The organism is Pseudomonas sp. UMAB-40 (assembly GCF_900095275.1).
Lineage (GTDB): Bacteria > Pseudomonadota > Gammaproteobacteria > Pseudomonadales > Pseudomonadaceae > Aquipseudomonas > Aquipseudomonas mandelii_B.
Genome location: NZ_LT607573.1, coordinates 755 through 47,292, shown reverse-complemented (window position 1 = coordinate 47,292; position 46,538 = coordinate 755). Strand labels below are relative to the sequence as shown.

The 46,538-nt window shown below is 58.5% G+C and carries 35 protein-coding genes, 1 tRNA gene and 2 pseudogenes; 20 read left to right on the top strand and 18 right to left on the bottom strand.

Features of this window, described 5'->3' with window-relative positions:
* Positions 1 to 951 (bottom strand): MFS transporter (locus tag K0F88_RS32605; RefSeq protein ID WP_257605356.1); only part of this gene is annotated, 951 nt, incomplete at its 3' end.
* 164 nt (positions 952 to 1,115) lie between these two features.
* Here K0F88_RS32605 and K0F88_RS26705 point away from each other — a divergent pair.
* Entirely contained in the window at positions 1,116 to 1,982 is an 867-nt protein-coding gene (locus tag K0F88_RS26705) for a LysR family transcriptional regulator (protein WP_094467245.1), read from the top strand.
* A gap of 15 nt (positions 1,983 to 1,997) precedes the next feature.
* On the opposite strand, the gene K0F88_RS26700 is transcribed toward K0F88_RS26705, so the two are convergent.
* Positions 1,998 to 2,441 (bottom strand): co-chaperone YbbN, encoded by a 444-nt coding sequence (locus K0F88_RS26700; RefSeq protein WP_219097216.1) that lies wholly within the window; start codon positions 2,439 to 2,441, stop codon positions 1,998 to 2,000.
* Between the two features lie 343 nt (positions 2,442 to 2,784).
* Here K0F88_RS26700 and K0F88_RS26695 point away from each other — a divergent pair, with 343 nt between their 5' ends.
* The 8 genes from K0F88_RS26695 (at position 2,785) to K0F88_RS26660 (ending at position 9,496) form a co-directional block, all read left to right on the top strand.
* A complete protein-coding gene (locus K0F88_RS26695) occupies positions 2,785 to 3,633 on the top strand; it encodes a transporter substrate-binding domain-containing protein (protein ID WP_219097215.1) in 849 nt (282 codons plus the stop codon).
* Positions 3,634 to 3,685: 52 nt separating this feature from the next.
* Positions 3,686 to 4,348, top strand: coding sequence for an amino acid ABC transporter permease (locus K0F88_RS26690; protein ID WP_008015908.1), 663 nt, complete (start codon positions 3,686 to 3,688; stop codon positions 4,346 to 4,348).
* A gap of 9 nt (positions 4,349 to 4,357) precedes the next feature.
* Positions 4,358 to 5,020: an amino acid ABC transporter permease gene (locus K0F88_RS26685; protein WP_219097214.1), complete on the top strand. Its 663-nt coding sequence runs from the start codon at positions 4,358 to 4,360 to the stop codon at positions 5,018 to 5,020.
* Positions 5,017 to 5,808, top strand: a complete 792-nt coding sequence (locus K0F88_RS26680) for an amino acid ABC transporter ATP-binding protein (RefSeq protein WP_077747698.1) — start codon at positions 5,017 to 5,019, stop codon at positions 5,806 to 5,808. Before K0F88_RS26685 ends, K0F88_RS26680 begins: the two co-directional genes overlap by 4 nt.
* Before the next feature lie 32 nt (positions 5,809 to 5,840).
* Positions 5,841 to 6,230, top strand: coding sequence for a RidA family protein (locus K0F88_RS26675; RefSeq protein ID WP_094467253.1), 390 nt, complete (start codon positions 5,841 to 5,843; stop codon positions 6,228 to 6,230).
* Positions 6,231 to 6,404: 174 nt separating this feature from the next.
* Positions 6,405 to 7,169, top strand: coding sequence for an IclR family transcriptional regulator (locus K0F88_RS26670; RefSeq protein ID WP_010460880.1), 765 nt, complete (start codon positions 6,405 to 6,407; stop codon positions 7,167 to 7,169).
* Between the two features lie 39 nt (positions 7,170 to 7,208).
* Positions 7,209 to 8,426 carry an amino acid deaminase gene (locus K0F88_RS26665; protein ID WP_219097213.1) on the top strand — a complete coding sequence of 406 codons (1,218 nt, stop codon included), beginning with the start codon at positions 7,209 to 7,211 and terminating at the stop codon, positions 8,424 to 8,426.
* A 134-nt stretch (positions 8,427 to 8,560) separates the two neighbouring features.
* Positions 8,561 to 9,496, top strand: coding sequence for a sugar kinase (locus K0F88_RS26660; RefSeq protein ID WP_219097212.1), 936 nt, complete (start codon positions 8,561 to 8,563; stop codon positions 9,494 to 9,496).
* 57 nt (positions 9,497 to 9,553) lie between these two features.
* On the opposite strand, the gene K0F88_RS26655 is transcribed toward K0F88_RS26660, so the two are convergent.
* Positions 9,554 to 9,829 carry a peptidylprolyl isomerase gene (locus K0F88_RS26655; protein ID WP_007898282.1) on the bottom strand — a complete coding sequence of 92 codons (276 nt, stop codon included), beginning with the start codon at positions 9,827 to 9,829 and terminating at the stop codon, positions 9,554 to 9,556.
* 66 nt (positions 9,830 to 9,895) lie between these two features.
* Positions 9,896 to 12,433, bottom strand: a complete 2,538-nt coding sequence (locus K0F88_RS26650; protein ID WP_219097211.1) for a PAS domain-containing protein — start codon at positions 12,431 to 12,433, stop codon at positions 9,896 to 9,898.
* 121 nt (positions 12,434 to 12,554) lie between these two features.
* Between K0F88_RS26650 and K0F88_RS26645 the strand changes: the two genes are divergently transcribed.
* Together K0F88_RS26645 and K0F88_RS26640 are read left to right on the top strand one after the other, a co-directional pair.
* Complete coding sequence (locus tag K0F88_RS26645) at positions 12,555 to 13,664, top strand: PilT/PilU family type 4a pilus ATPase (RefSeq protein ID WP_094467259.1); 1,110 nt, start codon at positions 12,555 to 12,557, stop codon at positions 13,662 to 13,664.
* Between the two features lie 125 nt (positions 13,665 to 13,789).
* Entirely contained in the window at positions 13,790 to 17,638 is a 3,849-nt protein-coding gene (locus K0F88_RS26640; RefSeq protein ID WP_094467260.1) for a hypothetical protein, read from the top strand.
* A 5-nt stretch (positions 17,639 to 17,643) separates the two neighbouring features.
* Here the strand turns inward: K0F88_RS26640 and K0F88_RS26635 are convergent, their stop codons facing one another.
* The 11 genes and pseudogenes from K0F88_RS26635 to K0F88_RS26585 form a co-directional block, all read right to left on the bottom strand.
* A complete protein-coding gene (locus tag K0F88_RS26635; protein WP_219097210.1) occupies positions 17,644 to 19,599 on the bottom strand; it encodes an acetoacetate--CoA ligase in 1,956 nt (651 codons plus the stop codon).
* Between the two features lie 136 nt (positions 19,600 to 19,735).
* The gene (gene hbdH / locus K0F88_RS26630; RefSeq protein WP_219097209.1) at positions 19,736 to 20,509 is read right to left on the bottom strand and encodes a 3-hydroxybutyrate dehydrogenase; all 774 of its coding nucleotides are present in this window, start codon (positions 20,507 to 20,509) and stop codon (positions 19,736 to 19,738) included.
* 7 nt (positions 20,510 to 20,516) lie between these two features.
* Positions 20,517 to 21,908 (bottom strand): GntP family permease, encoded by a 1,392-nt coding sequence (locus tag K0F88_RS26625; protein WP_219097208.1) that lies wholly within the window; start codon positions 21,906 to 21,908, stop codon positions 20,517 to 20,519.
* Positions 21,909 to 22,207: 299 nt separating this feature from the next.
* Positions 22,208 to 23,620 carry a sigma-54-dependent Fis family transcriptional regulator gene (locus K0F88_RS26620; protein WP_219097207.1) on the bottom strand — a complete coding sequence of 471 codons (1,413 nt, stop codon included), beginning with the start codon at positions 23,618 to 23,620 and terminating at the stop codon, positions 22,208 to 22,210.
* Positions 23,621 to 23,750: 130 nt separating this feature from the next.
* Positions 23,751 to 25,325: an ABC transporter ATP-binding protein gene (locus tag K0F88_RS26615; RefSeq protein WP_219097206.1), complete on the bottom strand. Its 1,575-nt coding sequence runs from the start codon at positions 25,323 to 25,325 to the stop codon at positions 23,751 to 23,753.
* 41 nt (positions 25,326 to 25,366) lie between these two features.
* On the bottom strand, positions 25,367 to 26,389 hold the full coding sequence (locus K0F88_RS26610) for an ABC transporter permease (protein WP_219097205.1): 1,023 nt from the start codon (positions 26,387 to 26,389) through the stop codon (positions 25,367 to 25,369).
* Positions 26,389 to 27,450 carry a microcin C ABC transporter permease YejB gene (locus K0F88_RS26605; protein WP_219097204.1) on the bottom strand — a complete coding sequence of 354 codons (1,062 nt, stop codon included), beginning with the start codon at positions 27,448 to 27,450 and terminating at the stop codon, positions 26,389 to 26,391. Before K0F88_RS26605 ends, K0F88_RS26610 begins: the two co-directional genes overlap by 1 nt.
* Positions 27,450 to 29,318, bottom strand: a complete 1,869-nt coding sequence (locus K0F88_RS26600; RefSeq protein WP_219097203.1) for an extracellular solute-binding protein — start codon at positions 29,316 to 29,318, stop codon at positions 27,450 to 27,452. Before K0F88_RS26600 ends, K0F88_RS26605 begins: the two co-directional genes overlap by 1 nt.
* A 135-nt stretch (positions 29,319 to 29,453) precedes the next feature.
* Positions 29,454 to 29,735 (bottom strand): peptidylprolyl isomerase, encoded by a 282-nt coding sequence (locus K0F88_RS26595; protein WP_219097202.1) that lies wholly within the window; start codon positions 29,733 to 29,735, stop codon positions 29,454 to 29,456.
* Between the two features lie 82 nt (positions 29,736 to 29,817).
* A pseudogene (locus K0F88_RS26590) lies at positions 29,818 to 30,698 on the bottom strand (esterase/lipase family protein).
* A 289-nt stretch (positions 30,699 to 30,987) separates the two neighbouring features.
* Positions 30,988 to 32,076: a 3-deoxy-7-phosphoheptulonate synthase gene (locus K0F88_RS26585; protein ID WP_219097201.1), complete on the bottom strand. Its 1,089-nt coding sequence runs from the start codon at positions 32,074 to 32,076 to the stop codon at positions 30,988 to 30,990.
* 626 nt (positions 32,077 to 32,702) lie between these two features.
* Between K0F88_RS26585 and K0F88_RS26580 the strand changes: the two genes are divergently transcribed.
* The 9 genes and pseudogenes from K0F88_RS26580 to K0F88_RS26540 all read left to right on the top strand — a co-directional run bounded on the left by K0F88_RS26580 (position 32,703) and on the right by K0F88_RS26540 (position 40,151).
* Entirely contained in the window at positions 32,703 to 33,461 is a 759-nt protein-coding gene (locus K0F88_RS26580) for a carbon-nitrogen hydrolase family protein (RefSeq protein ID WP_219097200.1), read from the top strand.
* Positions 33,461 to 33,904: an N-acetyltransferase gene (locus K0F88_RS26575; protein WP_094467271.1), complete on the top strand. Its 444-nt coding sequence runs from the start codon at positions 33,461 to 33,463 to the stop codon at positions 33,902 to 33,904. The genes K0F88_RS26580 and K0F88_RS26575 overlap by 1 nt, the downstream gene beginning before the upstream one ends.
* 127 nt (positions 33,905 to 34,031) lie before the next feature.
* Complete coding sequence (gene uvrY / locus K0F88_RS26570) at positions 34,032 to 34,673, top strand: UvrY/SirA/GacA family response regulator transcription factor (protein WP_008015884.1); 642 nt, start codon at positions 34,032 to 34,034, stop codon at positions 34,671 to 34,673.
* A 1-nt stretch (position 34,674) separates the two neighbouring features.
* Positions 34,675 to 36,498 (top strand): excinuclease ABC subunit UvrC, encoded by a 1,824-nt coding sequence (gene uvrC / locus K0F88_RS26565; protein ID WP_109632020.1) that lies wholly within the window; start codon positions 34,675 to 34,677, stop codon positions 36,496 to 36,498.
* Positions 36,499 to 36,530: 32 nt separating this feature from the next.
* The gene (pgsA, locus tag K0F88_RS26560; RefSeq protein ID WP_109632018.1) at positions 36,531 to 37,091 is read left to right on the top strand and encodes a CDP-diacylglycerol--glycerol-3-phosphate 3-phosphatidyltransferase; all 561 of its coding nucleotides are present in this window, start codon (positions 36,531 to 36,533) and stop codon (positions 37,089 to 37,091) included.
* Between the two features lie 63 nt (positions 37,092 to 37,154).
* Positions 37,155 to 37,230 (top strand) — tRNA-Gly (locus K0F88_RS26555).
* Positions 37,231 to 37,459: 229 nt separating this feature from the next.
* Positions 37,460 to 38,713, top strand: a pseudogene (locus K0F88_RS26550) (tyrosine-type recombinase/integrase); the annotation flags it as partial.
* Between the two features lie 269 nt (positions 38,714 to 38,982).
* Positions 38,983 to 39,180 (top strand): hypothetical protein, encoded by a 198-nt coding sequence (locus tag K0F88_RS26545; protein ID WP_219097198.1) that lies wholly within the window; start codon positions 38,983 to 38,985, stop codon positions 39,178 to 39,180.
* Between the two features lie 353 nt (positions 39,181 to 39,533).
* Positions 39,534 to 40,151: a hypothetical protein gene (locus K0F88_RS26540; RefSeq protein ID WP_219097197.1), complete on the top strand. Its 618-nt coding sequence runs from the start codon at positions 39,534 to 39,536 to the stop codon at positions 40,149 to 40,151.
* 409 nt (positions 40,152 to 40,560) lie between these two features.
* Here the strand turns inward: K0F88_RS26540 and K0F88_RS26535 are convergent, their stop codons facing one another.
* From K0F88_RS26535 to K0F88_RS26525, 3 genes are all read right to left on the bottom strand, one after another.
* Positions 40,561 to 40,911, bottom strand: coding sequence for a hypothetical protein (locus K0F88_RS26535; RefSeq protein WP_219097196.1), 351 nt, complete (start codon positions 40,909 to 40,911; stop codon positions 40,561 to 40,563).
* Positions 40,912 to 40,914: 3 nt separating this feature from the next.
* Positions 40,915 to 45,822 carry an RHS repeat-associated core domain-containing protein gene (locus K0F88_RS26530; protein WP_219097195.1) on the bottom strand — a complete coding sequence of 1,636 codons (4,908 nt, stop codon included), beginning with the start codon at positions 45,820 to 45,822 and terminating at the stop codon, positions 40,915 to 40,917.
* The coding region (locus K0F88_RS26525) for a DUF4123 domain-containing protein (RefSeq protein WP_219097194.1) at positions 45,819 to 46,538 on the bottom strand (720 nt) is incomplete at its 5' end. The genes K0F88_RS26530 and K0F88_RS26525, both read right to left, overlap by 4 nt.

Genomic DNA, 46,538 nt, shown 5'->3' with positions numbered 1-46,538 from the left:
GCCGATGCGCGGGAAAATCAACATGGTCGCGGCAAACGGCAACATCCCAAGCCCCGACGCGATGGCCGAGAAGCCCAGGCCGTTTTGCAGGTAGAACGGCAGTAACGTCATCATCACCTGGGCGCAACCGGCGTAGGCAAACATGCCGAGCAGGGCGCCGATGAAACGCGGATGCCTGAACAACTGCAGGTCGACCATCGGCCGCTGCTGCATCCGCTCAATCAGCACAAACAGCCCCAACAACAGCGCGCCCCCGATGATCCGGGCGTAGGTGAGCGGGTTGCTCCAGCCGATGCGGTTGGCTTCGATCAAGCCCCAGATCAGGCACAGCAAACTCGCACTGAACGCCAGGCTGCCCCAGGGATCGAGCCGCGCCGATTGGGTGTCCCTGGACTCCGGCACGGCGCGCCAGACCATGAACATCAAGAACGCGCCCACCGGCAGGTTGAGGTAGAAGATCCAGCGCCAGCCGACATATTCGGTGATCAGCCCGCCGACCGTCGGCGCGGCGGTCATCGCCACGCCCATGCACGCGCCCCAGAACGCCCAGGCTTTGGCCCGTTCGACTTCATCGTGAAATGTATGGCCGATGGAAGCCAGGGCCGAGGTCAACAACAATGCCGCGCCGACACCCTTGACCGCCCGCGCGATGTCGAGGAACAACGCCGTGGGCGCCGCACCGCAACCGATGGAAGCAAGGATGAAAATGCCCAGGCCCCAGAGCAGGGTTTTCTGTCGGCCAAAACGGTCGGCAATGCTGCCCGCCGGCAGCAACAAGGCCGCGAACGCCAGCATGTACGCGCTGACCACCCATTCAATGTCGGCAAAGTTCGCGCCCAGGTCCCGTGCGATGGTCGGCAGGGTGACGGCGACGATGTTGGTGTCGAGCACGATCAGCGAGCACACGCCGGAGGCCGTCAGCAGTGTCAGGCGTGGACTGACCCGGCTCATGACGTGATTGCCTTTTGGGCAAGATCGTTGATCGTGGCGGCGAAAAGGGGTTTGACGTACATGGCGTTGGCTCTCTACTGTGATTGCCAATGAGCTTATCGCGGTCGATTGTCGGCGTTGTTAGCCAGGCATCGGGACTTCATTACCTTTGAGCTAATGCACCCATGGACATACGGCATTTCCGCTACTTTCTGGCCGTTGCCCGGCAAGGCAACTTTACCCGCGCCGCCGAACAACTCGGTATCGCGCCGCCGACCTTGACCCGACAGATCCAAGACATGGAGAACGAACTCGGCACGCGACTGTTCGTGCGCCAGACACGTGAAGTCAGCCTGACCGAGGCCGGTGCCGCGTTAATGATCGAAGCCGAGGCGACGGTGCGGCAGTTCGAATACGCCCAGCACAATGCCCAGCGGGCCGGGCGCGGGGACATTGGCCATATCGAACTTGGCTACGTGGCGTCGGCGGTGTACTCGGGCTTGCTGCAAAAACAGGTGCAGGCTTTCAGTCGCGAGTGCCCCGACGTCAGTTTGAATGTGCGGGAAAGCCCCATGGCTTCATTGCCAGCCATGGTGGTCGAGGGGCGATTCGATGTGGGTTATGTCCGCTCACCGATTACCCTGCCCGACGGCCTGGAGGCTATTCGTCTGGACTCAGAAGGCTTTGTGCTGGCGCTGTCCTCCGAGTCCTGGCTGTGCCGACTGCCGGAGATTGCTCCGGAGCATTTGCAAAACGAGACGTTTATTCTGCCGGAGCAAATCAGTGGCACGCTGCAAGTCGCCGCCGAGGGCGGGTTTGCACCGAAACTGGGTGCGCAGCCGGGCGGGCTGGTGGCGGTCATTGCGCTGGTTTCGCTGGGGCAGGGCGTGGCAGTCGTGCCGGAGTCGGTGGTCGGGCATGTCGGGTTGCCCGGCGTGTTGTACCGCACGATCAAGGGCTGCGAGGCGACGTCGTGGTTGTCGTTGATTCATCGACGGTTCGAAAAGTCGGCGGCGGTGTCCAGGTACATCGAGCAGGTCAAAAATCGTTAAGGGCAAAGCCCCAACCTAACAGCAAACCCGACGATTCAACCGCTCAGTGGCACGAGGCACAGTGCAAAGCCTGCGGAAGGTCTGTCGCAACCAGGCAAGATCGTGCGCCGGTTTACGCTTCACCCTCGCCGGTTTCACGCTGCCAATGTGCCTGGCGAAATCCGCCCTCAACGTTTCCTCGGTCCCGATCCCCTTGAGCTTCTTCAGCAGCTTCCTGTCCTTATAAAACAGCACGGTCGGAGTTCCGGTGACGTTCGGGTGTCGAGGCGATTCATGGGTGTTCAGCATGTAGATGTTCGCGTGATGACGATAAGCCTCGGCAATCTGACGAAAGACCGGCCCGGCCATTTCGCAGGCCGGACAGTGCTGACTGCCGAAGTACAAAATCACTGGACGCCAGGTTCTCAGTGCCTTGCGATAGACCGGGGCCAGCGTGTGGTGGGCGGTTACGGAGCGCATTGAAACCTCCTTTTTTCTTTCTTCATTGAGCGTCTGTCGACGTTAAAGGAGCGAGGCGGGTGGGTCTACTGTCAGAAATTACAGGTAACACGCTGCTCCAATTTGAACCGCCTCAAGACGAATGTGGTGCAAGTACCCGAACCGTGTAGCCAACGGTAGCGTTCGTTCCCCTGTTCGTTTCGTAACGTGCATTTTTAACGTTCACCCATCCATTTGATTCAAATCACTTTTCAATCTCCCCAACATTCCCCTCACAACCTGTGGCACACTTTCTGCTGTCTATTCCGTTGTTACATACCAACGTCCGGTATAGCGGAATAAACATCACCCTGGAGTGCTTGCCATGCATCGCCGACCTTCCTTGTTTAAAGCGTGTATTTTTCTTGTCGCAGCTTCGGCTGCTGCCATGGGCGTGGCCCAGGCGGCGGACAGCAAGCTCGATAGCGTGCTGGCCCGCGGGAAGCTGATTGTGGGCACGGGGAGTACCAATGCGCCGTGGCACTTCCAGGGAGCGGATGGCAAGTTGCAGGGGTTTGATATCGACATCGGGAAAATGATTGCCAAGGGTTTGTTCAACGATCCGACCAAGGTTGAATTCGTGGTGCAGTCCTCCGATGCGCGGATTCCCAACCTGCTGACCGACAAGGTCGACATCAGTTGCCAGTTCATCACTGTGACCGCCAGCCGGGCCCAGCAAGTGGCGTTCACCCTGCCGTACTACCGCGAAGGTGTCGGACTGCTGCTGCCGGCCAACAGCAAGTACAAGGAAATCGAAGACCTCAAGGCCGCCAACGACAGCGTGACCGTAGCGGTGCTGCAGAACGTGTACGCCGAGGAACTGGTGCATCAAGCCTTGCCCAAGGCCAAGGTCGATCAGTACGACAGCGTTGATCTGATGTATCAGGCCGTGAACTCCGGCCGTGCCGACGCCGCCGCCACCGATCAATCGTCGGTGAAATACCTGATGGTGCAGAACCCTGGCCGCTATCGTAGCCCGGCTTACGCCTGGAGCCCGCAGACTTACGCCTGCGCGGTCAAGCGCGGCGATCAGGACTGGCTGAACTTCGTCAACACCACCTTGCATGAAGCCATGACCGGCGTTGAGTTCCCGACTTACGCGGCGTCCTTCAAGCAGTGGTTCGGCGTAGACCTGCCGACCCCGGCCATCGGTTTTCCTGTCGAATTCAAATGATCCCGTGAGAGCGGGGCGCCGATGACGCGCCCCGTTCAAGGTACTGCTGACCATGAACTATCAGTTGAACTTTGCCGCCGTGTGGCGCGATTTCGACACCTTGCTGGCGGGGCTCGGTCTGGGCCTTGAGCTGGCGCTGGTGTCGATCGCCATCGGTTGCGTGATCGGCCTGATGATGGCGTTTGCTTTGCTGTCAAAGCACCGCGCATTGCGGGTGCTGGCGTCGGTGTATGTGACGGTGATCCGTAATACGCCGATTCTGGTGTTGATTCTGTTGATCTACTTCGCCTTGCCGAGCCTGGGGATCCGTCTGGACAAGATCCCGTCGTTCATCATCACCCTGTCGCTGTACGCCGGGGCGTACCTGACTGAAGTGTTCCGTGGTGGCTTGTTGAGCATTCCCAAGGGGCAGCGTGAAGCCGGTCTGGCCATCGGTCTCGGCGAGTGGCAGGTCAAGGCCTACGTCACCGTGCCGGTGATGCTGCGCAATGTGCTGCCGGCCTTGTCGAACAACTTCATTTCGCTGTTCAAGGACACCTCGCTGGCCGCCGCGATTGCGGTGCCGGAGCTGACCTATTACGCGCGCAAGATCAATGTCGAGAGCTACCGGGTGATCGAAACCTGGCTGGTGACCACAGCGCTCTATGTGGCGGCCTGTTACCTCATTGCCATGATGCTGCGTTACCTCGAGCAGCGTCTGGCGATCCGCCGATAGGAGGCCCCCATGTACGAATCACCCAGTTGGTTGCATGAGTTGTGGGTTGCCCGCGAAGTGTTGTGGCAAGGCTTTTTGACCAGTGTGCAGGTCTCGGCCCTGGCGATCTTGCTGGGCACGATGGTCGGCATCGTTACCGGGCTGGTGCTGACCTACGGCACGTTCTGGATGCGCGCACCGTTCCGGTTTTACGTGGACATTATTCGCGGCACGCCAGTGTTTGTGCTGGTGCTGGCCTGCTTTTACATGGCGCCCGCATTGGGCTGGCAGATCAGCGCGTTTCAGGCTGGTGCCTTGGGGCTGACGCTGTTTTGCGGCTCCCACGTCGCGGAGATTGTGCGCGGTGCGTTGCAAGCGTTGCCCAGTGGCCAGATGGAAGCGAGCAAGGCCATCGGCCTGACGTTTTATCAGGCGCTAGGCTACGTATTGTTGCCCCAGGCGTTGCGGCAGATCCTGCCGACCTGGGTCAACTCGTCCACCGAAATCGTCAAGGCCTCGACCTTGTTGTCGGTCATCGGTGTGGCGGAATTGTTGCTCAGCACGCAGCAGATCATCGCCCGCACCTTCATGACGCTGGAGTTTTACCTGTTCGCCGGATTTCTGTTTTTCGTCATCAACTACGCCATCGAATTACTCGGCCGGCACATTGAAAAGCGGGTGGCCTTGCCATGACTCAACCTCAAGTTTCGACACAGAACCAGGCCCTGCTGGACATTCGCGGCCTGCACAAACAGTACGGCAAGCTTGAAGTGCTCAAGGGCGTCGACCTGACCATGCAGCGCGGCAACGTAGTCACGCTGATCGGCTCCAGCGGCTCGGGCAAGACCACGTTGCTGCGTTGCGTGAACATGCTCGAAGAATTCCAGGGCGGGCAGATCGTGCTCGATGGCGAGTCCATCGGTTATGACGAGGTCAATGGCAAACGCGTGCGTCACCCGGAAAAAGTCATCGCCCGGCACCGGGCAATGACCGGCATGGCGTTCCAGCAGTTCAACCTGTTCCCGCACCTGACCGCGTTGCAGAACGTCACGCTTGGCTTGCTCAAGGTCAAGAAACTGCACAAGGACGAAGCCGTGGCGCTGGCGGAAAAATGGCTGGAGCGGGTTGGCCTGCTGGAGCGGCGTGATCACTATCCCGGCCAGTTGTCCGGCGGTCAGCAACAGCGCGTGGCGATTGCCCGTGCCATTGCGATGAATCCGAGCCTGATGCTGTTCGACGAAGTCACCTCGGCTCTCGACCCGGAATTGGTTGGTGAAGTGTTGAACGTGATCAAGGGTCTGGCCGACGAAGGCATGACCATGCTGCTGGTCACCCACGAGATGCGTTTTGCCTTCGAGGTCTCGGACAAGATCGTTTTCATGAACCAGGGGCGTATCGAAGAGCAGGGGCCTCCCAAGGAGCTGTTCGAACGCCCGCAATCGCCGCGTCTTGCCGAATTTCTCAAGAACACGCGGTTTTAACTTTTATATTTTTTCGATCAGGAGAAACACTCATGAGCATTACTCGTTACGGCACCGGCAGCACCGCCGCTGGCGGTCAGCCTCGCCCTTTCGCCCGCGCCGTTGAAGCCGATGGCTGGCTGCACGTTTCCGGGCAGGTGCCGGCGGTGGACGGCGAGATCATTACCGGTGGCATCGTCGAGCAGACCCACCAGGCCATGAAGAACCTGATCGCGATTCTCGAAGAGGCCGGTTATGGCCTGCAAGACGTGGTGCGCGCTGGCGTGTGGCTGGAGGATCCGCGGGATTTCACCAGTTTCAACAAGGTCTTCTCCGAGTACTTCAAAAGCGAGCACGCACCGGCCCGGGCCTGTGTGCAGGCGAACATGATGGTCGACTGCAAGGTCGAGATTGACTGCATCGCCTACAAGAAAAAGGCGTGAACCGAGTCGCGCCCATCGCGGGCAAGCCACGCTCCCACAGGGATTGATGGTGTGTATGCACTCTGTGGCAACACATAAAACCCTGTGGGAGCGGGCTTGCCCGCGATGGCGGCCTAACAGTCGCCAACACACTCTGGTTAAACTCCCGGCCACTTTGAATGGGAACCTGATGACATGACCGAAGACACCATCAAGCGCCGGGCTCGCGGTCTGGACCGGGCGTTCGATATCCTCGATTTCCTCAAGGAAGTCGGCAAACCGCTGCGCCCGAATGAAATCGCCAGCGGCATCGACAGCCCGAAATCAACGATCTACGAACTGGTTGCTTCCCTGCTGGAACGTCGCATCCTCGAGCCCGTGGGCAAGGACGGTCACGTCTACCTCGGCCGTCAGCTGTACTTCCTCGGCCAAGCGCATTTGCGTCATTTCGACCTGACCCGCGAGGCCGATCACGCCTTGCAGGACATCGTCAGCCAGACCCATGAAACCGCGCAGATGTGCCTGCTCAACGGGCGTAAATACACCGTGGCGCTGATGAAAGAGGGCGAGCGGCATTTTCGTATTTCCTCGGACATCGGCGAGAACGCGCCAATCCCCTGGACCGCGTCCGGGCGCCTGCTGCTGGCGCACCTGAGTGATCAGGAGATCATCGACCTGATCGACCACGACGACTTCATCCTGCCCGATGGCGAACGCCTGCCGCTGGAGCAGTTTCTCAAGGAAATCCGTCAGGCCGGTATCGATGGCTTTTTCTCTTTCGATAGCGTCGCCGACACCTTCACCCATTGCTTCGCCGCCCCGGTCAAAGACCCGAGCGGCGTAGCCATTGCGACCCTGTGCATCGTTGCCCCACGGGACGACGCCAAGAACAATTACAACGACTATCGCCGGGTGCTGATCGACAGCGCCAATAGCCTGGCCCGGCGTATCAACGAATAACAGCGGCTGCCTACAGCCGCGAATGTGAGGAGTTCGACCATGTCTTCTGCCCAAAACACTGCCGCCGTGGAAAAGGGCTTTGCCCAGACCGGCGCCAATCTGGTACGCGACGTCAGCCTGCCTGCACTGGTGCTGCACCGCGAAGCGCTGGAGCACAACATTCGCTGGATGCAGGCGTTTGTCAGCAACAGCGGCGCCGAACTCGCGCCCCACGGCAAAACCAGCATGACGCCCGCGCTGTTCCGCCGCCAACTCGACGCCGGCGCCTGGGGCATCACCCTGGCCAGCGCCACGCAAACCCGCGCGGCCTACGCCCATGGCGTGCGTCGGGTGCTGATGGCCAACCAATTGGTCGGCACGCCGAACATGGCGCTGATCGCCGATCTGCTGGCGGACCCGACGTTCGATTTCCATTGCATGGTCGATCACCCGGACAACGTCGCTGACTTGGGGGCGTATTTCGCCTCCCGTGGTGTGCGCCTGAACGTGATGATCGAATACGGCGTGGTCGGCGGTCGTTGCGGTTGCCGCACGGAAGAGGAAGTGGTCGCGCTGGCCAAGGCCATCGGCGCGCAACCGGCGTTGGCGCTGACCGGTATCGAAGGCTATGAAGGCGTGATCCATGGTCATCATGCGGTGACGGGCATTCGTGAATTTGCCGCCTCCCTGGTGCGTCTGGCTGTGCAGTTGCAGGACAGCGGGGCCTTTGCGATTCCCAAGCCGATCATTACCGCGTCGGGTTCGGCCTGGTACGACTTGATCGCCGAATCCTTCGAAGCGCAGAACGCTGGTGGACGTTTCCTCAGCGTGCTGCGCCCCGGCAGCTACGTGGCTCACGACCATGGCATCTACAAAGAAGCGCAATGCTGCGTGCTCGACCGCCGCAGTGATCTGCACGAAGGCCTGCGCCCGGCGCTGGAAGTCTGGGCACATGTGCAGTCGTTGCCTGAGCCGGGTTTCGCGGTGATCGCCCTGGGTAAGCGCGACGTGGCCTACGACGCCGGTTTACCGGTGCCGCTGCTGCGTTACAAGGCTGGTGTGGTGCCGGCGAATGGCGATGACGTGAGTGCGTGCAAGGTGACGGCGGTGATGGACCAGCACGCGTTCATGACCGTGGCGCCGGGGGTTGAGTTGCGGGTGGGCGACATCATTTCGTTCGGCACTTCGCACCCGTGCCTGACGTTCGACAAGTGGCGCACGGGGTGTCTGGTGGATGAGCAGTTGAACGTCATTGAAACCATGGAAACCTGTTTCTAAAGGTTGAGAGACCGAGGTGCGGCCTTCGCCAGCAAGCCGGCTCCTACAGGGGAAACGCATTCCATTGTAGGAGCCGGCTTGCTGGCGATGACGGCCTCCCAGATAACATCGCAACACCAGAGACGACAAAAACAATGAACACCATCAACACCCTCGGCCCCAACACCCCGCGCATTGCCCTCATCGGCGAGTGCATGATCGAGCTGCAACAACGCGCCGATGGCACGCTGCAACAGAGCTTCGGCGGCGATACGTTGAACACCGCGGTCTACCTGTCCAGGGAACTGGGCACGAGCGGCGTCGTCGATTACGTCACCGCGCTGGGCGACGACAGTTTCAGCGATGCCATGTGCCAGACCTGGGCCGACGAATGCATCGGGTTGGGCATGGTCCAGCGACTGCCTGGTCGACTGCCCGGTTTGTACTGCATCCAGACTGATGCGGCGGGCGAGCGACGCTTCCTCTATTGGCGCAACGAAGCGGCCGTGCGCGATTGCTTCACGACCCCGGCCGCCGCGCCGATCCTGGCGGCACTGCCGGATTACGACGTGCTGTATTTCAGCGGCATCACCCTGGCGGTGCTCGGGGTGCAAGGTCGGGAGAAATTGCTGGAAACCCTGATTGAGGCCCGGCAGCGGGATGCGCGGATTGTGTTCGACAACAACTACCGGCCACGCTTGTGGGCGACAGTCGAAGAGGCGCGGGCGGCGTATCGCAGCGTCTTGCCCTATGTCGACCTGGCGTTGTTGACGGTCGATGACGAGCAAGCGTTGTTTCATTTTTCCGATTGCGAGACGGTGTTTGCCGCTTACGAGCAGATTGGCACGCCCGAAGTGGTGCTCAAGCGTGGCGCCGAGGCGTGTCTGATTCGCTGTGATGGCGAGTCGTTCGAGGTGCCCGCGCAGAAGGTCGAGCGGGTGGTGGACACCACGGCGGCGGGGGATTCGTTCAGCGCGGCGTATCTGGCCAGTCGGCTCAAGGGCGGGAGTGCGGTTGAGGCCGCTGAAGCGGGGCATCGATTGGCGAGTCGGGTGATTCAAGTGCCCGGAGCGCTGATCCCCAAAGCTTGAAACAATCTTTTGTGGCGAGGGGGCAAGCCCCCTCGCCACAGGGCCCTCGCCAATTGCTTAATCCCGGTAAAACACCTGCACCAGGTGATACCCGAACTTGCTCTTGATCGGCCCGTGCACCACCCGCAGCGGCTTTTTGAAGATCACCGCGTCGATCACCCCGACCATTTGCCCGGGCCGCACTTCACCCAGGTCGCCGCCGCGTTTGCCGGACGGGCAGGTGGAGTACTTCTTGGCCAGCACATCAAAGGCTTCGCCCTTGGCGATGCGTTGTTTGAGCTGCTCGGCTTCTTCCGAGGTTTTCACCAGAATATGGCGGGCTTGAGCTTTCATTGGGGCATACCTTGCAACGGTGGTGGCTATGTTGATGCCAGCGGGGGCGCGCGATTATGCCTCAACTCACTCCGGTTGGCCGATCATCGTGCGAATCTTGTTGGCCAACAGGTCGATGGAAAACGGTTTGGCGACCATGTCCATGCCTTCTTCCAGGAAGCCCTGGCGTTCGGCGGCTTTCTCCGCGTAACCGGTCATGAACAGCACCTTGAGTTCGGGGCGATGCTGGCGAGCGATTTCCGCCAGTTGTCGGCCGTTCATACCCGGCAGGCCTACGTCGGTCACCAGCAGATCGACCCGCAGGTCCGATTCCAGCAAGGGTAGGGCGGTCTTCGCATCCTCGGCTTCGTGGGCGTGATAACCCAGCTCGTTGAGCAGGTCGAGCACCAGCATGCGCACCGCCGGGTCGTCTTCCACCAACACCACGGTTTCACCGGCAATCGCCGCCGGTGCTTCGCCTGTCAAGGGCAGCAGCACGTTTTCGGGTTCCGTTGCGTGCAGCCGCGGCAAGTACAAACGAACGCTGGTGCCCTTGCCCGGCAAACTGAACAGGCTGACATGCCCGCCCGACTGCTGGGCGAACCCATAAATCATCGACAACCCAAGGCCGGTACCCTGGCCGATAGGTTTGGTGGTGAAGAACGGGTCGAACGCCTTGGCCAGCACCGACGGTGTCATGCCGGTGCCGTTATCGCTGACGGCAATCATCACGTAATCCCCGGCCTTGACCGGTTCCAGCGTGGTGATATCGCTGCCGTCGAGGTAAACGTTGGCGGTTTCGATCAGCAACTCGCCGCCATCGGGCATGGCGTCCCGGGCGTTGATGACGAGGTTGAGCAGGGCGTTTTCCAGTTGACTGACGTCGGTGCTCACCGGCCAGACCTCGTCGGCCAGCAGCAGTTTGAGCTCGATGTGATCGCCCTTGGTCCGGCTGAACAAATCTTCCAGGGAGTGCACCAGGTCATTGGCGTTCAGCGGCCGGCGATCCAGCGACTGACGCCGGGAAAACGCCAGTAGCCGATGGGTCAGGGCGGCGGCACGATTGGCCGAAGACACCGCCGCTTCAGTGAAACGGCCAATCTCGGCGGCGCGCCCGTCAGCGATATAGCGCTGCATCAGGTCGAGGCTGCCGATGATCCCGGTCAGCATATTGTTGAAGTCGTGGGCGATGCCGCCGGTCAGCTGCCCGACCGCCTCCATTTTCTGTGCATGGCGCAAGGCGTCTTCCGCGCGTTCGCGCTCGAACATCTCGTTTTGTAGCCGTTGGTTGGCCTCGGCCAACTGCTGGGTGCGGGCCGCGACCCGTTCCTCAAGGGTATCGTTGAGATTGCGCAGGGCTTCTTCCGTCTGTTTGCGCTCGGTTTCGTCAATGACAAAGATGTAAAAACCATTCACCGCGCCGTCGGCACCGTGGCGCGGCAAGTAATTCATCAAGGCATGGCGGTTGCTGCCGTCCCGGTGCGGAGTATTGAGGCTGAAACAGCAAGACTTGCCCGTCAACGCGAGGGCAATGTGTTCGGCGCGCAAGGCATAGGCTTCTTCGCCCAGCACTTCACGAATGGTGCGGCCATAGAGTTCCTGCGGTGTCAGGCCATACCAATCCAGATAAGCGGCGTTGTTCAGGCGAAAGCGTTCCTCGCTGTCGACGTAGCTGATCAGGATGGGCATGGCGTTGATGATCAGTTGCAGCTCGGTCTGGCTCTGGCGCAGGGCTTGCTCGGTGAGTTTGCGTTCGGTCAGATCCAGCGCGGCCCCAAGGAACCGGATTGGCCGCCCATGGTGGTCCTTGTAGCAGCGACCGCGGGCAAACACCCAGCGCAGGTGACCGCTGGGTTGCAGCAGGCGATATTCCTCGGCGTATTCGGTGCCGTGGGTGATGGAATATTTGATGCTGCGGGCGACCATTGCGCGATCTTCCGGGTGCACGGCCTGGAGGTAGGCGCTGATGGGCAGCTGGTTGGCGAGCAGCGGGTCGATGTTGTGCAGTTCGGCGAAACGCGCGTCGGCGATGAAGCGGTCTTCGCCGATGTCCCAATCCCAGGTGCCGACGGCGTCGGTGGCCGCCAGCGCCAGTTGCAGGCGCTGTTCGGTTTCGTGCTGGGCCTTGAGGCTGGCGGCCGACCGCTGTTCCAGCTCCAGCGCGATGCGGCGGCGTTCATTGGTTTCGATGGCAGTGACCAGAATGCCGGCGACCTGAGCGTTTTCATCGCGGATCGGACTGTAGGTCAGGTCCAGCCAGAAGTCGGAATCATCCTCGTCGCGCTGCAAGGTAAAACGTTGTTCGCTGTAGGTTCGCACCTGGCCTTGTAGGACGGCGCTGTAAATGGGGTCGGTAAAGTCCTGGAGTTCTGGCCAGATCTGGTGCGTCGGTTGTCCGAAAGCGTGTGGGTGCTTGCTGCCGGCGAGGAGGGCGAAGCCGTCGTTGTAGATCTGCGTGAGGTGCGGCCCCCACAGCAATAGCATCGGCATCGGTGAATGGATCACGATGTCGACCGCGGTACGCAGGCTCTGTGGCCAGGTACTGGCAGCGCCCAGCGGGGTGCGTGTCCAGTCCAGTCTGGCGATCAAGGCCTGGGCATCGCTGCCCGTCGGTGATGCGTTCATCAAATTGTCCTGCGCTTAAGTCGGTGTGGCGGCGTCTACTATCCTTGCAGGGCGGTAGACGCTGGATGACCCGCCATGGGTCATTATTTTTTCATTGAATGCTTCGCGGGTGCTTTTTGCCATGGAAATCGATGCACTGTTGCAGGTACTGGCTGACCGGAATGGATCCGATCTCTATCTCTCCACTGGCGCGCCACCCAGTGCACGGTTCGACGGCGTGCTCAAGCCGTTGACCGATCAGCCGTTCAAGCCGGGAGAAGTCGCGGCCATTGCCGAGTCCATCATGGACGCCGAACAGCGCCTGGAGTTCGACCGGGAACTGGAGATGAACCTGGCGATCTCCTTGGCGGGTGTCGGGCGCTTTCGGGTCAACATCTTCAAGCAACGCAACGATGTGTCAATCGTGGCACGCAACATCAAGCTCGACATCCCGCGTTTCGAAGACCTCAAACTACCGGCGGTGCTGCTCGAAACCGTGATGCTCAAACAGGGATTGATGCTGTTCGTCGGTGCCACCGATTGCGGCAAGTCTACCTCTCTCGCGGCGTTGATCGATTATCGCAACCGCCACAGCACTGGCCACATCGTCACCATCGAAGACCCGATCGAGTACATCCATCGGCACAAGCAGTCGATCATCAACCAGCGCGAGGTCGGCGTTGATACCCGCAGTTTTCATGCTGCGTTGAAAAATACCCTGCGCCAGGCCCCGGACGTGGTGCTGATCGGCGAAATCCGCGACCGCGAAACCATGGAGCATGCGCTGGCATTTGCCGATACCGGTCATCTGGTGATCTCTACGTTGCACGCGCACAACGCCCATCAGGCGTTGGACCGTATCATCAATTTCTTTCCCGAAGAGCGGCGGATGCAGTTGCTGCATGACTTGAGCAACAACTTGAAAGCGTTTGTTTCCCAACGACTGGTGCGTACTCGCGACGGTCAGCGCAGGGCGGCAGTGGAAGTGATGTTGGGTACAGCGACGATTGCTGACTTGATTAGACGCAATGAACTGGACGAACTTAAAAACATCATGGAAAAGTCTGCTGAGTTCGGTATGCAGACGTTTGATGGCGCACTGTATGCACTAGTGGCGGGAGGCGCAATCAGTGAGGAGGAGGCGCTAAAGCATGCGGACTCCCTGAGTAATCTGAAATTGCGCCTTAAACTTTATGGCGCAGGGGCTTCGACCGTTAATATGCGTAGTGGAGACTGGGGGTTGGTGGATTGATTAGGTTGTTAGCGTGAGCGGTTATGAAATATTGCCTTATGACTTTTTACTGTTTGGTTGTTCTTCGATGAGTCAGGATTGACGTTCGTTGAATTAATCAGCGAGCTAATTTCATAAGGTGTTATATGTCTGCCAAGTTTAAATATAAAGACTATCAGTTGTCCGGGGCGGTTTCCGAAGTTCAACATCTTTGGTTAAAGGCCGATGCGGCTGAGCGACAGGTGGTCGTGCGCTTATTGCAAAGTGTCTTCGAGGATCAAGAGGACGAAGGGCCCTACCATTGGCAAGGCTACGAGTTTGAACTGGCGAAAGGGTCATCGCTTCATGACGTCCATATGCCCGGTCGAGTGGCATGGAATAACCTGGCCAGCTACACGATCGTGATGGACGAACTTCGTCGCCACCGCCCCGAGAACATGGCAGCGACCCGTATCAACGAAAGCGGCGGGCTTGAGATATTCCGAAAAGACCGGTTAGTGTGGGACGTCGTCGACGTGAGTATCGTCCAGGAGTCCCACTATTATCAGAAGCTTCTGGTGATAGGTGATGTTGCCAAACAAGCCGGTGGTTACATTTATAGCGAAGATTTCGTCGATGTGGACCAATGGCTGAAGTTTCATGGCTTGACAGTTCCAAGGAATGCCAGCGAAACAAAAAACCTGATCGCGCTTTTCGAGTTCGATCCTGAGGTTGATGAGTTGGGAAACTATTGGGGGCAGCTTGTTACGGATGATCCGTCGTTAGCCGTCTTGTCGGTTGAGCAGCGCGACGCCATTCGGCAGGTCACCCAGCGTGTCGCCAAAAACACCAAATTGCTGGATAAGTTGTTCCGCGAAACGGGGCGCGCCATGGCGACGCACGATAATGCCGCTGAACGGATCGGTCAGTTGATCAAGCATCCGGTAGCCCAAGCGTGTGCCAAAAAACTCCTGGAGGAGTCGGCCTGGTTCGGCGCGCAATCCGGGCAAAACGTCTCTTCACAAGATCTTGAACAAATTCTGGTAACCAGCCTGTTGCTGGATCTTTATCCGTCTCTGGGTAGCACCCAAGACCGCAAGCGTATCGCCGGTTTCGCTTTATATGCGCCGAGCAACGTTGAGCGGTCGCCGGCCATGGTGCGCGAAGAGCTGCAAGCCTTTCTCTATACCAAAGGCTGGGTTGATCCTGCTGCGGCGCCGCTGGCGTGTCATCTGCTGCTGGCGGACATGGCGCCGGAATTTCTGGTCAAGGGCGTGCCAGCATCGATGACGATGGGCTCGGTTGCCTGGGTCACCTTTTGCCATGGCGTTGCTCTGGCGGAAGCGGTCAGGAAGGGTGCGTCGCGTGTGCTGACGTATGCGCAGATCATGGCGTATGTCGAACTGGAACCTGTCAGCGAACCGCTGTCCCGACTGCGGGAGTTGGCAATGATCGATCCGATCGTTGACTGGGCGCTATTGAATGGCGTTATCAGCGCAAGCGAGCTCACTCAAGCGGCAAAGGAAACCACCGAGCGGGCAATCACGGCGTTCCAGGCATACGCGGAGAACTTCACCCATCTGGCGAGCGTCTATTCCACTCCCATGCCTAACCGCGAAACCATTGCGCGCGAAGCGTTGAAAGGAGCGGTGCCGGCGTGTGATTTCCTGGACGACAAAGTGCTTTATCAACACCCCGGCCTTTATGCGTCCCCCAACCCCATGTCGATGGTCGGCTTGCACATGTCGGCGGATCTTGCGGGTGGCCAATGGGATTTTCGCGCAGTATTTCCCGACAACGTTATTTCCAGAACGCCTGATTTGTTGGCCGGTGTGACCAATCAAAAAAGACCCACTCACTACGATCCCTCCGTCACCAGCCTTTATAGCCGCTTTCCAAGATTGCGTAGCCTGCCGGCCAACAATGTCGAATACCATCGCCAATTGCGGGATTATCTCGGCAATTTAAATAAAGCGCTGGCCTCCACTGTGAAGTTGGTCCTTTCACACATGCCCTCCCATGATCTGGAGATTTTTCTAAAAGGTAAGATCACCTTTTTTACCGTTCGTCTTCCAGCGACCAGAACCGACTCTTACTTCTCATTATCGCCGGTGCCTATTTCAACGACCTACGAAACCCAGCAAAGTAACGATGCTGTGAAGGGGCGCTTTGGCATTGTTATGTTCGCTGCCCACGGCAATGCGGTTGCATGTTATGAGTTGTTTGCCTTGCGGGGTGAATTACGGAAAAACACCACGCTGGCTTCGCTGATAACTTCAACGGGCAAATTGCGGACTGCCGCCCGAATGGATTTTAACGGGGAGCTGAATGCACATCAGCGACCTGCAACTCCCGAATTATTGCCTCTTTCGGTTATTGAATACACTGACGGTGTTTTCGCCGATAACGCCAACAGCGACATGGCGATTATTGAAAAGCTGGGTGAGCTCCCCGCGCCAGCGTCTGTGACGGCACGGCAGCAGAGTAACTACCGTAATTTCGGTAATCCGCAGCTGTTGCGAATTGCCGAGTTCGTTGTAAACAATCATCCGTTGCGCACATTTGACGAAATCGAGTTAATGGCCACGGTGCCGACAGCACTTGAAACAGAACGCAAAAATGGCGAAGAGACTGCAGATTACATCGTGAATCTGGTGGTTCCGTTCAAGAAGTGCATCGAGGATTTGTCTTCCGGAGAACACAATAAGGTCGTTGACGGGATCTACGGTTGCGTCATGGACGCTATGGCTTTGGGCGGCGCATTTGTGGGGGCGGGCGCTAAAGCGCTGAGCATCTCGTCGAAGGCGGTTTCCTTGTCGTCCAAAGGCGCCCGCTTGACCAAACTGGCGTTTGTGACGTCCGTTTCCCTCTTCAACCCCGTGGATGATGTGCCAACGGTGTTTTATGGTGCCGGGAAACTCATCCACAAGGGCACGTTACGGTTCAGCAGGCAGGCTGAAGAGCTTCTCGGACTGGCAAAGTCCCAGTTGGGCAGACTCCATGGCAGCCACAAATCCTATGACCTGGTCCGCGCAGCCAGTAACGTCAACACCGGACAGGGTACCTGGCGACCCCGTGGTGCAATCGGTGAGGAACTCACGGTGGTGGCGGCCCGCAACAATTTTCAATGGTATGCCCTCGACCGTCTGGGCAAAGCCTGGGGGCCAAAACTCGACAACTTTGCCTATGTGGCCCCTGTCCGTTTGCCGCGATCTACCAAGACAATGCCTGTCAGCTATACCCGACAGTTCATCGAAGAAAGTCTGCCGCGGGCCCGGACTAAAATCGAAAACGCGATCAATGTCTTGACCCGTCGTGACTTTGAGTCGCAGCGCAACCTGGTTGCCAGACTGCTGATGGGAAGCGACTCGAACGATGCAATCAATCAGTTATTGAACTATTTGAGAGCGGTCAGGGCGGACTTTGCGGGCGTTTCCATCAGTAACTTCATCCTTGATCCACTCAAGGACACCCATCACATTGCGGCTTTCGACACGAGCGCTTACCAGCAGTGGAAAGGTGCAGCCGGGCAATCCGACGCGAAGTACATTGAAATCTATACGCCTAATCTCAACCGGCACTTCATAGATCTGGGATTCAACCATGACGTCGTCGCAGACGACTTGATCCATGAGCTGTTTCACGGACCTGCGCAGATCGGTGATGTCGCCTATGCCCGCGACGCCGGCAACGCTGGCGGTGGACAGTCCCTGGACGTGGCGTCGCTGTTGAACCTGGCCTCCGGGCGGCTTGCGGTGACAGATGAAGGCAATGCCCGTCACGCCAGTTCCAAAGCCTTTGAAAACGCCGACTCACTGGCGATAGTCACTTCGCTGCTGAGCCAGTTGCACACCGACGAGGGCGGGTTTGACCACAACATGTCCCTCTTGCGAAACACACTTGAAGCCAACCCCGATAGCGCGATCGTCGACCCGGTGCGGATCACGTTGAACCATTCCGTGACAGCGCAGAGGCCTGCCTCTGGCACAGGCAGGCCTGGCACGAGCGTTCAATAGAACCGTTAAAAAGCGAGTTCCGGCCGGTCCCGAAATTGCTCCAGCGCCTCGGGATTGGCCAGCGCATCGGTGTTCTTCACCTTCTGCCCATGCACGACATTCCGCACCGCCAGCTCAACGACCTTGCCGCTGATGGTCCTTGGGATATCGGTCACCGTGACAATCTTCGCTGGCACATGCCTCGGTGTGGTGTTGGCGCGGATGACCTGGCGGATCTGCTGCTGCAAGGCCTCATCCAGCTCGACGCCGTCGCGCAACTTCACGAACAGCACCACCCGCACGTCATCTTGCCATTGCTGACCAATGGCCACGCTGTCCAGCACCTGCTGGACCTTCTCCACCTGACGATAGATTTCCGCCGTGCCGATCCGCACACCGCCAGGGTTGAGCACCGCGTCCGAGCGGCCATGGATCATCATCGCGCCGTGGGGCAGCTGTTCGGCGTAATCGCCCTGGGCCCAGACGCCGGGGAACTGACTGAAATAGGAAGCGTGCAGCTTCTCTTGCTGCGGGTCGTTCCAGAAACCGATGGGCATGGCCGGGAAGTGCCGGGTGCACACCAGTTCACCTTTCTCGCCGATCACAGGTTTGCCGTCGTCGTTCCAGACTTCGACCGCCATGCCCAGGCTCTTGCCCTGGATTTCGCCGCGACGCACGGGCTCAAAAGGGTTGCTGTTCACAAAGCACGAAACGATGTCGGTGCCGCCGGACATCGAGGCCAGGCACAGGTCGCTCTTGAGGTCGCGATAGACGTAGTCGTAACTCTGTGGTGACAACGCTGAACCGGTGCAGAGCAGGGTTTTCAGGCTGCTCAGGTCATGGCTCTCGCGGGGGTTGACGCCATGGGTTTCCAGGGTCGCGAGGAATTTGGGGCTGGTGCCAAAAACGCTGATGCGTTCATCGTCGATCAGGTCGATCAAGCGCTCGGGGTCTGGATGAAACGGCGAGCCGTCGTACAGCACCACGGCGCTACCCACGGCCAGGGCCGAGACCAGCCAATTCCACATCATCCAGCCGCAGGTGGTGTAGTAGAACAGTCGGTCGCCGGGGCCGAGATCGCAATGCAGGCCATGTTCCTTGACGTGTTGCAGCAACACGCCGCCGGTGCTGTGGACGATGCACTTCGGCACGCCAGTGGTGCCGCTGGAGTAGAGGATGTACAGCGGATGGGCGAACGGCACGGGGACGAAATCCGGCTCGCCGCCGATGTCGTAGAAATCATCCCACAGCGTCACATTCGCCCGAGTGTGGAAATGCTCGATGTGTGCCTGTGGCCGGGCGTAAGGCACCACGATCAACTGCTGCAACGACGGCAGGCGTTCGAGGATTTCATTGACCTTGGCCGTCTGGTCGATGTCTTTGCCGGCGTAGCGGTATCCGGCGCAGGTGATGAGCACTTTCGGTTCGATCTGGCCGAAGCGGTCGATGACGCCCTGGGTGCCGAAGTCCGGTGATGAACAGGACCAGATCGCCCCCAGGCTGGTGGTGGCGAGCATGGCCACCAGGGTTTGCCAGGTGTTGGGCATGCACGCGGCGACGCGGTCGCCGAGGCCGACACCGGCGGCTTTCAGACTGTTTTGAAAACCGGCGACATGCTCGGCGAGTTCGCCCCAGGTCAGGTGTTCACGCTGGCCGTTCTCGCCAATGGCAATCACCGCCACGGCATCGTCGCGCCGGCGCAGCAGGTGTTCGGCGAAATTCAGGGTGGCGCCTGGGAACCACTCGGCGCTGGGCATTTGCGCGTCTTCCACCAGCACCGCGTCCGGTTGGTCGTGGAAACGGATGTCGAAGAAGTCGACGATCGCCTGCCAAAAGGCTTCGCGCCGGTCGATGGAAAATTGGTGCAGGGCGGGGTAGTCGTCGAGGTGGATGTTGTGACGCTTTACGATGAAGCGCCGGAAGGCCTCCATGCGGGTTTTGCTGATGCGCTCGGCGCTGGGTTGCCAGAGGATGTCGGACATGGCTTGCCTCTCTCGTTCCCACGCTCCGCGTGGGAATGCCTCAACGGACGCTCCGCGTTCGGCTCTTTGGACGCAGAGCGTCCCGGGCTGCATTCCCACGCAGAGCGTGGGAACGATCATCAAGGGGGTTGACCGGTTACTGCGCCAACCACCCACCATCAATATTCCACGCCGCGCCGCGCACCTGGCTTCCGGCCTCGCTGCACAGGAACAACACCAGTTCGCCCAATTGCGGCGGCGTGACGAATTCCAGCGACGGCTGTTTCTCCGCGAGCAAATCATGCTGCGCCTGTTGCGGCTCGATCCCGGTCGCGATGCGATCATCAATCTGCTTTTGCACCAGTGGCGTCAACACCCAGCCCGGGCAAATGGCGTTGCAGGTCACATTCGTCGTTGCCGTTTCCAGCCCGACGACCTTGGTCAAGCCGATCACGCCATGTTTGGCCGCGACGTAGGCGGCTTTACCCACCGAGCCCACCTGGCCATGCACCGAGGCGATGTTGATGATCCGCCCCCAACCTTTGGCGCGCATGCCCGGCAGGCTCAAGCGGGTGCTGTGGAATACCGACGACAGGTTGATCGCAATGATCGAGTCCCAGCGTTCCACGGGAAAGTCTTCTACCGGCGCCACGTGCTGGATCCCGGCGTTGTTCACCAGGATGTCGACGCCGCCGAATTCACGCTCGGCGTAGGCAATCATGTCGGCGATCTGCGCCGGGTCGCTGACGTCGGCTGGATGATGGCCGACCTTGCCACCGAATTGCTCAACCTCGGCAATCACTTTGGACGCATCGCCGAAACCGTTGAGGATCAGATTGGCGCCGGCCTTGGCCAGGCTCAGGGCTATCCCTAAGCCAATGCCGCTGGTGGAGCCGGTGACCAGTGCGGTCTTGCCCGAAAGAGTCGTCATGTATACCTCACACAATGCCAGTGGCGTAGAAAGTACCGATCACCACAAAAACCGCCAGGGTCTTGATCAGCGTAATACAGAAAATGTCTTTGTAGGCTTCACGGTGGGTCAGGCCGGTCACCGCCAGCAAGGTAATCACCGCGCCGTTGTGCGGCAGGGTGTCCATGCCGCCACTGGCCATCGCGGCCACCCGGTGCAGCACTTCCAGCGGGATGTTGGCAGCGTGGGCCGCGGCGATGAAGTCATTGGCCATGGCCGCCAGCGCAATGCTCATGCCGCCCGACGCCGAACCGGTGATGCCGGCCAGCAGGGTCACGGTAACTGCTTCGTTGACCAGCGGGTTGGGAATGCTCTTGAGCCAGTCGGCCAATACCAGGAAGCCCGGCAAGGAGGCGATCACCGCACCAAAGCCGTATTCCGACGCGGTGTTCATTGCCGCCAGCAACGAACCGCTGACTGCACTGCGACTGCCCTCGGCCAACTTGCCGCGAATCGCCTGGAAGCCGAACACCAGCACCATGATGATGCCGACCAGCAAGGCCGCCTGAACCGCCCAGATCGCGGTGAGCTTGGCGATTTCGGTGGTGACCGGCGCGGCCATGCCCGGCAGCGAGAGGCTGTGGGTCTTGCCGTACCACTGCGGAATCCACTGGGTAAACAGCAGGTTCATGATGCCGACGGCCAGCAACGGCGACAGGGCGATCCATGGATTCGGCAGTTTGATGTCGGCTGCGGTCTCCGGCTCGTTGCGCAGTTCTGTGCCATAACCTTCACCGGCGGCCTGGGCCTTGTTGCGCTGGCGCTGGAGAAACAGCATGCCGGCGCAGAACACGAAGATCGCGCCGATCACGCCCAGCCAAGGCGCGGCCCACGCCGTGGTGTTGAAGAAGGTGCTGGGAATGATGTTCTGGATCTGCGGGGTGCCGGGCAGGGCGTCCATGGTGAACGAGAACGCACCGAGGGCGATGGTTGCCGGGATCAGCCGCTTGGGGATGTTGCTCTGGCGGAACATTTCAGCGGCAAACGGATAGACCGCGAACACCACCACAAACAGCGACACGCCGCCGTAAGTCAGCAGGGCGCAGACCAGAACGATCACTAGCATGGCCTGGCGGGTGCCGAGCAGCCGAATTGCTGCCGCGACGATGGAGCGCGAGAAACCCGACAGCTCGATCAGCTTGCCGAACACCGCGCCGAGCAGGAACACCGGGAAATACAGTTTGATGAAACCGACCATTTTTTCCATGAACACCCCGGTGAAGGCAGGGGCGACAGCGGACGGGTCGGTGAGCAAGACAGCGCCGAGGGCGGCAATCGGGGCGAAGAGAATAACGCTGTAGCCACGGTAAGCAGCCAGCATCAGCAGCGCGAGGGCTGCCAAGGCAATGATCACACTCATGGTGTGTCTCCTGGATTGTTATTTTTGTAGGGTGGATCTTTTGTGGGAGAGGGCTTTAGCGAGATTCGTGCCATGAGTGCAACATATTGATATATAAGGATATTTGTCTGTTGCTGTGGCGAATTTAAATTATTTGTCTCGGTTTTGAGAATTTTTGCGACTGTGCGGACGTCTTCGCGGGCAAGCCACGCTCCCGCAGGGTTTTGCGTTGGGCCAGGATTGCGCAGAAAACACATAACCTGTGGAAGCGTGGCTTGCCCGCGAAGAGGCCCTATCTACCAAAAGAGATCAATGTCTCTTTATAGAGACTCGGCAATCCCCAACGCCACCATCTTCTTGTACAAAGTCGACCGCCCCAGCCCCAACCGTGCCGCCGCTTCAATCACCTTACCCCCGCATTGAGCCAAGGCAGATTCAATCAACTGCCGGTCAAACCGCTCCCGCGCCTCACTGAACGTCTCATGCGCAACCACCTCAATGACCGGCGCCACACGCTCCACCGGCGTAAACGTCCCGATTGCCGCGCGGATGTCCCCTGCATTCAGCACCAGGTCATCACTAAGCAGCGCCGCGCGCTCCAGCACATTGCGCAGTTCGCGGATATTCCCCGGCCAGGCATGCTGCCCCAGCAGATCCAACGCTTCGGTGTTCAGCTCATGCTGGCTGCGTAATTCTTCAAGGATCGCTTCACTGAGCGCTGGCAAGTCATCAAGACGATCACGCAGGGGCGGCACGTTGATCGGCAGCACGTTGAGGCGGTAATACAAATCAGCGCGAAATTCGCCGCGCTTGATCGCCGCTTCCAGATCGGTGGAGGTGGCTGCAATTACTCGCACATCACTCTGGATGACCTCATTGGAACCGACCGGCTCGAATTCCTTTTCCTGCAACACGCGCAGCAACTTGCTTTGCAGCGGCAGCGGCATGTCGCCGATTTCATCGAGAAACAGCGTGCCGCCCTGGGCGATCTGCAACTTGCCGGCCCGGCCCTTGCGATCGGCGCCAGTGAAGGCGCCCGGCGCGGTGCCGAAGAACTCGGCTTCCAGCAACGACTCGGGAATCGCCGCGCTGTTAATGCTGACGAAGGCTTTGTGCGCGCGTGGCGACGCTCCGTGGATCGCCTGTGCCAGCAGCTCCTTGCCGGTGCCGGTTTCGCCGAGCAACAGCACCGGTGACTCGGCACTGGCACTGCGCCGGGCGCGGCGTTTGACTTCCAGGCTGGCGGCGCTGGTCCCGATGAAGTGGGCGAAGTTGTATTTGGTCTGCCGCGACCGCAGCAACGAGCGGGTAGAGGCCAGTTCTTCCTGCATGCTCAGGTAGCGTTTGAGCATCGGAGACAGGCTGTGCAATTCGTCGAACAGCGCAAAACCAATGGCGCCAATCACGGCGCCCGCGTCGTCGTGGATCGGCAAGCGCATGACCACCAGCGGTTCTTTCGGCGTGTCCTGCATATCCAGCAAGATCGGCCGGCCGGTGCGAACCACCTCACGCAACAGGCTGCCAGGTATCACGCTTTCGCACGCTTTGCCGATCGCCACTTCGGCGGACTCCAGACCGAAGCGGCGGGCATAGCGCTCGTTCATCCAGACGATGTTCGCATCGCGGTCGACAATCACCGTGCCCTCGCTGGATTGCTCGATGATCTCGAACAGCGAGCGGATCGCCAGCAGGCGAACGCGCTGGTAATCCTTGAGGCTTTCGGTGGTGTTCATAGAGGTCAGATCCAGAATATGTAGTGTCTTGGAGGGCCCTATCGCTAGCAAGCTAGCTGTGATCCCACAGTGGACCGCGATTCAATGTGGGAGCTGGCGTGCTAGCGATTGAGGCGACGCGGTCCTATGCCTACCGCTGATGCGCCGCCGCCAACAGCTCTTTGGTGTACGGATGCTGCGGCGAGTCGAACACGTCGTGGCTGGCACCGCTTTCCACCACTTTGCCGTCCTTGATCACGATCATGTCGTGGGCCAGGGCACGTACCACTGCCAGGTCATGACTGATGAACAGGTAGGTCAGGCCGTGTTTTTCCTGAAGCTGGCGGAGCAGGGCGACCACTTGTTTTTGCACGGTGCGATCCAGTGCCGAGGTCGGTTCATCGAGCAGAATCAGCGCCGGTTTCAGTACCAGCGCCCGGGCAATAGCGATGCGCTGACGTTGGCCGCCGGAGAACTCGTGGGGATAGCGATCGCGGCTTTGTGGATCGAGGCCGACTTCTTCCAGCGCACGGATCACTTCGGCTTTGCACTCTTGCTCCGTCAACTGGCTATGCACTTCAAGCCCTTCGCTGATGATCTGCGCCACGGACATGCGTGGGCTGAGGCTGCCGAAGGGGTCCTGGAACACCACCTGCATCTTCTTGCGCCATGGCCGCAACTGCTTTTGCGTCAGGCCGTCCAGCGCCTCGCCCTGAAAGCGAATGCTGCCTTCAGAATCAAGCAAACGCAGGATCGCCTGGCCCAGCGTCGACTTGCCCGAGCCGGACTCGCCAACGATGCCCAGGGTTTTGCCGCGTTGAATGTTGAGACTAATGCCGTCCACCGCGTTCAGGTAGGTCTTGCGCTGGAACAAGCCGCCACCGAGGGCAAACTGCACGCGCAGGTTGTCCACCTCCAGCACGTTCTCGCGCTCGTCCCGGGGCAGGGCTTCGCCTTCCGGTTCGGCGTTCAGCAGCACGCAACTGTAGGGATGTTTCGGTTCAGTGAAGATCGTTTCGCACGTGGCCTCTTCGACGATTTCCCCGGCCTTCATCACGCACACGCGCTGAGCGATGCTGCGCACCAGATTGAGGTCGTGGCTGATCAACAGCAGCGACATGCCGAGCCGCTGTTGCAGGGACTTGAGCAGAATCAGAATCTTGCGCTGCACCGTCACGTCCAGCGCCGTGGTGGGTTCGTCGGCGATCAGCAACTGCGGCTCGCAGGCCAGGGCCATGGCGATCATCACCCGTTGCCGCTGGCCACCGGACAGCTGATGGGGATAGGCCTTGAGCCGCTCTTTGGGTTTCTGGATGCCGACCAGTTGCAGCAATTCCAGAATCCGCGCTTGGGCCGCCTTGCCCGTCAGGCCCTTGTGCACCAGCAGGGTTTCGCCGATCTGCTTTTCGATGCTGTGCAACGGATTGAGCGAGGTCATCGGTTCCTGGAAGATCATCGCGATCCGGTTGCCGCGCAGTTCACGCAACACCTGGGGCGGGGCACCGAGCAATTCCTTGCCGCGATAGCGAATGCTGCCCGTGGTCCGGGTGCCGGCCTCGGGCAGTAGTTGCAGGATCGAGTGGGCGGTCACCGATTTGCCGGAGCCCGATTCGCCCACCAACGCCAGGCATTCGCCGGGATGGATGTCCAGGCACAGGTTGCGCACCACTGTCTGGCCATTGAAGGCCACGCTGAGGTCACGGATTTCGATCAGGTTGGTACTCATATCAACAGTCCCATTTCACGATCGCGGCTCAAGAGCGCGGATCAAGAGCGAGGATCAAAGGCATCACGCAGCGCCTCGCCAATAAACACCAATAAAGAAAGAATCAGCGCCAGAGTGAAAAACGCCGTCAGCCCCAGCCACGGCGCTTGCAGGTTCTGCTTGCCCTGGCCGATCAACTCGCCCAGCGATGCGCTGCCCGCCGGCATGCCGAAGCCGAGGAAATCCAGGGCCGTGAGGGTGGAGATGGCCCCGGTGAGAATGAACGGCAGGTAGCTCAAGGTCGCGTTCATGGCGTTGGGCAGGATATGCCGGACAATCACTTTGCGATCCGTGAGGCCCAACGCTCGGGCGGCTTTGACATATTCCAGGTTGCGCCCGCGCAGGAACTCGGCACGCACCACGTCGACCAGCGCCAGCCAGGAAAACAGCGCCATGATCCCCAGCAGCCACCAAAAATTCGGCTCGACGAACCCCGACAGAATGATCAGCAAGTACAGCACCGGCAGCCCGGACCAGACCTCCAGCAAGCGTTGACCCAACAGGTCGACCCAGCCGCCGTAATAGCCCTGCAGGGCGCCGGCGGCGATGCCGATCAATGCGCTGACGAAGGTCAGCATCAACGCAAACAGGATCGATACCCGTGCGCCGAAAATCACCCGGGCCATGACGTCCCGGGACTGGTCGTCGGTGCCTAGCCAATTGACGCTTGAGGGCGGGCTCGGTGCCGGTTTATTGAGTTCATAGTTGGGCGTGTCATCGCTGAACGGAATCGGTGGGAACAGCATCCAGCCGCCGTCCTTGTGAATCAGCTTCTGCACGTAGTCGCTGCGGTAGTCAGCCTGAAATGGCAGTTGCCCGCCAAACTCCTGCTCGGTGTGGCGCTTGAACACCGGGAAATACCACTGGCCCTGATAACTGACTACCAGCGGTTTGTCGTTGGCGATCAACTCGCCGCCCAACGTCAGCAAAAACAGACCGATGAACAGCCACAGCGACCACCAGCCTCGGCGGTTTTTCTTGAAGCGTTCAAAGCGGCGACGGCCTAACGGCGAGAGCTTGAACATCAGGCGTTCCTCGCGGCGAAGTCGATACGCGGGTCGACCAGGGTGTAGCAGAGGTCGCCGATCAGTTTTATCAAAAGCCCGAACAGCGTGAAGATAAACAGCGAGCCGAACACCACCGGATAGTCCCGCGACACGGCGGCCTCATAGCTCATGCGCCCCAGGCCATCGAGGGAGAAAATCACCTCGATCAGCAGCGAACCGGCGAAGAACACGCTGATGAACGCCTGGGGAATCCCCGACACCACCAGCAGCATCGCATTGCGGAACACATGGCCGTACAGCACGCGTCGTTCGCTCAAGCCTTTGGCCCGCGCGGTGACTACGTACTGGCGCGTGATCTCATTGAGGAACGAGTTTTTGGTGAGGATCGTCAGGGTGGCGAAACCGCCGATCACCAGCGCCGTCACCGGCAACACCAGGTGCCAGAAGTAGTCGGCGATCTTGCCCACGGTCGACAGCGATTCGAAGTTGTCCGACACCAGCCCGCGCACCGGGAACCAGTTCAGCGAAGTGCCACCGGCGAAGACCACGATCAGGAACATCGCGAACAGGAACGCTGGCATCGCGTAACCGATGATGATTGCCGTGCTGCTCCAGATGTCGAAATGGCTGCCATGGTGCACGGCCTTGCGGATACCGAGCGGGATCGACACCAGGTAGGTGATCAGCGTCGCCCAGAGCCCGAGGGAAATGGTCACCGGCATTTTTTCCAGGATCAGGTCGGTGACGGTCGCGCCGCGGAAGAAGCTCTTGCCAAAGTCCAGGCGCGCGTAGCTGGTGAGCATCAGCCACAGGCGTTCGGGTGCCGGTTTGTCAAAGCCGTACTGCTTTTCGATGTCCTTGATCAGTTGCGGGTCGAGGCCGCGACTGGCCCGGGAGGTGCCGGATGGGGTTTCGCCGGAGCCGCCGCCGACACTCGCGCCACCGATGCCTTGCAAGTGGGCGATGGCCTGTTCCACCGGACCGCCCGGTGCGGCCTGGACGATGACGAAGTTGACCAGAAGAATGATCACCAGCGTCGGGATGATCAGCAACAGGCGCCGCAGTATGTAAGCCCACATCAATGCGGCCCTCCGGGTGTGCCACGGCGGATTTTTTCGGCTGTCATCTGCTGGTTGGTCAGTGGCGTGGTGCTCACTTCCCACCAGCTTTCGATGGCTTCGTCATTACTGGCCTGCTCGTCGGGCATGCCGAACCGGTTCCACCACACCGTCGAAGTGCCCGGCGGGTAATAGTTGGGAATCCAGTAGTAGTTCCATTGCAACACCCGGTCGAGTGCGTGGGCGTAACGCAGCATTTGCGGTTGGGTGTCGGCGCGGACCAGCCCGTTGATCAGGGTGTCGACCGCCGGGTTCTTCAGCACCATGTAGTTATTCGCGCCGGGATCGTTGGCTGAGATCGAACCAAAGTAGTTGAACAGCTCGCCACCGGGTGAAGTGGTGACCGGGTAGCCGGTGACGATCATGTCGTAATCGCGGCTCATCAGGCGATTCACGTACTGGGACGAGTCGATGCGGCGAATGTTCAGGTCGATACCGATCTGTTTCAAGGTGCGCTTGTAGGGCAAGAGCAATCGGTCCATGCCGTTCTGGCTGACCAGAAAAGTGAAGCTCAACGGCGTGCCCTCGGCGTTGACCAGTTGGTCGCCGTCGGGTTTCCAGCCGGCCTGCTCGAGTAAGTCCAGCGCTTGCAGCTGTTTGTCGCGAATCACACCGCTGCCATCGGTTTTCGGTGCTTCAAAGACTTTGGTGAAGACTTCGTCGGGGATCTGCCCACGCAGCGGTTCGAGAATGGCCAGCTCTCCCGCGTCCGGCAGCTTGCGGGCGGCGAGGTCGGTGTTGGAAAAGAAGCTCTGCTGGCGGATGTACAGGTCGCGCATCATCTGCCGATTGCTCCACTCGAAATCCCAGAGCATGGCCAGGGCCTGGCGCACTCGGCGGTCCTGGAACATCGGGTTTTGCAGATTGAAGACAAACCCCTGGGCCGATTGCGGGGCTTCTGTGGCCAGATGCGCTTTTTGCAGGCGACCATCGCTCAGGGCCGGGCTTTCGTAGCCGATGGAGTAACCGGTCGCGGAGAATTCGCGGTTGTAGTCGTAGGCTCCGCCACGCAGGACCTGGCGCGCGACGTCGGTATCGCCGAAGTACTCGATGCTGAAATGATCGAAGTTGTAGAGGCCGCGGCTGACCGGCAAATCCTTGCCCCACCAGTTGGCGTTGCGCTCAAAGGTGATGCTGCGACCGGAGTCGACCTTGCCCACCTTATAAGGACCGCTGCCCAATGGCGCCTCATAACCACCGCCATTAGCAAAGTCGCGGGTCTTCCACCAGTGTTCGGGAAATACCGGCAACGTGGCGATGTCGAGGGGCAGGGTGCGGTTTTCGTTGCTCTTGAAGTCGAACCGGACCGTTAGCGGCGCTTCGACCTCGACGCCTTTGACGTCGGCGAACTGGGTGCGATAGCGCAGGCTGCCCTGGGTCATCAGCAGATCGAAGGTGTAGCGCACGTCCTGGGCGGTGATCGGTGTGCCGTCGGCGAAACGTGCCTTCGGGTCCAAGTAGAAGCGCAGCGACAAACCGTCGTCGGAACGCTCCATTTTCTGTGCCACCAGGCCGTACACGGTATAGGGCTCGTCCAGCGAACGCTGGGCCAGGGGCGAGTAGAGCAAGCCGTCGATCTGCGTGACGCCAATGCCTTTGTCGATGTACGGCAAAATATGGTCGAAATGCCCGATCTCGATGGCCGAGCGGCGCATCGTGCCGCCCTTGGGGGCTCGCGGGTTGGCGTAGGCGAAATGACTGAAGCCGGCGGGGTACTTCGCCGGTTCGCCGTACACGGTCAACGCATGTTGCGGTGCTGCATTCACACCGGCGGCACCCAATAGCAGGGCCACGGCAGTGAACAACAAAGTGGGGAAAGCCAGTCGCATTGTCAGCCTTAGAGCCGGGTGGTCGATAACCGCAATTTGTACGCTAGCGGCGCGTCCCTCGCCAGCCGTATTACGTATCCGAAACACAACGGCCCACCAAAAGGCGGGCCGTTGTGCAGAATATCAGAGCGTTGATCAGTCCTGACGGCTGGTCACTTCCAGCAGGTGATAACCGAACTGGGTCTCGACCGGGCCTTGCACGACGTTGATTGGTGCGCTGAAGACGACGGTGTCGAACTCTTTAACCATCTGGCCTGGACCGAACGAACCCAGGTCACCGCCCTGACGGCTGGACGGGCAAGTGGAGTTGGCTTTGGCTACTTCGGCGAAATCGGCGCCGCCTTCGATCTGGGCTTTGAGTTCGTTGCACTTGGCTTCCGAGGCAACCAGGATGTGACGGGCAGTGGCTTTAGCCATGGAAAATTCTCCTTTCAATGTTCAGTAAAGTGCGGAGCCTACCGGATTCAGTGGCCTATTTCTCGTCAAAGTTCCGGACAGATTATAGGCCGGCATTTCTCAGGCGTTCGGCATGCTGCACATACAAGGCAATCGGGTCGATGCCCTTGCGCAGCGGGCCGGCGGTTTGACTGAGGCTGTCCAGATGATCCAGCGGATAGTCGGAACGGATGACTTTGCCTAAATGGGAGCTGTAGCGGCCAACCATGCCGTCATTTTGTTCCGCCTCGGTGGTGAAGTAGCGAGAGAAGGCCTGGAGGAAACCGTGCAGCGGACTGATCGCCTCCAGCCCTTTATCGAGAAGGTCACCCTGCAATGTCCCGCTCCAGGAGTAATAACGCACGCCGTTCACCAGCTCGCGTCCTTGCCGCCCCAGGTTTTCGGCAGGCCTTGCGGGTATTTGTCGTTGAACGCGCCCACACCTTCGGTGGTCAGGGCGTTGAGCGCCGCGATGGCGTTCTGCGGCATGTGCTGATGACCGCTGAGCAACGACAGAAAGTCAGCAAACAGCGTGGCAACCGTGGCCGCAACGTGTTCCGGCAGGCGTCCCGGTGTGAGGGCCTTGCGCAGGAAATCGGCCAGTTCCGAGCCGTGGTTCGGGCCGCTGACCGAGGTCACCGACGCGACGATCTCCGGGGCAATGGCCGCGGCGTAACGTGCCGCGAGGGCACCCTGGCTATGACCGATCAGGTTGACCTGATGGGCGCCGGTTCCTTCCAGCACCCGTTCGATCTGTGCCAACAGTTGGTCACCACGCACTTCGTTGCTTTGGGTAGCCGAGAGGTGGGGGATAAACACTCTTGCGCCAGCACTTCTGAGGGCCTGCTTGACGTCATGGAAGAGTTCGACTTTGCCAATGCGATCAAAGCCGAAGAGCCCGTGGATCAGCAGGATTGGATACTGTGTGGTTGCATTCCGTAGCATGTTCATTCCTTTTTCGCGGTGGTTCAGAGAGGTGAATATGGGCTCACTCTAAAGCACACCAGCTGCTCGGCGATGTATGAGGAATCCGCTGTAAGCTGATGAAAAAGGTATAGAAAATGTAGGAAAGTTCGAAAGAGCGTGAGGTCCTGTTCGGAATATTTGGACATCTTTTTGTCGTTCGCCGAGCGCATCAATGCAACGGCCTACTGTGCCTAGGCCGTTTACCTGTCAACCGATTCGCTTTTCAGACGCCCAGCCCTCGAATCGAGGGCTGGAAGGTCAGCGGTGGTTATGCCGGTCGTTGTACGCCGTTCTGTGCCCGCAGCCGGTCGGCTGCCTGACGCAACAGGTGTTCCGTTCCGGTCCAGCCAAGGCAGCCATCAGTCACCGATACGCCGTAGCGCAGCGATGGGCTCAAGGGCTGGCAGCCTTCGAACAAATGGCTCTCGACCATCATGCCGATCAGCGATCGATCGCCTTGCAGGCGCTGCTCAAGTACATCGTTGAACACGGCGGGCTGACGTGCAGGGTCTTTGCCGCTGTTGGCGTGGCTGCAGTCGACCATAATCCGCGCGGGGATCTTCAGTCGGGTCAAGTCGCTGTTTATTTGGGCGACGCTGTCGCGATCGTAGTTTGGCCCGCGATGACCACCGCGCAACACCAGATGGGTGTCGGGATTGCCAGGGGTTTGAATGATCGCAGGATGCCCCTGGCTGTCGACACCGAAATGACGATGCGGGTGGGCGGCCGAGCGCATGGCATCGCTGGCAACAGCCACGCCGCCATCGGTGCCGTTCTTGAACCCGACCGGCATGCTCAGGCCGCTGGCCATTTCCCGGTGGATTTGCGACTCGGTGGTGCGGGCGCCGATGGCGACCCAGCTCAGCAGGTCGTCGAAGTAGCCGGCCGCCATCGGTTGCAATAGTTCAGTGGCAATCGGCAAGCCGAGGCGCAGCATTTCGCGCATCAGTTCACGGGACAGCATCAAACCGCCGGCCATGTCATCGCTTCCGTCAAGCCGCGGGTCGTAGGCCAGGCCTTTCCAGCCGACCGTGGTGCGGGGCTTTTCGACGTAGGCGCGCATTACCAGCAACAGCTGGTCGCTGACTTCGGTGGCGAGGCGAGCGAGGTTGGTAGCGTATTCGAGCGCGGACTGGGGATCGTGAATCGAGCAAGGGCCGACGACGACCAGCAGACGGGAATCTTCACCGTTGAGGATCGCGCGAACCGCGTCGCGGTGGGCAGCGACTTGCCGGGTCAGGGCGTTGTTGAGGGGCAGTTGCTGCTTGAGTTGCAACGAGCTGGGCAGACGCAGGGTCAGCGCTTCATTGGCGGAACTCAAGGTGGACAGCGGCAGAGCAGAGACGGACGAGTTCATATTCAGGCTTCCTGGGCTGGCGGCGGGTTCGTTCCCGCGCGCTCGGCCCTACTGGGGTGTTCGACAATTGGCCGGATTGGCTGCGTGTGTGTGCTTGCCACCTGTGGGTGACCGATCGGAGGCGGCAGGCTGTCCCGATCGGAGGCTGCTAAATCGCCAGGCGGAAAAACTGTCGTAACGGTAATAAGTGGCGTAGTTCATTTCGTGAATCCTCTGGTTGTCTGGTGTGTCGCTAATATATCTGGGGCTGAAAAAACAAAACCCCCGGTCGGGAAGCCGACCGGGGGTTGAGAATTCTCTGGTGGCGACCCGTTTAAAGTGGGCGCCGTGTGGGTATCAGGCGCGCCAGTGGCTAAACCAATACCCAAAATAAAAGCTGACCGGAGCACACACGTCAGTCGCCCGGGCAGCCGCAACCGAGCGCGAGGCGCTGGCGGTACGAAGCTGTGAGAGGGCGTTGAACATGGTCTGTCTCCGATGAATGCGCCGAGCTTACTAGAGGCCGGTGCGCGGTTTCAATCAGAAAATGCTATCGGGCACCGGCGGCGTTTCCTATCGCTTGAGTGCATCAGGGTTTATGACACACTTCGTGTTCCGCCCAACCTGTCACCTCATAAGGACGAAACATGACGACACTGACCATCGCCGCTGCACAGTCGATCGCCATCGCGGGGGATCTGGCCGCCAATATGGTCTGGCATCGGCGTTTCATGCAGGTTGCTGCGGAGCAGGGTGTCCAGTTGCTGGTCTTTCCCGAATTGTCGTTGACCGGGTACGAGCGTGGGCTCGCCGCTGAGCTGGCAATTGCGCCGAATGCCGAGGTGCTGCGACCGTTGCGGGATTTCGCGCGGGAAGTGGGCGTGACGAGTGTGGTCGGAATGCCGATTCGTCTGTCGGATGATTCGCCGGTCCTGATCGGTGCGTTGGTCCTGGGTGCCGATGGTTCGCTCGGGGTGTACAGCAAGCAGCATCTGCATCCCGGCGAGGAGGTGGCGTTTACGCCAGGAACGGGTGGTTCGACCTTGACGATCGGCACCGACACGGTCGCGTTGGCGGTGTGCGCCGATTTTTCTCACGCCAGTCACGCGGCAGCGGCGGCGGGACAAGGTGCTGACCTTTATGCCGCGGGCGTACTCATCACCGAAAACGGCTATGCGCCGGATACTGCCCTCTTGCAAGGCTATGCAGGCACCCATTCGATGGCCGTGTTGATGGCTAACCATGGCGGTACGACCGGGGGCTGGGAGTCGGCTGGACGCAGTGCAATCTGGGCGGCGGACGGATCGCTGATTGCCGCAGCTCCCGGCACGGGTAACGTGCTGGTCGTTGCGCGCCGAGACGCTGACGGCTGGAAAGGGCAAATCCTGAAGGTCCTGGAGGCTTGATGGGTTTTGAGTTGCGTCCCGCAACCGCCCGGGATCTGGAATTCGCCCGCGACCTGACCTGTCGCAACATGCTTCGCTATTACATTCAGCATGATCTGCTGTGGCAGGACGAGGCCTTCGATGTCGCCTGGGCCGGGCGTGAGAACTGGTTGATCGTCCGTGACGATGTCTTGCAGGGTTATGTGAGCTTGAGTCGCGACGCCAGAGCCGTGTACATCCGAGAATTGCACGTGCTCGAAGCATTTCAGGGGCGGGGTGCCGGTTCCTGGGCGATCGATCAGGTATTTGCCATGGCGTGCAAGGAACGGCGTCCGGCGTTACGCCTGACAGTTTTTGAAACGAATCCGGCCAAAGCGCTGTACGAGAGAAAGGGGCTGAAGGTAGTTGGCCAAGATGAGTGTTTCCTGAGAATGCAGCGCGATGTCGATGAGCTGCGTCGCTGAAACACGCTAGCGACAAGCCTTTCAAGATGTATTGAAACTTTTTATATAGCGCTTGCCGCTAGGTCTGCCAGTCGCTTTTTGCTAAGGTGTCCGGCAACCCAATAAGACCATATCGCGAGGTGTCTGCTTGATTAGGGTGCTAGTAGTCGATGACCATGATCTCGTTCGTACAGGCATTACACGAATGCTGGCTGACATCGATGGCCTGCAAGTAGTCGGCCAGGCTGAGTCGGGGGAGGAATCCCTGCTTAAAGCGCGTGAGTTGAAACCCGATGTGGTGCTGATGGACGTCAAGATGCCCGGGATCGGCGGTCTTGAAGCCACGCGCAAGTTATTGCGCAGTCATCCGGACATCAAAGTCGTCGCGGTCACCGTGTGTGAGGAAGATCCGTTTCCTACGCGGCTCCTGCAGGCCGGTGCCGCGGGTTATCTGACCAAGGGCGCCGGGTTGCCGGAAATGGTCCAGGCCATTCGCCTGGTGTTTGCCGGGCAACGCTACATCAGCCCTCAGATTGCACAGCAACTGGCGATCAAATCCTTTCAGCCGACCAACGATTCGCCCTTCGACGCGCTGTCGGAACGCGAGATCCAGATCGCATTGATGATTGTCGGCTGTCAGAAAGTCCAGATCATTTCCGACAAGCTCTGCCTGTCGCCCAAAACGGTCAACACTTACCGTTACCGCATTTTCGAGAAGCTCTCGATCAGCAGTGATGTCGAGCTGACGCTGTTGGCGGTGCGTCACGGCATGGTCGATGCCAGCCTCTGAAATGACCGAAGTCTTCGATCCAGGCGCTTTTCTGTCGACCGTCAGTGGGCGCCCCGGCGTCTACCGCATGTTCGACAGCGATGCTCGCCTGCTGTATGTCGGCAAAGCCAAGAACCTGAAAAATCGCCTGTCGAGCTACTTCCGCAAATCCGGTCTGGCGCCCAAGACGGCTGCGCTGGTCGCCCGTATTGCCCAGGTCGAGACCACCATCACGGCCAACGAAACGGAAGCCTTGCTGCTTGAGCAGACGCTGATCAAGGAGTGGCGTCCGCCGTATAACATCCTGCTGCGCGATGACAAATCCTACCCTTACGTCTTTCTCTCGGATGGCCAGTTCCCTCGTCTGAGCATCCATCGTGGTGCGAAAAAGGCCAAGGGCAAGTATTTCGGTCCGTATCCCAGCGCGGGCGCCATTCGTGAAAGCCTGAGCCTGCTGCAAAAAACGTTTTTTGTTCGCCAGTGCGAAGACAGCTATTACAAGAACCGTACGCGCCCTTGTCTGCAATACCAGATCAAGCGGTGCAAGGCCCCGTGCGTCGGGCTGGTGGAGCCCGAAGTGTATGCCGAGGACGTTCGCCACTCGGTGATGTTCCTTGAAGGCCGCAGCAATGCACTGACGGACGAGTTGTCTGCGGGCATGGAAGAGGCGGCGATCAACCTCGAGTTCGAGCGCGCCGCCGAGTTGCGTGACCAGATTTCACTGCTGCGTCGAGTCCAGGACCAACAAAGCATGGAAGGCGGCACCGGCGATATCGATGTGATCGCTGCATTCGTCAATCCGGGCGGTGCCTGTGTTCACCTGATCAGCGTGCGCGGTGGGCGGGTGCTGGGCAGTAAGAACTTCTTTCCTCAGGTCGGCATCGACGAAGACGTTTCCGAGGTCATGGCTGCCTTTCTCGGCCAGTACTTCATTACCAGTCCTGAGCGCGACTTACCGAGCGAACTGATCGTCAACGTGGTCCACGAGGACTTTCCGACCCTGATTACGGCCATTGAAGAGCTGCGCGGTCGCGAGTTGACCATCAGCCATCGGGTACGTGGTACGCGAGCACGCTGGCAACAATTGGCGGTCACCAATGCCGAGCAGGCGTTGGGCGCGAGGCTGGCCAACCGTCAACACGTCGCTGCGCGTTTCGATGCCTTGGCAGAAGTGTTGAACCTGGACGAGCCGCCACAGCGCCTGGAGTGCTACGACATCAGCCACTCCAGCGGCGAAGCCACCGTGGCGTCGTGCGTGGTGTTCGGTCCGGAAGGCCCGATCAAGTCCGACTATCGTCGTTACAACATCGAAGGCGTCACCCCGGGCGACGACTATGCGGCCATGCACCAGGCCCTGACACGGCGCTTCAGCAAGCTGAAAGACGGGGAGGGCAAGTTGCCGGACATTCTGCTGGTGGACGGCGGCAAGGGTCAGCTGTCGATGGCCCGCGACGTGCTCAATGAGCTGGCGGTGCCTGATCTGATTCTGCTGGGCGTGGCCAAGGGCGCGACGCGCAAGGCCGGTTTTGAAACCCTGTACCTCAACGACGCCGCCCACGAATTTACCTTGCGCGGTGATTCCCCCGCGCTGCATCTGATTCAACAGATTCGCGATGAGGCCCACCGTTTCGCCATTACCGGGCACCGTGCCCGACGTGGAAAAACCCGGCGCACCTCGACGCTTGAGGGCGTTGCAGGCGTCGGACCGACACGTCGCCGCGATTTGTTAAAACATTTTGGTGGATTGCAGGAGCTGTCTCGTGCCAGCATCGAAGAGATCGCCAAAGCACCCGGGATCAGTAAAAAGCTCGCAGAGTTGATTTATGCAAATCTGCACAGCGAGTAGAATGCCACCTCACCTCGTAGCCAGTTGTGCCGATGAATATCCCTAATCTGATTACCGTTCTACGCGTCCTGCTCATCCCGATCTTCATTTTACTGTTCTACCTGCCTTACCAATGGAGCTACCTGGCCTCCGCCTCGGTCTTCGCATTTGCCGCCGCCACAGACTGGCTGGACGGTTATCTGGCCCGTCGTCTGGAGCAAAGTACACCGTTCGGGGCTTTCCTTGATCCCGTGGCTGACAAGCTGATGGTGGCCGTTGCGCTGGTGCTGCTGGTGCAAGAACACGGCAACCTGTGGCTCACGCTGCCTGCTGCGGTCATCATCGGTCGCGAGATTGTCGTCTCGGCACTGCGTGAATGGATGGCCGAACTCGGTGCCCGCGCTCACGTCGCCGTGTCGAACCTCGGCAAATGGAAAACCGCCGCGCAAATGCTGGCGCTGGTGATCCTGCTGGCCAATCCATCGGACTTTACCTTCTGGGTCTTGATCGGTTATGCCTTGCTGCTGGTGTCTGCCGGACTGACATTATGGTCCATGGTCCAATACCTGCGGGCTGCCTGGCCGCATCTGAAGACCGACGTGGAAAAGAAATAAAACTTTTTTGAATCAAAGGGTTGACGGGGCTTCTGGATTCTATAGAATGCGCCACACCAAGACGCGGGAATAGCTCAGTTGGTAGAGCACGACCTTGCCAAGGTCGGGGTCGCGAGTTCGAGTCTCGTTTCCCGCTCCAGATGTTGTTTTGCAGAGCTCCATTGAGCGCTGCAAAGCTAGAAAATAGAGGCTTCGGCCTCTTTTTTCGTTCCTGCGATTTCTATCGAAATCTACCAGCAGCCACGAATTTTAAGTACATCAATAAGTACCTCGAAATCCGGGTTTTGCTCGTTGCAGTTTCCAGATAGATGAAGCATCGCCGGACCCGTACATCTCTCCTCAATCGAACGAGACGAGGGGATGTACCCATGCCTTTGACCGATACGGCAGTTCGTAACGCCAAACACTACGGAAAAAACTACACCCTAAAGGATATGGACGGGTTGTACCTGTTCATTGGTGCCAAAGGCGGAAAAAGCTGGCATTTCCGTTTCTATTGGCTAGGCCGGCAGGTACGTATTTCGTTGGGCATTTATCCGGAAATAAGCCTCAAGAATGCTCGATCGGCTCGAGACCAAGCTCGAACCTTGGTTGCACAGGGGATTGATCCCCGCGCCATCAGGAAGGAAGAGCGCCTGGCAGCCTGTGCAGCGGTCGAGAATTCATTTGCTGCAGTCTTTCTGGCTTGGCGCACGTTTAAGGCTGTCACCCTCCAGTCAGGCCGCCAAAGTACGCTTTCTCAAATCGATCGTATTTTCGCAAAGGATGTGACGCCTTGGCTAGGTAAGCTGCCAATCGTCGAGGTGTCTCGCCAACATCTAATAGAACTGTTACGCAAGATCGAGTGCAGGCAAGCCTATACAACTGCAGAGAAGTGTCGGACCTGGTTCAACCAGCTATTCCGATACGCTATGGTTGAGAAAGGACTCATGTCCAATCCTGCCGCAGATCTCGATATTGTTGCGATTCCCAAGCCTCCTGTTTCGCATAACCCCTTTTTGCGCATGGAGGAGCTTCCACTATTTCTCCAAAAGCTGCGTAGCTACTCAGGTAGCCTTACGACTCAGTTGGGTGTGCGATTGCTCTTTCTAACTGGGGTGCGTACAGGAGAGCTCCGGGCGGCTCTGCCTGAGCAGTTTGATCTTGACCGGGGTATCTGGACGATTCCTGCTGTTCTCGTAAAGCAGTTACAGCTACGCCAGCGGAAGGAATGCAACACTATTCCACCGTACATCGTGCCACTGTCAAGGCAGGCCATTGAGATCATCAGAGAGCTAATGAGATTGAAGCGCCCAGCGCAGCGCTACCTGATCTCTCATCGTAGTGATCTCTCCAAACAAATCAGCGAGAACACACTGAATGCTGCTTTGAAGCGAATAGGGTATGACCTGCAGCTAACAGGGCACGGCATTCGCGCGACGCTCTCAACCGCTTTAAATGAGCTCGGTTACGATGAGAAATGGGTGGATGCACAGCTGTCACATGCTGATCCGAACCAGATTCGAGCGACTTACAATCATGCGATGTATGTCGAACAACGACATAGAATGATGCAGGATTGGGCCGACCAACTTGATCTGTGGGAGAGGGGTGAAAAGGGGGTTGTTGCCGCCCCGGTGTCTAACCTCTCTGGGGAGTTGGACATGATTGCGGAATACCTGAAAAAATTGTCCGCTGGTGGGAGTCCTCAGGTTGGTGGTGCTTTGGGACGTGAGCGCGCCATTTCAGCGCGCAGGCTTTAACATACGATCACTTCGGAACTGTGCATTCAGTGGGTTGGGACGGCTGTGCTGTAGAGCGGCGATTTACGTCCCAATGCCACGTTACTTATTGGACGTGCGTTCACCGAAGTGAAATTGGTACGCTCTTCAGTAAAATTTTGGGGCTGGGTATGAATCTCTCTGACGCAACACTAGTGCTGCTACTGGCGGCTCGAATCCATGGAACGGACGATGCTGTCAGGGCTTCGGCGAAGAGCGTTGTGAAGAAGCTTCCGCGCAGCAAACGCGATCTCATCTATAAGGTGATCGAAGCCAAAAGCCCCCTTCATCTCGTGGGCTTTATTGCTGAAAATCTGGATGACTTCTGAATCCTCGCGGCATGGCGTCACGAGCGTCCAATCTAGTATTAGCGTTGGCGACTGAGTCGGATTTTATCTTACGAAGATTTTGATTTTCCTGTCCTGAGGCGGGACATGCTCGCTCCTCTATTGAGGCGCTGGCGGAGTCAGTGACCTTAATTTTCGCCAGATCCTCTGCTCTTTGTTGACTACTCCTACATTTTTCCTTCAACCCTTTTGCTAGCGTAAACGACTTCATATTGGCGTTCGCGCAGTGACGGCGTTGAGCTGTCTTTGCGAAAAAGGAAGGGCTGGAAGGTGATGGATCACTCGTTCCCGTTGAAGGTTGTTGATCAGAAATAATCGAGTCGTTGCGCGATCGGATGGATGCCGCAGGATGCATTTTCGAGTTTGTAGTCGTCGTTCCTGATAGGGATGTTGAGATTGATGAGTCAGTGCATCGACGAGCCTTGAGTGAGCTTTACCAGCAGATCATGGCAGGCCAGCGTGAGTGGTATCGTAGGCTTGAGCGGACTTTGCCAGATGCCGAGTACCCAGAACCGACCATGACGTGGGATCTCAAAAAGGCCACAGCCAATCTTTTATCCCAAGCACAGGTTCGTAGTCTGACGATGACCGAAGGATTTGAGTCTGGGTCTCTGCGACTTTATGACCATTTTCGTGAGTCGCCGAGTTCGCCAGCGCTTAATAAAGAAAAGGGCGGGTTGAAAGAGCTTTTCCGCGATTGGCTCGAGGTGCTCGGACTTGAGGATCGAAATGATGTCGTCGTGTTCAACTGGATTAAGGGCATTCGGACGGAGAGTCTTCCAGAAGACTTCAACCCTGGCAGCGAGCCATGGAGCGAGTACTTCAGTTTAGGAGAGGAGTGGCGTAGCGGTTGGTGTTTGACGATTTGGAATCCACGACAACGCTTGCTCAGTGCGATTGCTGCCAGCGGGGCTAGTCGAGAACAGTACGAACGTCTTGATTCACTCGCATGATGCGTAATCACTATCTTGTGAGGGAGGTAGTAGCGCAGGCTTGCAGCTCGCAATCTCCGCTTATGCTCTGTTGAGTGCGGCACCGGCTTCTATCGTTTGCTATGTGTAAAATGCCACTCCACCTATTCCTGTACCGAGAAATTCAAGTTGAGCAAAGCTCTCGTTCGCGCTTCATGGATCGACACCACTATCGGGGGGCATCCGCGGTCATCGCGCTACTGGGCACCCCCAATAGCCCCCGACTCAACACCGCGCTAGCCGATACTGAAACTCCTCTGGGTAAAAAATAATTACCGTGCGCACTCCAAGTGATCCTGGCTGTTTGGGTATGACGCTGACGACGGGAAGCAAAAATTCACTCATTTCATCGAAGGCCAGCAAGGTGTTCAAGTATGAAGAAAGGGATCGGTTACTCGTAAAGTCCTTTAGATGAGTCCAGAGCGTTTAGCAGTTCCTCTTCAGATATTGAATACTGACTAAGGTTGTCTATATCTAAATCCCCCCATTCCTGCTCATCTTCGATTTCGAGGAGCAGCAGTGGAAGTTTCTTTCTATTGAAGAAAGTAATTATGTCGCGAATATCCTTGTCGCGCTCAACATGGTCATTTTGATAAAGGTCACACGTGTAAAAAAACCCTTTATCCCCCATGGCGAGCTTTTTTTGTGAACCAATTAGCGACATTTTAAATCGTTGGTGCAGGAATTTGGCCACTTCAAGGTCGCTAGTGGGGGCTGCAGAAGCAATACTTATCTTAGTCATGGCTCAAAAATCCTCGGGTACCAATGGGTTAAGTGGTTTTCCTTTGGTCTCGTTTTGGAAGCTACCACCGTGCCATCTATATAGATGCTCATCTCTTGTTGCTGGATAGATGTTAAAAGCTTTGTCAGCCAGTTGTGGGTAATCCAGTGCATTGTACATATGATGACCCTCAATAGTTTTGTCATCAAATTTCGGGCGCTTGTTTTTCATGATGTCATCGGCTTGCTCCGGACTCCAATCCCTTGTGCCCGACTCACCCCCGCGAAGTCTTTTTCTTTCCTCTGACCAGAAACGATCTACACCTCTCTGGCGCCTATTCGAGAAACGCCTGTCCCAATCTAGATGAGCAACCTCGTCCCGGGTGGCTGTCCTGCTTTCGACTTTACCCTGCAGCACTTTCTTTTGAGGGCTGCTCAAAGGTTTGTATGGGGTCTCGTAGCTTGGTACAGCTGGTGTGCCCTCGTCGACAACCGGTTTAGTTGCAGTGTCTCGGGTTGCTGCGTCAGGTTTCGTTCCTCCTTGCCCTGGACAAACCTCCAACCCCAACGGATCCACCCATCCCGTAGGGTTAGGTACGTACTGGTAGTTGTTCAACCCGCCCGCAAGCTTGATCGGATCCGGCGTCAAAAAACGCCCGGTCCCCGGATTGTAGTAGCGATGCCGGTTGTAATGCAGACCTGTTTCGGCGTCGAAGTACTGACCTTGAAATCGCAAAGGATTGTCAATTTCAGCAATGTCGAGGGTGGCGAGGTTGCCGTAGGAACGGTATTTCGCCGACCACATGATTTCACCGCTGTAGTCGGTGAGTTCCTGTGGAGTGCCTAGGTGATCGAGCTGGTAGTAGAACGGTGTAGCCCTGAGGGGGCCTTCACCGTCGAGCATCGCCAGCGGGCGGAAGCTGTCGGGTTCGTAGATGTAAGTTCGATAGCGGTTGACCGCACTTTCGGCAATCAGGCGTTCGCCTTGCCACAAGAACTCGGTGGTGATGCCATCGACGGTTTTGTCGATACGCCGGCCGAAGGCATCGTATTTGTAGCTGGCGATGCTGCCGCCGGGCAGGCTGACGCCTATCAAGCGATGCTGGCAGTCGTAACGGTACTCGGTAACGAGTTTCTGCCCGGCGCCGCGACGTTCGCGCATCAGGTTGCCGTAGGCGTCGTAATCGTAGTGGCGGTCGCCCTGCATCAGCAGGCGGTTACCTTTGATGTTGGCCAGATTCGCGCTTGGTTGGTCGCCTTGGCTCAGCAAGTTACCGGCGGGGTCGTGAGCGAAACTTTCCGGGGTGGTGCCACGGACGTTGATCAGTCGGTCGAGCGGATCGTAATGGTAGCTGCGATTGCCTTTGCGACTGTCGTCGATACCGGCGAGGTTGCCATTGGCGTCGTAGGCGTAGCGACGGTGGAACAGGTTGTGGTCCTGTAGGCTGACGCTGTGGGCTTGCAGGCGACCTTGTTCGTCGTACTGGTATTGGCTGAGCAAAAGCCCTTGTTGGCGCTGTAGTTCCCGGCCGGCGTTGAACTGGTGGGTGGTCAAGCGCGAACCATTGAGGTCGATGCTGCTCAACTGACCACCGCGTTGGTGGCGGTAATCGAGTTTACTGCCGTCGGGCAGACGGCAGTGGCTCAGTTGGCCGAGTTTGTCGTACTCGTAACGCGTGGTGCCCCAGCCTTGGTGTTCGGTAATCAGGCGGTCTTGCAGGTCATATTCGTAGGCGAGAGGCCAGTGGCCGTCGTCGACGTTTACCAAGCGACCCAATGCATCGTAGCTGTAGTGAATTTCTTCGCCATCGGCCAGGGTCTTTACCAGCAGGCGGCCAGCGGCGTCGCGCTGGTACTCGGTAACCAGTTCGCTGCCGTCATCGCCGAATTCGGTTTTCTTCAGCAGTTGGCCGTTGAGGTCGTATTCGTAGGCGGTGCGGCGACCGTCGAAACCGGTTTCCTGTTGGATCAGACCGTTAGGGTAATAGTCGAGGTGGTAGTGCTCGCCACGCTCGTTTTCGATCTCGCTCAGCAGCAGGCGCGAGTTGTCATAGCGGTAGCGCAGCTGGCTGCCGTCTGGATTGATCCGGCGGCTGACCAAGTGCAGTCCATCGGCATATTCATAGCGCGTGACGCGACCGAGTTCATCACGTTCGGCGGTGACGCGACCGTATGGGTTGTAGGTGAACGCACGGGAGGCTCCGCCGGGCAGGGTGACTTGCGTCAGGCGATCGACGGCATCCCATTGATACTGAGTGATTGCGCCGCTTTCATCCTGGCGGGTGATCTGTCGACCCAACGCGTCGTATCGATACTTGCGTTGGCCGCCGTCAGGCAGGCGTTCTTCCAACAGTTGACCGAGGTTATTCCAACCCAGTTGATGGCGGCTGCCATCGGGGTGACGGATTTCCAGCAGGCGACCCTGTCGGTCATAGCTGTAGTGAGTTTCGTTGCCGTGGGGATCGGTTTGTTGGGTGATATCGCCCTGGCGGTTACGCTCGTACTGCCAGCGAGCTCTGCCACGTTTGACTTCAACGAGTTGACCATCGAAGTAGTTGTAGTGTGTCGTTTCATCTTCGGCAGGAACAACGGACATCAAGCGTCCGGCGTCATTGTAGTGGTACTCAGTGACGGCACCGAGCGCGTCTTTTTCTGCGATCAGGCGACCTTCGTCGTTGTAGGCTTTTTGCGTTTCAGCACCATCAGGGCCTGTTTCGCTGATCAGTCGTGCATTATCGTCATGCACGTACACCTGTTCGCTACCGTCGGCGTTAAGGACGGTCACCGTACCCTTGTCGTCCCATACGTAACGTGCTTCCAGTTGCGAGTAGCTTGCCCAGTGGCGGACGCAACGGGAAAACTTGCCCTCGCGTTCCCATTCCCAGAAGAAGCTGGTGCCCCCAGCCAGTTGTCGTTCCAGAATGACATGCTGATCGTTGTAGCGGTAATACTCGCTTTCACCTGCAGCATTGGTAGCCGACACAAGTTGATTGCGCGCGTTGTAATGGTAGGTAACCAGCGTCTGAATCGTCAGCCACGGATCCTGGCGCTCACCGCGATCGTTGTACTCGGGACGCTGCTGCTGGTAGTCCATTGCTGAAATGTGGCGGTCGTCATAACGCAGAAACAAGGCACGTCCCGCGCCGTTGTCGATGCGCTGAATGCGGCCGACCAGGTCATAGCTGATGTGTACCCGGTTGTCATAGGCATCGCTGATAGTAATCAGGCGCCCGGCGCGGAAGTGGTAAAAGCGGTCGCCTTGCCCAGCCTGATTCAGGATCAGCTCACCGGGTACGTCGCCCAGGTAAATTGCTGACTGCGCCAGACTGTTGATGATGGCCGGACGCTGTTCGCTCGGCATAGGGAAGCGAGTCTGACGGTTTTCATTGTCGGTCCACAGTACGCCTTCATCGTCCAGTTGCAGGTGATGGGACAGTGAATGGCTCCAGCCATGGCCTAAACGACTATCTGTCTCGACTGCACTACTGCGGTACAGACGTGTCCACTCCAGCCGTAACAACCCGCCCAATTCGCCGTCGGTAAGGGTCAGCAACTCCTCACCCGTCACCATCGAAACGGGTTCGCCGTTGGTGCAGGTCTTGTTGGCGCACTGTGCGGGTTGATCGGCTGGGTTTTTGGATTGGGCAGGTGCGTTATCGACTTTTTCCTGCTGTTCGATACGTGTGGTGTTTTCTTTCTTCCCGCGCGCATGAATCTGCGCGTCGGTTTCCACCTTGCCGCCAGTAACCGGTGGCTTTTTCTTGGGTGCTGTCGCCGTTACCGCAGACTTGGGTGCGGCAATTTCAACGCTGGCCTTGCGTGCTTGATTGACCGCTGAATTGCCGTTGAGCAGCAGCGGTTTGGCTGCTTCTGTATGGACCTTGGCGTTCTTCTTGCTGACTTTCATCAACATGCCGGTGAAATCTTCGATCAGCTTCAGCACTTTGCCACCGTTTTGGGTGGCGTTGAGTGCCTTGGTACCGACACGTACTGCCAGGCCGAGGCCACCCGTCAAAACAACACCGACCAAGATGTTCAGCAGGACTTCTGTTGTCAGCTCGGAAAGCACCTCGGTACAGGTCTGTGGCGGCAGCATTTTGACCCAGGCCATGATCGCGGCCACGTAGATCCACATCAACGGCTCGTCGCTGGCGATCAGAAGGGCGGTGTGAATCGCTTCCGCAGAGGCGTTGTAGATGCGCTTGATTTCTTCCTCGGTGAAGAATTTCTTCAGCTTTTCGTAATTCTCTCGAGGGTGCGCCACCAGGTTGTAGAGGCTTTTGATATCGCCCCACAGACCCATGATCGCTTTCAGGAAGCCTTTCCAGGAGGCTTCCAGGTCTTGCATCACGCGACCAGTCATGGAAGCGCTGTTATGCGCCTGCCAGAGCGGTAGAAAATCTGTGGTCCACTGGGTTTGTAGCCAGCCGCTCAGATCTCCAATCACGCCCTGATAGGAGTTGAACAAGGTGTCGATTTGTGCGGGAGTTGGGTTCGGGAAAAAGGTGATTTTGTACTGCTGGTTTGGCGTGAGGCCTGCAACTTCGAGAATCCCGCTGGGACCGATCGTTGTAGTAATAGCCTGACCTATTTCATTTTTACCAAACAGCTTGCCGTCAGCCACGGGCGCCAACCGGACCGGCGTATTGCCGATCGGGACAAACCGCGCAGACTCGAAGCTGTGAACCAATTTCAGCTTGCCGTTGGCCGGGCAGTTTGCGTAAAGGTCTACTTGCTGTTTGCTGTCTTTGTCTTGAGTACCGACTTCGTCACCGACTTGAAACTGTTGTTCGGCATCCAGCGCACCGCCATACCAGGCTTCGGCATGGGTGCGATAGTCGGCGATACACTTCTTGAAGTCACTGATGATGACCTGAGCGTCTGGTTGTTTTGCTGTGAGGTTCCCAACAATGGAACCCATCAAAATGCTCATACGGTCACCTCATTTTCCAAGTTGGCTTTCAGCAGCCCTGTGTAGTTTTCTTCCGTGAGTGGGGTGCGTTTAACAAAGCGCGCCACTTTTTGCTGCAAGTTCGATTCAGGGAACGAGAAATACAACTCAGCGTGATCCTCCTTCAGCCACTGCATCATGTTGCCGACCACTGTGGACGGGTTTTTCGTCATCAAGCCATCGAGCAACGTCTTGGGCACTTCCCACCACGGCCATTCCTTCGCTGGCGGCACAATCCGCGGCCCAACCTCCAGACGCTTGCCATTAATCAAATACCGATCAAATACCGGCAGTACTTCACCCGCCGCATCACCCAATCCTTCAAGAATCGGCAAGATATGCCGCCCATCCCAAAACCGGAAAAACACCTCGGTCCCATCGGGCATACGCACCTGGGTCAAACTGCGAAGGTGTTCGAACACCACCTCAGGCGTGCTGGATGAAACCGCCAGCCAACCCCAGTCCTGCGCATCCGTCTCGGCAATCCACTGCAGAAAACCGGAGTTGGGTTTCAACTCGACGAGGTAGGGCATGACCTGTTGCCAACCCGCATAGGGCGTTCCGCCCCAGATCGGGGTTGCTTGGGTCATTGGTTCATTCTGATAAAGCGTCTTGAGCGCTTCAGCATCGCTGGCGGCGCTGATGATCAAATAAAGACGTTCACCTGCCTGCAACGGTTTGTCAGCAAGCCACGCCTG

Bases quoted from the DNA above. Each gene is read 5' to 3' on its own strand.
- K0F88_RS26665 (WP_219097213.1), top strand. From the start codon at position 7,209: ATGTCTTCTGCCCAAAACACTGCCGCCGTGGAAAAGGGCTTTGCCCAG.
- K0F88_RS26690 (WP_008015908.1), top strand. From the start codon at position 3,686: ATGAACTATCAGTTGAACTTTGCCGCCGTGTGGCGCGATTTCGACACC.
- K0F88_RS26535 (WP_219097196.1), bottom strand. From the start codon at position 40,911: ATGACTAAGATAAGTATTGCTTCTGCAGCCCCCACTAGCGACCTTGAA.
- K0F88_RS26545 (WP_219097198.1), top strand. From the start codon at position 38,983: ATGAATCTCTCTGACGCAACACTAGTGCTGCTACTGGCGGCTCGAATC.
- K0F88_RS26660 (WP_219097212.1), top strand. From the start codon at position 8,561: ATGAACACCATCAACACCCTCGGCCCCAACACCCCGCGCATTGCCCTC.
- K0F88_RS26675 (WP_094467253.1), top strand. From the start codon at position 5,841: ATGAGCATTACTCGTTACGGCACCGGCAGCACCGCCGCTGGCGGTCAG.
- K0F88_RS26580 (WP_219097200.1), top strand. From the start codon at position 32,703: ATGACGACACTGACCATCGCCGCTGCACAGTCGATCGCCATCGCGGGG.
- K0F88_RS26540 (WP_219097197.1), top strand. From the start codon at position 39,534: ATGGATGCCGCAGGATGCATTTTCGAGTTTGTAGTCGTCGTTCCTGAT.
- K0F88_RS26705 (WP_094467245.1), top strand. From the start codon at position 1,116: ATGGACATACGGCATTTCCGCTACTTTCTGGCCGTTGCCCGGCAAGGC.
- K0F88_RS26600 (WP_219097203.1), bottom strand. From the start codon at position 29,318: ATGCGACTGGCTTTCCCCACTTTGTTGTTCACTGCCGTGGCCCTGCTA.
- K0F88_RS26610 (WP_219097205.1), bottom strand. From the start codon at position 26,389: ATGTTCAAGCTCTCGCCGTTAGGCCGTCGCCGCTTTGAACGCTTCAAG.
- K0F88_RS26585 (WP_219097201.1), bottom strand. From the start codon at position 32,076: ATGAACTCGTCCGTCTCTGCTCTGCCGCTGTCCACCTTGAGTTCCGCC.
- K0F88_RS26695 (WP_219097215.1), top strand. From the start codon at position 2,785: ATGCATCGCCGACCTTCCTTGTTTAAAGCGTGTATTTTTCTTGTCGCA.
- K0F88_RS26645 (WP_094467259.1), top strand. From the start codon at position 12,555: ATGGAAATCGATGCACTGTTGCAGGTACTGGCTGACCGGAATGGATCC.
- K0F88_RS26605 (WP_219097204.1), bottom strand. From the start codon at position 27,450: ATGTGGGCTTACATACTGCGGCGCCTGTTGCTGATCATCCCGACGCTG.
- K0F88_RS26595 (WP_219097202.1), bottom strand. From the start codon at position 29,735: ATGGCTAAAGCCACTGCCCGTCACATCCTGGTTGCCTCGGAAGCCAAG.
- K0F88_RS26655 (WP_007898282.1), bottom strand. From the start codon at position 9,829: ATGAAAGCTCAAGCCCGCCATATTCTGGTGAAAACCTCGGAAGAAGCC.
- K0F88_RS26625 (WP_219097208.1), bottom strand. From the start codon at position 21,908: ATGAGTGTGATCATTGCCTTGGCAGCCCTCGCGCTGCTGATGCTGGCT.
- K0F88_RS26685 (WP_219097214.1), top strand. From the start codon at position 4,358: ATGTACGAATCACCCAGTTGGTTGCATGAGTTGTGGGTTGCCCGCGAA.
- K0F88_RS26620 (WP_219097207.1), bottom strand. From the start codon at position 23,620: ATGAACACCACCGAAAGCCTCAAGGATTACCAGCGCGTTCGCCTGCTG.
- uvrC (WP_109632020.1), top strand. From the start codon at position 34,675: ATGACCGAAGTCTTCGATCCAGGCGCTTTTCTGTCGACCGTCAGTGGG.
- K0F88_RS26575 (WP_094467271.1), top strand. From the start codon at position 33,461: ATGGGTTTTGAGTTGCGTCCCGCAACCGCCCGGGATCTGGAATTCGCC.
- K0F88_RS26680 (WP_077747698.1), top strand. From the start codon at position 5,017: ATGACTCAACCTCAAGTTTCGACACAGAACCAGGCCCTGCTGGACATT.
- K0F88_RS26700 (WP_219097216.1), bottom strand. From the start codon at position 2,441: ATGCGCTCCGTAACCGCCCACCACACGCTGGCCCCGGTCTATCGCAAG.
- pgsA (WP_109632018.1), top strand. From the start codon at position 36,531: ATGAATATCCCTAATCTGATTACCGTTCTACGCGTCCTGCTCATCCCG.
- hbdH (WP_219097209.1), bottom strand. From the start codon at position 20,509: ATGACGACTCTTTCGGGCAAGACCGCACTGGTCACCGGCTCCACCAGC.
- K0F88_RS26670 (WP_010460880.1), top strand. From the start codon at position 6,405: ATGACCGAAGACACCATCAAGCGCCGGGCTCGCGGTCTGGACCGGGCG.
- K0F88_RS26530 (WP_219097195.1), bottom strand. From the start codon at position 45,822: ATGAGCATTTTGATGGGTTCCATTGTTGGGAACCTCACAGCAAAACAA.
- K0F88_RS26615 (WP_219097206.1), bottom strand. From the start codon at position 25,325: ATGAGTACCAACCTGATCGAAATCCGTGACCTCAGCGTGGCCTTCAAT.
- K0F88_RS26640 (WP_094467260.1), top strand. From the start codon at position 13,790: ATGTCTGCCAAGTTTAAATATAAAGACTATCAGTTGTCCGGGGCGGTT.
- K0F88_RS26635 (WP_219097210.1), bottom strand. From the start codon at position 19,599: ATGTCCGACATCCTCTGGCAACCCAGCGCCGAGCGCATCAGCAAAACC.
- K0F88_RS26650 (WP_219097211.1), bottom strand. From the start codon at position 12,433: ATGAACGCATCACCGACGGGCAGCGATGCCCAGGCCTTGATCGCCAGA.